The organism is Candidatus Alistipes pullistercoris (assembly GCF_027665465.1).
GTDB lineage: Bacteria > Bacteroidota > Bacteroidia > Bacteroidales > Rikenellaceae > Alistipes_A > Alistipes_A hominis.
This window is the reverse complement of the sequence record NZ_JAQDED010000009.1, coordinates 57,672-115,342: the sequence shown is the minus strand read 5'-3', so window position 1 is coordinate 115,342 and position 57,671 is coordinate 57,672. Positions and strand designations below refer to the sequence as shown.

The 57,671-nt window shown below is 53.9% G+C and carries 51 protein-coding genes, 1 tRNA gene, 1 rRNA gene and 1 riboswitch (2 of these 54 cut by a window edge); of the genes, 32 read left to right on the top strand and 21 right to left on the bottom strand.

Annotated elements, in window-relative coordinates:
• The 9 genes from PGR91_RS11640 to PGR91_RS11600 form a co-directional block, all read left to right on the top strand.
• On the top strand, nucleotides 1-425 hold the 3' end of the coding sequence (locus PGR91_RS11640; RefSeq protein WP_118657142.1) for a 6-bladed beta-propeller. The gene continues 751 nt to the left of window position 1, outside the view; the window shows 425 of its 1,176 coding nt (coding positions 752-1,176); the start codon falls outside the window, past its left edge; it ends in the stop codon at nucleotides 423-425.
• Nucleotides 426-524: 99 nt separating this feature from the next.
• Nucleotides 525-635 (top strand): 5S ribosomal RNA (rrf, locus tag PGR91_RS11635).
• Nucleotides 636-908: 273 nt separating this feature from the next.
• On the top strand, nucleotides 909-1,229 hold the full coding sequence (locus PGR91_RS11630) for a hypothetical protein (protein WP_118657143.1): 321 nt from the start codon (nucleotides 909-911) through the stop codon (nucleotides 1,227-1,229).
• 94 nt (nucleotides 1,230-1,323) lie between these two features.
• On the top strand, nucleotides 1,324-2,433 hold the full coding sequence (locus PGR91_RS11625) for a 6-bladed beta-propeller (RefSeq protein ID WP_180951578.1): 1,110 nt from the start codon (nucleotides 1,324-1,326) through the stop codon (nucleotides 2,431-2,433).
• Between the two features lies 1 nt (nucleotide 2,434).
• Nucleotides 2,435-2,953, top strand: coding sequence for a hypothetical protein (locus PGR91_RS11620; protein WP_118458585.1), 519 nt, complete (start codon nucleotides 2,435-2,437; stop codon nucleotides 2,951-2,953).
• 401 nt (nucleotides 2,954-3,354) lie between these two features.
• A complete protein-coding gene (locus PGR91_RS11615; protein ID WP_125147129.1) occupies nucleotides 3,355-3,633 on the top strand; it encodes a hypothetical protein in 279 nt (92 codons plus the stop codon).
• A 70-nt stretch (nucleotides 3,634-3,703) separates the two neighbouring features.
• Nucleotides 3,704-4,828, top strand: coding sequence for a 6-bladed beta-propeller (locus PGR91_RS11610; RefSeq protein ID WP_101573701.1), 1,125 nt, complete (start codon nucleotides 3,704-3,706; stop codon nucleotides 4,826-4,828).
• A 312-nt stretch (nucleotides 4,829-5,140) separates the two neighbouring features.
• Nucleotides 5,141-6,301, top strand: coding sequence for a 6-bladed beta-propeller (locus tag PGR91_RS11605; RefSeq protein ID WP_118657144.1), 1,161 nt, complete (start codon nucleotides 5,141-5,143; stop codon nucleotides 6,299-6,301).
• 745 nt (nucleotides 6,302-7,046) lie between these two features.
• Nucleotides 7,047-8,180 carry a 6-bladed beta-propeller gene (locus PGR91_RS11600; RefSeq protein WP_101573705.1) on the top strand — a complete coding sequence of 378 codons (1,134 nt, stop codon included), beginning with the start codon at nucleotides 7,047-7,049 and terminating at the stop codon, nucleotides 8,178-8,180.
• A 426-nt stretch (nucleotides 8,181-8,606) separates the two neighbouring features.
• On the opposite strand, the gene PGR91_RS11595 is transcribed toward PGR91_RS11600, so the two are convergent.
• The gene (locus PGR91_RS11595; protein WP_055203241.1) at nucleotides 8,607-11,234 is read right to left on the bottom strand and encodes a valine--tRNA ligase; all 2,628 of its coding nucleotides are present in this window, start codon (nucleotides 11,232-11,234) and stop codon (nucleotides 8,607-8,609) included.
• A 55-nt stretch (nucleotides 11,235-11,289) separates the two neighbouring features.
• Nucleotides 11,290-12,060, bottom strand: a complete 771-nt coding sequence (locus PGR91_RS11590; RefSeq protein ID WP_182424268.1) for a cellulase — start codon at nucleotides 12,058-12,060, stop codon at nucleotides 11,290-11,292.
• A 196-nt stretch (nucleotides 12,061-12,256) separates the two neighbouring features.
• Between PGR91_RS11590 and lon the strand changes: the two genes are divergently transcribed.
• From lon to PGR91_RS11555, 7 genes are all read left to right on the top strand, one after another.
• Nucleotides 12,257-14,680, top strand: coding sequence for an endopeptidase La (lon, locus tag PGR91_RS11585; protein WP_118657145.1), 2,424 nt, complete (start codon nucleotides 12,257-12,259; stop codon nucleotides 14,678-14,680).
• Nucleotides 14,680-15,852, top strand: coding sequence for a tRNA 2-thiouridine(34) synthase MnmA (mnmA, locus tag PGR91_RS11580; protein ID WP_153498204.1), 1,173 nt, complete (start codon nucleotides 14,680-14,682; stop codon nucleotides 15,850-15,852). Before lon ends, mnmA begins: the two co-directional genes overlap by 1 nt.
• Nucleotides 15,853-16,139: 287 nt before the next feature.
• Nucleotides 16,140-17,537, top strand: coding sequence for an asparagine--tRNA ligase (asnS, locus tag PGR91_RS11575; RefSeq protein ID WP_055203248.1), 1,398 nt, complete (start codon nucleotides 16,140-16,142; stop codon nucleotides 17,535-17,537).
• 171 nt (nucleotides 17,538-17,708) lie between these two features.
• Complete coding sequence (rpoN, locus tag PGR91_RS11570) at nucleotides 17,709-19,133, top strand: RNA polymerase factor sigma-54 (protein WP_055203250.1); 1,425 nt, start codon at nucleotides 17,709-17,711, stop codon at nucleotides 19,131-19,133.
• A 99-nt stretch (nucleotides 19,134-19,232) separates the two neighbouring features.
• Nucleotides 19,233-19,853, top strand: coding sequence for a hypothetical protein (locus PGR91_RS11565; protein WP_055203252.1), 621 nt, complete (start codon nucleotides 19,233-19,235; stop codon nucleotides 19,851-19,853).
• A 100-nt stretch (nucleotides 19,854-19,953) separates the two neighbouring features.
• The gene (locus tag PGR91_RS11560) at nucleotides 19,954-21,768 is read left to right on the top strand and encodes a glycoside hydrolase family 2 protein (RefSeq protein WP_101573718.1); all 1,815 of its coding nucleotides are present in this window, start codon (nucleotides 19,954-19,956) and stop codon (nucleotides 21,766-21,768) included.
• Between the two features lie 106 nt (nucleotides 21,769-21,874).
• Nucleotides 21,875-22,165: a hypothetical protein gene (locus tag PGR91_RS11555; RefSeq protein ID WP_145996575.1), complete on the top strand. Its 291-nt coding sequence runs from the start codon at nucleotides 21,875-21,877 to the stop codon at nucleotides 22,163-22,165.
• A gap of 264 nt (nucleotides 22,166-22,429) precedes the next feature.
• Here the strand turns inward: PGR91_RS11555 and PGR91_RS11550 are convergent, their stop codons facing one another.
• The 3 genes from PGR91_RS11550 to PGR91_RS11540 all read right to left on the bottom strand — a co-directional run bounded on the left by PGR91_RS11550 (nucleotide 22,430) and on the right by PGR91_RS11540 (nucleotide 27,237).
• The gene (locus PGR91_RS11550) at nucleotides 22,430-25,048 is read right to left on the bottom strand and encodes a fibronectin type III domain-containing protein (protein WP_118657146.1); all 2,619 of its coding nucleotides are present in this window, start codon (nucleotides 25,046-25,048) and stop codon (nucleotides 22,430-22,432) included.
• A 240-nt stretch (nucleotides 25,049-25,288) separates the two neighbouring features.
• Complete coding sequence (locus tag PGR91_RS11545; protein ID WP_118657147.1) at nucleotides 25,289-26,923, bottom strand: ABC1 kinase family protein; 1,635 nt, start codon at nucleotides 26,921-26,923, stop codon at nucleotides 25,289-25,291.
• On the bottom strand, nucleotides 26,920-27,237 hold the full coding sequence (locus PGR91_RS11540; RefSeq protein ID WP_055203261.1) for a hypothetical protein: 318 nt from the start codon (nucleotides 27,235-27,237) through the stop codon (nucleotides 26,920-26,922). Before PGR91_RS11540 ends, PGR91_RS11545 begins: the two co-directional genes overlap by 4 nt.
• Nucleotides 27,238-27,501: 264 nt before the next feature.
• Between PGR91_RS11540 and PGR91_RS11535 the strand changes: the two genes are divergently transcribed.
• Nucleotides 27,502-28,053: a DUF4251 domain-containing protein gene (locus tag PGR91_RS11535; protein WP_118657148.1), complete on the top strand. Its 552-nt coding sequence runs from the start codon at nucleotides 27,502-27,504 to the stop codon at nucleotides 28,051-28,053.
• 82 nt (nucleotides 28,054-28,135) lie between these two features.
• Here PGR91_RS11535 and PGR91_RS11530 read toward each other — a convergent pair whose 3' ends face one another.
• The 5 genes from PGR91_RS11530 to ruvX form a co-directional block, all read right to left on the bottom strand.
• Entirely contained in the window at nucleotides 28,136-28,768 is a 633-nt protein-coding gene (locus tag PGR91_RS11530; protein WP_118657149.1) for an anaerobic ribonucleoside-triphosphate reductase activating protein, read from the bottom strand.
• A gap of 1 nt (nucleotide 28,769) precedes the next feature.
• A complete protein-coding gene (locus tag PGR91_RS11525; RefSeq protein ID WP_118657150.1) occupies nucleotides 28,770-30,902 on the bottom strand; it encodes a ribonucleoside triphosphate reductase in 2,133 nt (710 codons plus the stop codon).
• A gap of 114 nt (nucleotides 30,903-31,016) precedes the next feature.
• Nucleotides 31,017-31,224: riboswitch (cobalamin riboswitch) on the bottom strand.
• A gap of 177 nt (nucleotides 31,225-31,401) precedes the next feature.
• Complete coding sequence (def, locus tag PGR91_RS11520) at nucleotides 31,402-31,959, bottom strand: peptide deformylase (protein WP_055203269.1); 558 nt, start codon at nucleotides 31,957-31,959, stop codon at nucleotides 31,402-31,404.
• Nucleotides 31,960-31,986: 27 nt separating this feature from the next.
• Nucleotides 31,987-32,883, bottom strand: a complete 897-nt coding sequence (locus tag PGR91_RS11515) for a diaminopimelate dehydrogenase (RefSeq protein ID WP_101573728.1) — start codon at nucleotides 32,881-32,883, stop codon at nucleotides 31,987-31,989.
• 11 nt (nucleotides 32,884-32,894) lie between these two features.
• A complete protein-coding gene (ruvX, locus tag PGR91_RS11510; protein WP_101573730.1) occupies nucleotides 32,895-33,329 on the bottom strand; it encodes a Holliday junction resolvase RuvX in 435 nt (144 codons plus the stop codon).
• Between the two features lie 335 nt (nucleotides 33,330-33,664).
• Between ruvX and PGR91_RS11505 the strand changes: the two genes are divergently transcribed.
• The 9 genes from PGR91_RS11505 to PGR91_RS13615 all read left to right on the top strand — a co-directional run bounded on the left by PGR91_RS11505 (nucleotide 33,665) and on the right by PGR91_RS13615 (nucleotide 40,609).
• Complete coding sequence (locus PGR91_RS11505; protein ID WP_055203275.1) at nucleotides 33,665-34,021, top strand: hypothetical protein; 357 nt, start codon at nucleotides 33,665-33,667, stop codon at nucleotides 34,019-34,021.
• 201 nt (nucleotides 34,022-34,222) lie between these two features.
• Nucleotides 34,223-35,176, top strand: coding sequence for a glycoside hydrolase family 43 protein (locus PGR91_RS11500; RefSeq protein WP_118657151.1), 954 nt, complete (start codon nucleotides 34,223-34,225; stop codon nucleotides 35,174-35,176).
• Nucleotides 35,177-35,205: 29 nt separating this feature from the next.
• Nucleotides 35,206-36,747: a glycine--tRNA ligase gene (locus PGR91_RS11495; protein WP_055203277.1), complete on the top strand. Its 1,542-nt coding sequence runs from the start codon at nucleotides 35,206-35,208 to the stop codon at nucleotides 36,745-36,747.
• 116 nt (nucleotides 36,748-36,863) lie between these two features.
• Nucleotides 36,864-37,334 carry a pantetheine-phosphate adenylyltransferase gene (gene coaD / locus PGR91_RS11490; RefSeq protein WP_055203279.1) on the top strand — a complete coding sequence of 157 codons (471 nt, stop codon included), beginning with the start codon at nucleotides 36,864-36,866 and terminating at the stop codon, nucleotides 37,332-37,334.
• Nucleotides 37,335-37,363: 29 nt separating this feature from the next.
• Nucleotides 37,364-38,410 (top strand): UDP-3-O-(3-hydroxymyristoyl)glucosamine N-acyltransferase, encoded by a 1,047-nt coding sequence (lpxD, locus tag PGR91_RS11485; protein ID WP_055203281.1) that lies wholly within the window; start codon nucleotides 37,364-37,366, stop codon nucleotides 38,408-38,410.
• Between the two features lie 35 nt (nucleotides 38,411-38,445).
• Nucleotides 38,446-39,015, top strand: a complete 570-nt coding sequence (gene ruvC, locus PGR91_RS11480) for a crossover junction endodeoxyribonuclease RuvC (protein WP_055203606.1) — start codon at nucleotides 38,446-38,448, stop codon at nucleotides 39,013-39,015.
• 28 nt (nucleotides 39,016-39,043) lie between these two features.
• Entirely contained in the window at nucleotides 39,044-40,165 is a 1,122-nt protein-coding gene (locus PGR91_RS11475) for a TlpA disulfide reductase family protein (protein WP_118657152.1), read from the top strand.
• Nucleotides 40,166-40,288: 123 nt separating this feature from the next.
• A tRNA-Arg gene (locus tag PGR91_RS11470) sits at nucleotides 40,289-40,362 on the top strand.
• A gap of 139 nt (nucleotides 40,363-40,501) precedes the next feature.
• Nucleotides 40,502-40,609 (top strand): Arm DNA-binding domain-containing protein, encoded by a 108-nt coding sequence (locus PGR91_RS13615; RefSeq protein ID WP_366465293.1) that lies wholly within the window; start codon nucleotides 40,502-40,504, stop codon nucleotides 40,607-40,609.
• Nucleotides 40,610-40,776: 167 nt separating this feature from the next.
• Here PGR91_RS13615 and PGR91_RS11465 read toward each other — a convergent pair whose 3' ends face one another.
• Both PGR91_RS11465 and PGR91_RS11460 read right to left on the bottom strand, forming a co-directional pair.
• A complete protein-coding gene (locus PGR91_RS11465) occupies nucleotides 40,777-42,027 on the bottom strand; it encodes a hypothetical protein (protein ID WP_147387416.1) in 1,251 nt (416 codons plus the stop codon).
• Nucleotides 42,028-42,358: 331 nt separating this feature from the next.
• On the bottom strand, nucleotides 42,359-43,480 hold the full coding sequence (locus tag PGR91_RS11460; protein WP_118458537.1) for a metallophosphoesterase: 1,122 nt from the start codon (nucleotides 43,478-43,480) through the stop codon (nucleotides 42,359-42,361).
• A gap of 276 nt (nucleotides 43,481-43,756) precedes the next feature.
• Between PGR91_RS11460 and PGR91_RS11455 the strand changes: the two genes are divergently transcribed.
• The 3 genes from PGR91_RS11455 to PGR91_RS11445 all read left to right on the top strand — a co-directional run bounded on the left by PGR91_RS11455 (nucleotide 43,757) and on the right by PGR91_RS11445 (nucleotide 45,561).
• Entirely contained in the window at nucleotides 43,757-44,326 is a 570-nt protein-coding gene (locus PGR91_RS11455; protein ID WP_055203288.1) for a zeta toxin family protein, read from the top strand.
• Nucleotides 44,319-44,480, top strand: a complete 162-nt coding sequence (locus PGR91_RS11450) for a hypothetical protein (protein WP_172970774.1) — start codon at nucleotides 44,319-44,321, stop codon at nucleotides 44,478-44,480. Before PGR91_RS11455 ends, PGR91_RS11450 begins: the two co-directional genes overlap by 8 nt.
• A gap of 130 nt (nucleotides 44,481-44,610) precedes the next feature.
• Complete coding sequence (locus tag PGR91_RS11445) at nucleotides 44,611-45,561, top strand: DMT family transporter (protein WP_101573744.1); 951 nt, start codon at nucleotides 44,611-44,613, stop codon at nucleotides 45,559-45,561.
• Nucleotides 45,562-45,650: 89 nt separating this feature from the next.
• Here PGR91_RS11445 and PGR91_RS11440 read toward each other — a convergent pair whose 3' ends face one another.
• The 5 genes from PGR91_RS11440 to PGR91_RS11420 all read right to left on the bottom strand — a co-directional run bounded on the left by PGR91_RS11440 (nucleotide 45,651) and on the right by PGR91_RS11420 (nucleotide 50,426).
• Nucleotides 45,651-46,922, bottom strand: coding sequence for a hypothetical protein (locus PGR91_RS11440; protein WP_055203293.1), 1,272 nt, complete (start codon nucleotides 46,920-46,922; stop codon nucleotides 45,651-45,653).
• A gap of 454 nt (nucleotides 46,923-47,376) precedes the next feature.
• A complete protein-coding gene (locus PGR91_RS11435; protein WP_118657154.1) occupies nucleotides 47,377-48,423 on the bottom strand; it encodes a linear amide C-N hydrolase in 1,047 nt (348 codons plus the stop codon).
• A gap of 96 nt (nucleotides 48,424-48,519) precedes the next feature.
• The gene (locus PGR91_RS11430) at nucleotides 48,520-49,086 is read right to left on the bottom strand and encodes an ORF6N domain-containing protein (protein WP_118458531.1); all 567 of its coding nucleotides are present in this window, start codon (nucleotides 49,084-49,086) and stop codon (nucleotides 48,520-48,522) included.
• A 364-nt stretch (nucleotides 49,087-49,450) separates the two neighbouring features.
• On the bottom strand, nucleotides 49,451-49,699 hold the full coding sequence (locus tag PGR91_RS11425; protein WP_118657155.1) for a helix-turn-helix transcriptional regulator: 249 nt from the start codon (nucleotides 49,697-49,699) through the stop codon (nucleotides 49,451-49,453).
• Nucleotides 49,700-50,177: 478 nt separating this feature from the next.
• Complete coding sequence (locus PGR91_RS11420) at nucleotides 50,178-50,426, bottom strand: helix-turn-helix domain-containing protein (protein WP_118657156.1); 249 nt, start codon at nucleotides 50,424-50,426, stop codon at nucleotides 50,178-50,180.
• A 639-nt stretch (nucleotides 50,427-51,065) separates the two neighbouring features.
• On the opposite strand from PGR91_RS11420, the gene PGR91_RS11415 reads away from it, so the two are divergent.
• The 3 genes from PGR91_RS11415 to PGR91_RS11405 all read left to right on the top strand — a co-directional run bounded on the left by PGR91_RS11415 (nucleotide 51,066) and on the right by PGR91_RS11405 (nucleotide 53,135).
• A complete protein-coding gene (locus PGR91_RS11415; protein ID WP_118657157.1) occupies nucleotides 51,066-51,689 on the top strand; it encodes a hypothetical protein in 624 nt (207 codons plus the stop codon).
• Complete coding sequence (locus PGR91_RS11410) at nucleotides 51,682-52,194, top strand: hypothetical protein (RefSeq protein ID WP_118657158.1); 513 nt, start codon at nucleotides 51,682-51,684, stop codon at nucleotides 52,192-52,194. The genes PGR91_RS11415 and PGR91_RS11410 overlap by 8 nt, the downstream gene beginning before the upstream one ends.
• A 596-nt stretch (nucleotides 52,195-52,790) precedes the next feature.
• Complete coding sequence (locus PGR91_RS11405; RefSeq protein WP_101573761.1) at nucleotides 52,791-53,135, top strand: hypothetical protein; 345 nt, start codon at nucleotides 52,791-52,793, stop codon at nucleotides 53,133-53,135.
• A 62-nt stretch (nucleotides 53,136-53,197) separates the two neighbouring features.
• On the opposite strand, the gene PGR91_RS11400 is transcribed toward PGR91_RS11405, so the two are convergent.
• The 4 genes from PGR91_RS11400 to PGR91_RS11385 form a co-directional block, all read right to left on the bottom strand.
• Nucleotides 53,198-54,067, bottom strand: a complete 870-nt coding sequence (locus PGR91_RS11400; protein WP_118657159.1) for an aldo/keto reductase — start codon at nucleotides 54,065-54,067, stop codon at nucleotides 53,198-53,200.
• A gap of 211 nt (nucleotides 54,068-54,278) precedes the next feature.
• The gene (locus tag PGR91_RS11395) at nucleotides 54,279-55,991 is read right to left on the bottom strand and encodes an ATP-binding protein (RefSeq protein ID WP_118458521.1); all 1,713 of its coding nucleotides are present in this window, start codon (nucleotides 55,989-55,991) and stop codon (nucleotides 54,279-54,281) included.
• A 1-nt stretch (nucleotide 55,992) separates the two neighbouring features.
• The gene (locus PGR91_RS11390) at nucleotides 55,993-57,114 is read right to left on the bottom strand and encodes a sensor protein KdpD (protein WP_118657160.1); all 1,122 of its coding nucleotides are present in this window, start codon (nucleotides 57,112-57,114) and stop codon (nucleotides 55,993-55,995) included.
• 3 nt (nucleotides 57,115-57,117) lie between these two features.
• Nucleotides 57,118-57,671, bottom strand: partial view of a hypothetical protein gene (locus PGR91_RS11385; protein WP_118657161.1) — the 3' portion only. The gene runs 181 nt beyond the window's last position; only the last 554 of its 735 coding nucleotides appear in the window; its start codon lies beyond the right edge, outside the window; it ends in the stop codon at nucleotides 57,118-57,120.

The window sequence follows — 57,671 nt, the reverse complement described above, 5'->3', positions numbered from 1 at the left end:
GTTGGCCGGAACAAGTGAACCGTTTTGAGAAGTTACAACATCTGGACCCGAATGAAGCGAACGGATTTGTTCAGAAGATTAACTGTTTCCAGCAGACCGAACGTTATTGGGTATTCTATTTCGTATTTGAAGGGCAACCTCGTTTGCTGGTATATGACAAACAAACGCGAGCGAGTCGGCTCTGCGAACCGGTCGTCAATGAGACAAAGTATTTTCTTCCTTTCGGTCGAATACGCGCAATTTCGCAGCAGGCTATCATTACAGAAATAAGTGCATTGAATATGAAACCGTTCGTGGATGGGAGAGATGAATATAACGATTTTGAAAAGGATTATCCCGAACAAACCGCACGATTGCGCCAAATCATCCCGTCTATCGAGGTCGACGATAATCCTTGTCTAATTATTTATCAATTAAATCCATAAAGTTCGGTTCTTTAGACAAGGGAACCGGATTGAACAGAAGGAATTTTTACTAAAGGTATCGCTGAGTCTGTATGATGTTGTAGGTATAACAATAAAGATTTTGGTGATTATAGCAGCGAAGTTCCCCCTTCCTATTTCGAACTGGGAAGTTAAGCCCGTTTACGCCGATGGTACTGCAGTAACATGTGGGAGAGTAGGTCGCCGCCTCTTAGAGTCGTCCTTCGAGTAATCGGGGGACTCTTTTTTGTGCGGGAGCGTAACGCAGGGGAGGATGAGGGGGGGGAAGAAACGGAGCGCTCCGCGCCTGTTCCGGACGGAACATGAAGAGAAAGCCCGCCTGACGATTCGAAGCCGGGATTGGTAGTTAATTGATTCCTTTTTGGTGAGGTTGCTTGTCCGTTACCGGGTTTGTTATTATTATTGCAATGATGTTATGTGTTATTTATTACCAATTATTTATTAAACTATCAAAACGTTATTGTTATGAAAAAAGCATTTATCTTTTGGGGAATCGCGGGCATTTTTACATTATTGGCTACGGGCGTCTATCTGAAAAACAGCGGACTTCGTGGTTACGGTGATTTTTTATTGGCCAATGTCGAAGCGCTGACGCAAGATGAAAAACCGGAGCCGCCCAAAATGGGTTATAGAATAGTTTCTTATATTCTGGAGCCTCCTTGTTATGTAGCATTCCCTGGACTTAGTCCGACCGATCCGCCCCAACTCGTTAAGGGAAAGACTCCGGTGTGTATGTATGTCGAGGGGGGAGAACTTGCCGGATGTCCGGATTGTATGATCGGTTGATCGATTTCATAGCTTGTAGTCGATGAAAATCGCGAAAGTTTTGTGTTTGGTTATTGCGGTTTTTGCAGGAGTCGTTTCCTGCAAAAATCGCAATATGTATCGCCGGGCTTCGTCCGATTCGCTTACTCGGTTGTGGATCGAACCGAAAAAAGACGGAGTTTCCGGAGCCGAATTATTCGATTCGCTCCGTTTCGTTCAATTGGAGACCACCCCGGAATCGATGTTCGATTATGTGCGCTGCCTGAAATTGCTGAACGGCAAATTCTATTTACTCGACCGGATGGGAACGAAGTTGCTCTGTTTCGATCGAGACGGGAAATTTCTGAAAAAGTTCGAAGCGCGGGGGAACGGGCCCGACGAGTATTTCATGTTGTGTTTTCTCGCGGCCGATCCGGTCAGCAAGAAAATATTGGTCGCAGACGACGTCGTTCGCAAGATTTTTATTTTCGACGAATTTCTGAATCTCGAACATGTGGTTAAAGTCGATTTTACGCCGAAACAGGTGATCGCTTTCCGCGACGATATGATCCTGAGGTATGAAAACGACAACAAGGAACAGTATCAGGATTCGCTGCTGCGGGATTACGATTTGCACTGGATCGACCTGAAAGGAGACGTCGTCCAGGGCATGATAAGGAACCGGACGCCAAAATACGGTTTGTCGTTCCTGTCGGCCAGCGGTTATTTGGACAACGGGGATATTCTATACTATCCTACCTTGGGGGATACGGTTTACCGTGTCGCCGTGTCGGAACGTACCGTATCCCCGGCTTATATTATAGAGAGTGGGGACGAGGACGTGAAATTGCTGAACGACGAGCAGCGCCGGGAAATGGATCCCAATGCGGAATTGCCCGAATATGAGAAGCGAAACTATTTTTTTCCGGTGGAGTTTTTCAATGTCGGATCGCATATCTTGTTACGTTCCGGGATGGACGATATGTACCTTTATTCGAAAAATTCCGGAAATGCGATCCGGTACGATAAAACGCTTGAAAATATGAGCGGGGATCGTACTTTCGACTATTTGACCAGCATTATCTATGCGTGCGACGGGGATTGGTGTTACGGTCCGCATCATGCGATAACGCTGCAATATATGGCGAAAGATTACGGATTTTCGGGCAAATACAAGGCGATGATAGACAGTATGGAGACGGACGCCAATCTTTTTTTGGCATGTTTTAAGGTAAAGGATTTCTAGGATGTTGGCAAGATACTTTTTGCTGATCGTAGGGATGGGGCTGAGTATGGGAACCGGCTGCGATTCACGGAAAGGAGCCGAGTACCGGAAACTGGAATCGTTTATGGAGCAACGCATCGACTTGAGCCGGCTGTATGCGCCCGAAGATCTGGCGAAAAGTACCGTACGGATGCCCGGCCCCAAGATTGTCCACTACCTCGATTCTTCGGGTTGCGTCGGTTGTAAGTTGCAGAGCCTGCGGATGTGGAATGTGGTGCGAGGGCGTATGCGCGTTCCGGTCGTTCTGGTCGTTCACGTCCCGGATATGCAGGCGATCCATGCCCAGATGAAAATGATTCACTTTACGCTGCCTGTGCTCTACGATACGTTGGGATCTTTCGCCGCGACTTATCATATCGACCGGGAGGCTTACCATACGTTTTTATTAAACGGTCGTAATCAGCCTCGGGCCGTCGGCAATCCGATAGGGAGCGACAAAATCTGGCGTTTGTACGAATCGGCTATCCGCTCCGACGAGTGACTTCTTTCGTATGTAAGTGAAAACAACCGGCTTGCTGTCGCAGGACAGCAGGCCGGTTGTTTTGTGTGTATGTCCCGACTGCGCGATACGTTCCCGCAATGCTTTGGTTTTGGTTTCCTCGTCGTGCCGTTCGGCGTGTTCGGTTTCGATCACTTTGGCCGGGGCGAAACGTCCGTGAGTTTATTGTCCCCCGCAGCCAGGCTTTTCGGAAGGCTTTTTTGTATAGGAATTGATGAACCGGAGCGTTTACGATAAGCAATCACTTGCAGCCCGTAACGATAATAGTTCCTAATAAGTTCTTTTTTAGTGATAACGGTTTGTTGATAATGGTAATTATCGTTAATATTGTAATAAAGATTGTGTTCAATCTTGCCATTTATTGATTATTAAAATCAATTATCATGAAAGAAGTAATTCTATGTTCGTTTGCGGTCGTATTGGCTGCCGGTGCTTATTTACTAACAGCGGACAAAACCAGTGAGGGGGCACTTCTTTTATCAAATGTCGAGGCGTTAACGCGTGATGAAGGCGGACAGTATGAGTATCCGGACGGATATATGTATAGTTCCATTTGTGGCGTGCAAATCTCCAAAGGTAAAAAATGTAAGGTGGAGATTATAACCTGTCAGGGAGGAGGAAGTGGATGTAATTCAAAACGTTGCCCGACACACAAAAGTTAATTGAATTATTTGATAATGAACAGAACCAGAATCGAGATTTGGTTCTGTTCTTATATTTTATTTTAACGAAATGAAAAAGGCAAATAGTATTCTCTGGTTCAGCGTATTTGTTTTTATTGCTTGTTGCTCTAAAGTAAAAAATGAGGAAAACGTTAGGATAGACCGGACTATTATGTTTGATCGGTTTCCGGATTCTCTTATTGCTACGTCTGTTCGTTCAGTCGATTATATTTTGTTAGAAGATGTGAAAGAGTCTGCTTTCTCGGAAATTAATAAGCTCGTGATGAAAAACGGGAATATTTATATCGGGGATTTTCGGAATCATAAGATCGTTGTTTTCGATTTAGCCGGGAATTTTAAGTTCGCAATTGATCGTAAGGGAAGAGGGCCGCAGGAATATCTTGAAATTAAAAACTTTGCGGTCGACGATCATTCTATTTATGTCATAGACAATTATCGACATATACTTTATGTTTATGATTCCCGATCGGGGAAATATTTAAATAAGAAGAAATTACCCGTGGTAGTCTGGGATGTCGAGTGTTTTGATAACGGTGATTTTCTTTTTGCATTCGCACCATTACCCGGAGGCAGCCTGTCGGGTAAGCAATCACCGCACAGGCTTTTTGTTATGGATTCCAATTGCCGCATAAAACGCAGGTTGTTTACTTATTCCGAGGAAGATCCAATCGGCAAGCAAACCTATTTTTCGACAACGGAAGATCGCATTGTTTTTCATTCGTGCGGTTCCGATGTTTTCACTGTCTTTTCAAAAAATAATGCAGACACCATGTTCAATATTGCAGTCGATTTCGGGCCGAATAAAATTCCCCGGGATAGTCGTGGTGATATACACGCAATTAATGAGAATGGTTATCATTATCTTTATGGCACTCCTGTGATGTGTAGGGATTATATTGCATTGGAAGTCAGTATTGGTGATTTTTTAGATTGTTTTCTTTATGATGGAAAAAACGGAGGGATTACTGTGAATTCGGCGGAGAGCAGTTTTAAATGCTTATGGTTTCCGTTATGTAGTTATAATGATAAATATGTTTGTTTTCTTGCAGGAGACGATAGTTACAAAAGTTTGGTAGCGGATGGTTTTGAACGTGCGGAACCGGTCGTGGAAGAGCATCTTGTTAACGGCGGCGGAGTATTGGTTTTATACACGATGGGGACGATTCATAATTAATTTGTCGGTAATGACAATTATCGTTAATATTGTAGTGAAATCCGATTAATTTTGATATTTGTTCATGGTTAGGGACGGTTGCCGGAGAAAGTCAGTTCCGTATTCGTTGCGGTCGTATGGGGGTGTCGCCGCTAATGGTTGATTTGGGACAAGGCGAAAGGCGTTTTTTCAGGGTCATACGGCGGCCGTGATCGTTTTGTGGGATGGCGTTCGTAAAATAAGCTTATGGACACGCCCTGTAACGGAGTGGAAACGATTTCTTGCGTGAATGCGTAGGGGGTGGTTGATATATGAACGAATCCGAACGACGGAATGAAGACAAGGTTATTTTTGATAGTTGCATGTTTGTCATGTGTTATAGGGTGTCATGCCAAGGGAGGGGAGGATGGCGCTTCGGTTTCCTTCGTGCATGCGGATGTCCGGAATTTGTTTTCCGGTGAGGATCATTGCGTGCCCGATTCGTTGATTTTTTCGAAGAGTCGCGTGATTTTTTTCGAGACGACCGAGGGAGCTCTTTTAGGGGATATCAGTAAGGTATTCGTTTTCGAAGACCGGATCGCCGTTTATGATGATCGGAGTTGGAAAATATGCGTATTCGATACGGTAGGCCGGTTTTTGTTTTCGATCGACCGGAAAGGACGCGGTCCGGGCGAATACATAAAGATCCGGGATTGTTGTTTCGATTACGACAGGCGGCAATTCGTCGTTTATTCGGATGTGCCTTCCAAATTTATGCGGTTCGATTATAACGGCAAATTTATCGGCGAGGTACTGACAGACGAATTGTTTTTTCAGTTTGCCATTGCGAAGGATCGCTTGATCTGCATGGATATGCGGGCGCAAAACGGAGATGATTTTCTCGTTGAGTTGCCCAATGACGATCGGTCGTTGCGTCAAAAGAAGGTGCTGGATCTGCCGTTGATCGATCTCGGGCCGTTTTATCCGCCGGGAGCGTTGATACAGACCAGTACGAAACCCTATTTCGCACGGCGTTTTGCCAATACGATTTATCAATATGACGAAGGCGCCGTCGTTCCCCGTTACCGGATCGATTTCGGCAAATACAATCTGCCTGAATCTTTGCAAAAAGGCGATCGGCTGTCCGATCAGGAGTACTTGCAGCGGGGGTGGGATCGTGATTATGTCACCGGGTTGGCGAATATCAAAGAGAGTTCCGGGAAGCTGTATTTTTCGGTCAATAACCGGGGCTTTTGCGTGCTCGATACGCGGACGAACGAGGTGAAGGCTTTCCCGATGATCCTGGATACTCAAACTCAAATTCCGTGCAACGGAATGCTGCCGACGCAGGATATCGGAAATAAATATATTGCGTTTCTTCCGTCGGTGAATCAGGTGTCGTTGAAAATTTATGTCGAGCATGTCGCTAAGGGAGCGGCTCCTTGGTTTAAGGAAAAAATAGAGAGGATGAAAGAGGACGATAATCCGATCCTGTTCTTGTATGAGGTTCGTTGAATGGTCGATTTTTAACGATAAAAACAGGAAGCCCGTTGTCTCCACACAACGGGCTTCTTGTTTTGTAAATGTTTTTATCCCAGTTGCGCGATGCGCTCCTGCAACGCCTTGATTTTGGCTTCCGCGTCGTGCCGTTCGGCATGTTCGGTTTCGATCATTCTGGCCGGGGCGAAACGTCCGTGGGTTTATCGTCCCCTGGCCGGCCGACTGCCGGCAATCCTGTTTTTCGAAGGACTTTTTTACATAGGAATCGATGATCCCGGAACGTTTACGATAAGCAAATCGCCTGTAGCCTGTAACGATGATAGTTTCTAATAAGTTCTTTTTTAGTGATGACGGTTTGTCGATAATGGTAATTATCGTTAATATTGTAATGAAGATCGCGTTAATTTTGTTATTTATTGATTGTTAATTGTTATGAAAGAGCGATTTGTTCGTTTGCGGTCGCATGGGCTGCCGGCGCTTATTTGTTGGTTTCTGACAATACCGATCGAATTTTATTTCTTTCGGCCAATGTAGAAGCGTTGGCGAGCGGGGAAAGTGAGGACACTCCTTGCGGAGGTACTAAATCTGAAGCTACGGGAAACTGTAAGTCGGAGAATACGGTAAATTGTAAAGACTTGTCTGGTTGCAATTAAAGGGTAACAGCGGGAAAATCTGTTGAATACTAAAAGTCTGCCTTTTTCGGTTTTCTGTAAATTTATGGAAAATCGGATGGGCAGATTTTTGAGAAAGAGAGAATGTTATGTCGAAACTCATCCGTCTGTTTATATGTTTTGATAAACAGCCAATCTTATTAATTGGCATATTGTTGTTCCTCGTGGGATGCGATTCTCGGAAGAAGGTAGACTATGATGTACCCGTGTCTATTATAGATTACGAATCGTTAACAAGCCGAAATTTTGAACAGATTCCGGAGGATATTGTGTCTAAAATGGAGTTTGTTGCATTCGATACCGTTTCCGATGCTCTTTTCGGGCGGGTTGATAAAGTGAAATTTGTCGATAGTTCATTATTCATATTGGATCAACGATTGAATGCGATTCTGGAATTCGATCGATCCGGGAAATTTATTAGAAAATTCCAAAGAAAAGGCAGGGCCCTTTACGAATATTTACAAATAACCGATTTTGATATAGACAGGGAGTCCGGAGTATTGTATGTATTGGATTCACATACCGATAAGGTTAATTTGTACGATTCTGATTTTAATTTCATAGCGAGTCATACGTTGGATTTTGAGGCGGATATTCTCAAATCGGTAGGGGGAAAAATAATATTCGGATTAGCGTCCTGGAATAGCGGACGTGCGAAAGGATATAAGATCGGGCAGACGGATTCACAATGTAAAATGGAGAATCAGGTATTGTATTATGATGAATATATCGATCCCGCCTATGTGTTTTCATCTTATCGTTTTACGGATTGCGAACAGAATGTTGTTTATAATCAGCCTATTGATAATAATGCGTATGTGTTGAGTCGAGATTTGAATCTCAGACAGATAATTCGTTTCGATTTTGGAGCGTGCAATGTTCCCGATGAAAATAAAAAGGACGTAGAGTCTAAATTGGATAAATTCGAAAATTATTGTTTTATCAAGGATTATGTTGCTGTAAAAGGAGATTTAATCATCGGAAAGTTGAGAGATCATGGAAAATCGCGGTGTTTCATCGTTGATAGAAAAAATGGAATTAAATATGAGAGTCAACCGGTCGAGTTATTTTCAAACAGTTTGTTTACCGAATACGATGATCCGTTTATCTTTTCCTATTTCATGACCACGAATGTGAATCCGAAAGACGTGTCTTTACCCGATCATATTATTGATCATATTCATGCGGGAGGATGTGCTATCGGTATCCAACAATTGAAATAAAATATGAAAATTACACGGTGAATTATACTTTTGTTGGTAGGTTGCTTTTTAAGTTGTACCGTACCGTGAGAGAAAATATCACAAAGATGCAATCCAGAGAAAAAGGCTTATAAATCCATACATGTCGTATATATCGATGAATCCGGTGTTTTTGGTAGATTGAATACGCATATCCCACAGGATTTTCATTACCATAGTTTTTTACTGGATTCGACAAATCGGGTGACATTGGTTGGGAATCCAACGGCTAATGAAGATGTGCGGAAATTATTATATGAGAAAGTTTTTAATTTACAGTCTGCACGTTGACGTAGTGTAGAAGTCTTTTCGGAGATATTTTCCTGTATGGATGTTTTTTTTAAGATAACTTCATGTTTTAAAACGAGAGCCCGGAATCTTTCCGGGCTCTTTTCGTCTTGTGAAATTTTATTGTAACTGATCGATACGTTCCTTTAGCGCCTTGATTTTGGCTTCCGCGTCGTGCCGTTTGGCATGTTCGGTTTCGATCACTTTGGCCGGGGCGTTCTGTACGAAACGTTCGTTCGACAGTTTTTTCAGAACGGAGGCGAGAAATCCTTCCTGGTAGGCGAGGTCGGCCTTCAGCTTCTTGAGTTCTTCTTCCACATCGATGCTGCCGCCCAGCGGGACGAAATATTCGGTCGTTTTGACGATGAACGCGGCTGCGTCGGAACGCTTTTCGGCGATCTCCTCCACGCGGTTCAGGTTCGCCATTTTTTGCAGCAGCGGGTTGTATTCGCGATGATAATTGTCGTCCCCGATGACGTACAGTTCCAGCGCTTCCTTGTTCGGAATGTTGTGCTCCTTGCGGATGTTCCGCACGGACGAGACGGCCTCTTTGAGCTGTTCGATGCGTTCGAGCAGCGCCTGGTCGAACGGCTGCGGCGCGGGCAGCGCGGCGACCGTGATGCTTTCGCCGTCTTTGCGCGGAGCCATGTGCTGCCAGATTTCCTCGGTGATGAACGGCATGAACGGATGCAGCGTCCGGAGCAACCTGTCGAAGAACGCTTTCGTAGCGTCCATCGTCGCCCGGTCGGTCGGTTGCCGGTAGCCCGGTTTCACCATTTCAAGGTACCATCCGGAGAACTCGTCCCAGAACAGGCGGTACAGCTTCATCAACGCTTCCGAAATGCGGTATTCGGTAAAATCCTCTTCGATTTGGCCGAGCGTACGGTTCAGCATCGCGTCGAACCAGGATACGGCGAGCCGGTTGCTGTCGCTCTGCGCCAGCGAGTCGTCCACTTGCCAGCCGTTTACCAGCCGGTAAGCGTTCCATATCTTGTTGCCGAAGTTGCGTCCCTGTTCGCACAGCGCGTCGTCGAACAACAGGTCGTTGCCGGCCGCCGAGCACAGCAGCATCGCCAGCCGTACGCCGTCGGCCCCGTACTGTTCGATCAGGTCGAGCGGATCGGGCGAATTGCCGAGCGATTTGCTCATCTTGCGACGCAGTTTGTCGCGGACGATGCCGGTCAGGTAGACGTTCCTGAACGGCATTTCGCCCCGGTATTCGTATCCGGCGATGATCATCCGGGCGACCCAGAAGAACAGGATGTCGGGCCCGGTGACCAGGTCGTTGGTCGGGTAGTAGTATTTGATCTCCTCGTTTTCGGGGCGGTTGATGCCGTCGAACACCGAGATCGGCCATAGCCATGACGAAAACCACGTGTCGAGCACGTCGGGGTCGCGGCGTAGGTCGGTTGCCGTCAGCGAAGCGTCGCCGGTCTTTTCGCGGGCCAGCTTCAGCGCTTCTTCGGGCGTTTCGGCGACCACGTACCCCCCTTTGGGGAGGAAGTAGGCCGGGATCTGCTGGCCCCACCACAATTGCCGCGAGATGCACCAGTCCTTGACGTTCTCCATCCAGTAGCGGTACGTATTCTTGAATTTGGCCGGAACCAGCCGGATTTCGTCTTCCATGACCGCTTTGAGAGCCGGCTGGGCCAGTTCGGTCATCTTCAGAAACCACTGCATCGACAGCTTCGGCTCGATCGGCACGTTGGTGCGTTCCGAATATCCCACCTTGTTGGTATAGGCTTCGACCTTTTCGAGCAGGCCGGCGTCGGCGAGGTCTTTCTCGATCTGCCGGCGGACTTCGAAACGGTCCATGCCGGCGTAGCGTTCGCCGTGCTCGTTCAGCGTACCGTCGTCGTTGAAAATGTCGATGACTTCGAGGTTGTATTTTTCGCCGAGCATGTAGTCGTTCACGTCGTGGGCCGGGGTCACTTTCAGTGCGCCGGTTCCGAATTCGATGTCGACGTACTCGTCGCGGATCACCGGAATCGAACGGTCGATGAGCGGCACCAGCACGCGCGCATCCTGCGGCAGATCCCGGTAGCGCGGGTCGTTCGGGTTGACGCACAGCGCCGTGTCGCCGAGGATCGTTTCCGGCCGCGTCGTGGCTACGACGACGTAACGCGACGTTCCTTCGATTTTGTAGCGCAGGTAGTACAGCTTCCCCTGCGATTCGCGGTAGATGACCTCTTCGTCGGAAAGGGCGGTCTGCGCGGCGGGGTCCCAGTTGACCATTCGTACGCCGCGGTAGATTTTACCTTTTTTATACAGGTCGACGAATACTTTGATGACGCTTTCGCTCAGCGCCGGGTCCATCGTGAATTTGGTACGCTCCCAGTCGCACGAAGCGCCGAGTTTGCGCAGTTGGTTCAGGATGATGCCGCCGTGTTTCTCTTTCCACTGCCAAGCGTGTTTTAAAAATTCTTCGCGGGTCAGCGAATTTTTATCGATTCCGTCGGCTTTGAGTTTCTGGACGACTTTGGCTTCGGTGGCGATCGACGCGTGGTCGGTTCCCGGAACCCAGCAGGCGTTTTTGCCCTGCATCCGGGCGCGGCGTACCAGCACGTCCTGTATGGTTTCGTTCAGCATGTGCCCCATGTGCAGCACTCCGGTCACGTTCGGCGGCGGGATGACGATCGTGTAGGGTTCCCTTCCGTCGGGCGTCGAGTGGAAAAAATTGTGGCGGATCCAGTAGTCGTACCACTTGGATTCGATCTGCTGCGGGGTGTATTTTGCACCGATTTCCATAAGTATTCCGAATTTTAGCATTAATCTCGCAAAAATAACAATTTTCCGGCAATTATTACAGGTTTGCCTTGGCCCAGGCGATCATCAGTTCGTTGCGGTCGGATTTCATCGCCCGCCGGTAGAGCCTGCGCACCGTATCGAGCCATGCCAGTCGGCGGTCGGAGTCGCTGTCGCCCACTTCGTCGCGGCCGCCGGCGGCTTTGTACTGTTCGCGCGTCGTGCTGCAAATGCGGGCGTAACGGCCCGTGCGGGGTTTCAGGTCGGCATCGGTCAGGGTCAGGTAAAACGCCAACTGTTCGGGGGTGCAGTGCCCGTCTGCCGGGAAGCGGGCGTTGTCGGCCACGTACACCGTCACGCCGTCCTTGAACACGTACGGTTCGTAGCGCCCGGGCCGCTCCATCGCTTCGTAAACGACGCCCCGCACCGGGAACTGCGCCCCCGACTGCCCGCGTATCCACCGCAGCAGCCGGTCGGTATATTCGAAACCGAGGCTTCCTTTGACTTCCAGGCAGGTCGTGGCAATCCACCGCGCCAGCCGCTCCGGCTCCGGATTCAGCAGATATACCCTGCCGGTTTTGGGGGCTCCGGTGCGAATGTCTCGGCCGGTACGGTATTCGTAAAGTCGAACGTTGAAACCCTCCCAGCCGGGCAGCGAGCGGGTTTCGCCGATCAATTTTTCGGCCATGTAGGCGCGGGACAGCAATTGCCTGCACCGTTCGGTCAGCGCGGGCAGACTGTCGCGCACCCACGCTTTCGGCAGCGGCCGGGCCGGACAGCAAGCGATGCCCGAAAATACGAGCAACAGGCTCAGAATGTAGCTTTTCACGATTCGTATCATTTTACGTCGTAAAGATAGCGATTTGCAATAATAGGGGCTGTTTTTTCGTTTCTATTTTGAAAAACTTTAAGATTGGCGGCTGTTTTGACCTGTGTCGAAAAGCGGGCGACGGCGCATTTCGCCGGGAACAGTTTGTTGATTTTAGTTAAAATGCACTATATTTGCAGATTAAACAGAGACGAAGATGAGTAAAAAATATAATAAGAAAGAGGACTTCGCAGGCATATCAGATATGCTCGAAGGCCGTCACCATGTAATCCCGATCATGGCGGGCGAAGATGGTGATATGGGAGAAAACGTAGTGATTCCGGAGGTGTTGCCGATTCTGACGTTGCGCAGTTCGGTGCTTTTCCCGGGGTCGATCACGCCGATTACGGTCGGCCGCGACAAGTCGATGAAACTGGTTCGCGAGGTGGAGAGCGGCGGAAGTATCCTCGGCGCCGTGCTGCAAAAGGAGTCGGAGGTCGAACAACCCGGCCCGGACGATTTGTACCGTGTCGGAACGGCGGCCCGCATCCTGAAAGTGCTCGAAATGCCGAACGGCAATCTGACCGTTATCCTGCACGGACTGGACAAGATCGAAATCCGCGATTTCATCATGACGGAGCCTTATTTCAGGGCTTCGGTCGCTCCGCTGAAGGATTCGATTCCCGAGCCGACGAACATCGAGTTCGAGGCGCTGGTCGATTCGATCAAGGACGTCGCGCTGAATATTATCAATATTTCGCCGCAGATGCCCAAAGAGGCGACTTTTGCGATCAAGAATATCGATAACAAACGCGGGACGATCAACTTCATCTGTTCGAACATGGATCTGCCCGACGCCGACCGCCAGCGTTTGCTGGAGGCTCCGGGCCTGCTGGCGCGTGCGCGCCGGCTGTTGGAGATACTGGTGCGCGAGCAGCAGATCGCCGAGCTGAAAAACGAAATCCAGGGTAAGGTGAAGCAGAACATCGATCAGCAGCAGCGCGAGTATTTCTTGCAGCAGCAGATCCGCACGATCCAGGACGAGCTGGGCGGCGATCCGGCCGACAAGGATCTGGACGACCTGCATGAACGCGCCGCGAAGAAGCGTTGGAAGCCGGATGTGAAGGAGCTGTTTTTCAAAGAGTTGTCCAAACTCGAACGGATGAACCCGGCGGTGGCCGAATATTCGGTGCAACTCAATTACCTGCAACTGATGCTCGACCTGCCGTGGGACACCTATACGAAGGATAACCTCGACCTCGCCCATGCGAAAAAACGGCTCGACAACGACCATTTCGGGCTCGACGAAGTGAAAGACCGGATTCTGGAGCACCTGGCCGTAATCAAGCTCAAAGGCGACCTGAAATCGCCGATCCTGTGTCTGTACGGTCCTCCGGGGGTCGGTAAGACTTCGCTCGGCAAGTCGGTGGCGGCTGCGCTGAAGCGCAAGTTCGGGCGTATCTCGCTCGGCGGCCTGCACGACGAGGCCGAGATCCGCGGGCACCGCAAAACGTATATCGGCGCAATGCCGGGGCGGATCATTCAGACGATCAAGCGCGCCGGCTCGTCGAACCCGGTGATTATCCTCGACGAGATCGACAAAGTGACCGTCAGCAACCACGGCGACCCGTCGTCGGCGCTGCTCGAAGTGCTCGATCCGGAACAGAACACGACGTTCCACGACAACTACCTCGATACGGAGTACGACCTGTCGAAAGTGCTGTTCATCGCAACGGCCAACAACGTAGCGAACATCCCGGCGCCGCTGCGCGACCGGATGGAGATGATCAATATTCCGGGCTATATCCTGGAGGATAAGATACAGATTGCCCGCAAGCACCTGATCCCGAAGCAGCTCGAGGCGCACGGCGTCCCGGCCAAGCAGTTCAGGATGGGGCCGAAGGTGATCGAGAAGGTGATCGGCGAGTATACCCGCGAATCGGGCGTGCGCGCGCTGGACAAGAACATCGCGAAGATCGTCCGCACGCGTGCGAAGAACATCGGTTTCGACGAACAGTTCAAGCCGGAGGTGACGGCTGCCGACGTGGAGAAAATCCTCGGCGTGCCGCGTTTCCAGAGGGAGGAGTATGAGGTCGGCGGCATTGTCGGCGTCGTGACGGGGCTGGCTTGGACGGAGGTCGGCGGCGATATCCTGTATATCGAGTCGATCCTGACGCCGGGCAAGGGCGCCCTGACGATGACGGGCAACCTCGGCGACGTGATGAAAGAGTCGGCCACGATCGCGCTGCAATGGGTCAAGGCCCACAGCCGGGAGCTGGGGATCGATCCGGAGATGTTCAGCAAATACGACGTGCACATCCACGTGCCGGAGGGAGCGATTCCGAAGGACGGGCCGAGCGCCGGTATCACGATGGTGACTTCGCTCGTATCGACCTTCACCGGCCACAAGGTCAAGGAACGCGTCGCGATGACGGGCGAGACGACCCTCCGGGGCCGCGTGATGCCCGTCGGCGGGATCAAGGAGAAAATCCTCGCCGCCAAGCGCGCCGGTATCCACGAGATCATCCTCAGCGAGGATAACCGCAAAGATATTTCGGAGATCAAACCCGAGTACCTCGGCGGCCTGAAGTTCAATTATGTGAAGACCAACAGCGACGTGCTGAAATTGGCGGTGATGTGATGCGGGTAGTGGTGGGCCTCTCCGGAGGCGTCGATTCGAGCGTGGCGGCCTACCTGCTCAAGGAGCAGGGATACGATGTGGTGGGGCTTTTCATGCGCAACTGGAAGGATACGACCGGGACGCTCGAAGGCGATTGCCCGTGGTACGACGACCACATGTTCGCCGAACTGGTGGCCAAGCGGCTCGACATCCCGTTTCATCTGATCGACCTGAGCGATGAATACCGCCGCCGCGTCGTGGACTATATGTTTGCCGAGTACGGCCGGGGACGGACGCCGAACCCGGACGTGCTTTGCAACCGCGAAATCAAGTTCGACGCCTTCCTGAAAGCGGCGCTTGACCTGGGGGCCGATTACGTGGCTACGGGTCACTACTGTCGCCGCGAGGACGTCGAGATCGACGGGCGCACGGTACACCGTCTGCTGGCGGGCAGCGACCCGAACAAAGACCAGAGTTATTTCTTGTGTCAGTTGACCCAGCGGCAGCTTTCGCGCGCGCTGTTTCCGATCGGACACCTGCTGAAGCCGGAGGTTCGGCGGATCGCCGCCGAACAGCACCTGGCTACGGCGGCCCGCAAGGATTCGCAGGGCATCTGTTTCGTCGGCAAGGTCGATCTGCCGGTGTTCCTGCAACAGTGGTTGGAGGCCCGCGAGGGCGATATCGTCGAGGTGCCGGCCTCGTGGGACGGCTACCGTCCGCTGGCCGACGGCGCGACGCTCGATGAGTTGGCTGCGCCGTACGCGTACCGCGAGACGGACGGAACGTGCGTCGGACGGCATCGCGGGGCGCATTTCTTCACGATCGGGCAGCGCAAGGGCCTGAACGTCGGAGGCAAGCCGGAGCCGTTGTTCGTGATTGCGACGGACGTGGAGCGCAACGTGCTGTACGTCGGCCAGGGACAGCGACATCCGGGACTTTACCGGCGCGGGTTGCGCATTCTGCCGGACGAGATGCACTGGGTACGTCCCGACCGGGCGTTGCAGCCGGGCGCGAGCGCGCGGTTCCGGATGCGGATACGCTACCGGCAGCCGTTGCAGGACGGCGTGCTGCATGTGACGCCCGAGGGCGGGTATATCGTGTTCGACGAGCCGCAGCGCGGCGTTACGGCCGGGCAGTTCGCCTCGTGGTACGACGGCGAGGAATTGATCGGATCGGGGGTGATTCATTGTTAAGGCAAGTGCGGCCTGCGGATGCGGGCCGGGTAAAACGGAGCGGGGAGCGTCCCAAAACGCTCCCCGCTCCGTTTTGTTATTCGGCTTTAAGCTCGTCTTTTTCGGCTCTCCGGGCGTCGTACAGGGCGTTCAGCAGGCCCAGCCTTTTTTGACGCCGGATTGCAGGACGCTGAGCAGGTCGGCGTCCGGACGAGCGTTTCCGACCCCTAAAAATTACCCGAAAACTTCATCTTTTGAATAAAAAATGCGATATTTGTCATTCGGTTTAATTCTATAAATAAGAGATTATGTTAAGCGGAGGTAGAACGAAAATTGCAGAGCTGTTGAAATCAACGGCGTTCGGTACGGAAGTAGTCGTCAAAGGCTGGGTCAGAACCAAACGCGGAAATAAAAACGTAGCTTTCATCGCCGTCAACGACGGCTCGATCATCCATAATATCCAGGTCGTAGCCGACGTAGCCAAATTCGACGAAAACCTCCTCAAGGAGATCACCACCGGCAGTTGCGTCAAAGTCGCCGGCACGCTGGTCGAATCGCTCGGCTCCGGCCAGCCCGTCGAAATACAGGCTTCGTCGATCGAGATCTACGGCACCGCCGATCCCGAAACGTACCCGTTGCAGAAGAAAGGCCATTCGCTCGAATTCTTGCGCGAAATAGCCTATTTGCGCCCGCGTACCAACACTTTCGGCGCCGTGCTCCGTATCCGCCATGCGATGGCTTACGCGATCCACAAATATTTCAACGACCACGGATTTTTCTACTTGCATACGCCGCTGATCACCGGCAGCGACGCCGAAGGCGCCGGAGCGATGTTCGGCGTCACTACGCTCGACCTGAACGATGTGCCCAAAACCCCGGAAGGCGCGGTCGATTACAGCCAGGATTTTTTCGGGAAACCCTGCAACCTGACCGTCTCCGGCCAGCTCGAAGGCGAACTCGGCGCGCTGGCCCTGTCGCAGATCTATACGTTCGGCCCGACGTTCCGAGCCGAAAACTCGAACACCCCGCGCCACCTGGCCGAGTTCTGGATGATCGAGCCGGAAGTCGCTTTCTTCGAGTTGGAAGACAACATGGAACTGGCCGAGGACTTTTTGAAGTACCTGATCCGCTATGCCCTCGATAACTGTCAGGACGACCTGCAGTTCCTCGCCAAAATGTACGACGCGGAGCTGATCGACCGCCTGAAGTTCGTCGTCGAAAACGATTTCGTCCGCCTCGACTATACCGAGGGGATCGATATCCTGGTCAGAAGCGGCGTGAAGTTCGAATTCCCGGTCAGTTGGGGACTCGACCTGCAGAGCGAGCACGAACGTTACCTGGTCGAACGGCATTTCAAGAAACCGGTCATCTTGATTAACTACCCGAAGGAGATCAAAGCGTTCTACATGAAGCAGAACGACGACGGCAAGACCGTTCGCGCGATGGACGTGCTGTTCCCGAAGATCGGCGAGATCATCGGCGGGTCGCAGCGCGAGGAGAACCTCGACAAACTGCGCCGGCGCATCGAAGAGGTCGGCGTACCCGAGAAAGATATCTGGTGGTACCTCGATACCCGCCGATGGGGAAGCGCTCCGCACAGCGGTTTCGGCCTCGGCTTCGAGCGGCTGCTGCTGTTCGTGACCGGAATGGGTAACATCCGCGATGTGATTCCGTTCCCCCGGACGCCGAAGAACGCGGAGTTTTAGTCCGGGTTAAATTCTTGCACACGGGACGGCGGTTTCAGGATATAAGATAAGTCTTATCCTGTTATAAAGTCCCCTTTCTGCGGGCTGCCTTTCAATAGATTTATAATTATCTTTGTAATTATACAGAAGATACGTAAATCTATTGAATCAGTTATTGAAAATTGAAAAGCTATGTCCAATCTTAATCAACGCCAAGTTCAAAAATTGCTCCAAAAGCTGTCGCCGCAGCAGATCCAGATGATCAAACTGCTGGAGCTTCCGGCCCTGCAACTCGAGCAGCGCATCAAGCAGGAAATCGAGGAGAATCCCGTACTCGAAGAAGAACCGTCCGAAGATCAGGAAGAGGAGCAGCCCAAGGAGGTATCCGTCGAAGAATATTTCGCCGAAGACGATACTCCACGCTACAAGTATCACGCCAACAACTACTCTCCCGACGACCAGAAACGTCCCGTTTACCTGACCGAAGGTATGTCGCTGCACGAGTACCTGATCGAACAGCTCGGATTCAAAAATCTGTCCGAACGCGAGATGACGTTGGCCAAATACATGGTCGGCAGTATCGACGACGACGGATATTTGCGTCGAAACCTGTCATCCATTTCGGACGACATCGCCTTTAGTCTCGGCATCGAAACTTCCGAGGAGGAGCTCGAACGCATCCTGCGGGTGATCCACCAGTTGGAGCCGGTGGGGATCGGTTCGCGCAACCTGCAGGAGTGCCTGTTGCTGCAAATGAACGCGCGCGAGGAGCTGTCGGAATCCGAAAAGCTGGCCCGGAAAATCCTGACCAACTACTTCGACGAATTTACGAAAAAACACTACGAAAAGCTGATGACGCGGCTGTCGGTCGGCGAAGACGAGTTCCGCGACGCGATCGAGGAGATCGTGCACCTGTCGCCGAAGCCGGGTAATCTGTACAGCGACGGCAAAAGTTCGGCCCAGCCCTATATTATGCCCGATTTTACGCTCGACTACCAGAACGGTATTTTCGAGCTGAGCCTGAATTCGTCGAACATTCCCGATCTGAAAGTGAATCGCCGTTACATGGAGATGATCCGCAGCATGAGCGCCGGCAGCGGCCAAAGCGCCGAGCAGAACAAGGAGGCGATCCAGTTCGTCAAGAATAAGATCGATTCGGCGAAGTGGTTCATCTCGGCGATCAAGCAGCGGCACGACACGCTGATGCGGACGATGCAGGCGATTCTCGACTACCAACGCGAATTTTTCGTCGACGGCGACCAGTCGAAGCTGCGGCCGATGATCCTCAAGGACATCGCCGACGCTACGGGGCTCGACGTTTCGACCATTTCGCGCGTGGTGAATAGCAAATACGTGCAGACGCAGTTCGGTATCCTGTCGCTCAAACAGTTGTTTTCCGAAGCGATGCAGACCGACAGCGGCGAGGAAGTGTCGTCGTACGAGATCAAGAACATCCTCTCTGAGTGCATCGACAAGGAGAACAAGCGCAAGCCGTTGACCGACGAGACACTGATGGATATCCTGAACGACAAGGGATACCGCATCGCGCGCCGCACGGTGGCCAAATACCGCGAGATGCTGGGGATTCCGGTCGCCCGGTTGCGCAGGCAGTTGTAGGCGGACGCCGTACCGCCGCGCCGGCTGCGGAATTCTGCCCTCCGGGAGCACCGTTCCCCGATATTTGTGCTATCTTTGTTTCCGAAAACCGGGAAAGTCATGGAATATTCCGTATGGAACCGTTTGAGCCGCGGTATTTCGGCGCTGATGCATCCTTTCGTCATTCCGACGTGGGCGGTACTACTGATGCTGTACGGGCCGACGGTGATGGTCAACATGCCGCCGCGGGTGAAGTTTTTCCTGCTGGGCATCGTGGCGCTCAATACGCTGCTGCTGCCGGCTTTTTCCATCGGGGTGCTGCGGTGGTTCCGCGTGATTCCCGACTGGTCGTTGCAGGATCAGAAAACGCGGATGCTGCCGATGGGAATCGTCGCCGTTTGTTACCTGATGTGCATCGTGGCGATGTCCAACATGCTGTTCGCATTCCTGATCACCCGTTTTCTGATCGCCGCGCTGTGTTGCGTCGCCTTCGCGTTTTTCGTGAACCTGTATTGGAAAATCAGCCTGCATATGACTGCCGCGGGCGGTCTGCTCGGTATGCTCGCCGTGGTGTGTTACGCCGGGTTGGCCAATCTCCAGCAGGCGCTCGTCGGATGCCTGCTGCTGGCCGGCTTGCTCGGGAGCGCCCGTCTGCGGCTGGGCAGCCACAATTTGGCCCAGGTCGCCGCCGGAGCCGGCGGCGGAGCGGTTATCTCGGTGGTCGTTATTCTTTTTTTCTGATTTCGAAAAAAATTGCGGATCGCTTGTCGGCGTTTTGTATGTTTGGTTTTCGAAAAAAACTTATCTTTGTTAACAATACGATTAACCTAACAAGATAAGTATGAGAAAATCAATTTTACTCGCTGCTGCACTGCTATTCGGAACCGCCGGTTTTGCCCAATGGCAGCCGGTCGGGGACAAGATCAAAACTCCGTGGGCCGACCAAGTCGATCCGCAGAATCCGCTGCCGGAATACCCGCGTCCGCTGATGGAGCGTGACCGGTGGCAGAACCTGAACGGGCTGTGGGATTACGCCATCGTTCCGGTCGGCGCGCAGCCGGAAAAGTACGACGGAAAAATTTTGGTGCCGTTCGCCGTCGAATCGAGTCTTTCGGGCGTTCAGAAGCGTCTCGGCGGAGAGAACGAACTATGGTATTCGCGCGAGTTCGCCGTGCCTGCTAAATGGGCCGGGGAGCGGGTGCTGTTGCATTTCGGGGCCGTGGACTGGAAAACGGACGTATGGGTCAACGACGTCCTGGTCGGTCGGCATACGGGCGGTTATACCCCGTTTACGTTCGATATTACCGCCGCGCTGAATAAGAAAGGAACCAATACGCTGAAGGTAAAAGTTTGGGATCCGACCGACGTCGGTTACCAACCGCGCGGTAAGCAGGTGAATAATCCCAGCGGGATCTGGTATACGCCCGTCAGCGGGATATGGCAGACCGTATGGCTCGAACCGGTGCCTGCGAAGTACATCGCCGGGATTCGCACCACGCCCGATATCGACCGGAAGACCCTGCGCGTGGAGGTCGACGCCGCTGCCGCGCAGGTTTCCGATATGGTAGAGGTGACCGTGCTGGACGGAGGAAAAGAGATTGCCCGGGCGAAGGCAGTGAACGGCGTTCCGGTGGAGGTCGCGATGCCGGCGGACATGAAACTGTGGAGCCCCGACTCCCCGTTCCTGTACGACCTGAAGGTCGCGCTCGTTTCAGACGGCAAGGAGGTCGATCGAGTGGACAGCTATACAGCGATGCGTAAGTATTCGACCGCCCGCGATGCCGACGGAATCATGCGGCTGCAACTCAATAACAAGGATATTTTCCATTTCGGCCCGCTCGACCAGGGCTGGTGGCCCGACGGCCTGTATACGGCCGCGACCGACGAAGCGCTCGAATACGATGTGATCAAGACGAAAGACTTCGGATTCAACATGATCCGCAAGCACGTCAAGGTGGAGCCGGCTCGTTGGTATACTTTTTGCGATCGTCACGGGATCATGGTATGGCAGGACATGCCCAGCGGCGACGGCGGTCCGCAGTGGCAGATGAAGCAGTATTTCGACGGGGCCGAATGGAAACGCGGCGCGGAATCGGAGGCCAACTACCGCAAGGAGTGGAAAGAGATCATGGACTACCTCTATTCGAATCCCTGTATTGCCGTGTGGGTTCCGTTCAACGAAGCGTGGGGACAGTTCAAAACGCACGAGATCGCCGAATGGACCAAAACCTACGATCCGACCCGGTCGGTGAATTCGGCCAGCGGCGGAAACCACTACACCTCCTGCGGCGATATCCTCGACCTGCATAATTATCCGCAGCCCGAGCTGTACCTGTACGACACGAAGCGCGTGACGGCGCTCGGCGAGTACGGCGGTATCGGGTATGCCGTCGACGGGCATCTGTGGGTGCCCGACCGCAATTGGGGATACGTGCAGTTCAAGAGCCCGGAAGAGGTGACCGACGCCTACCTCAAATATACCGGTATGCTGAAGGATATGATAAAACGCGGATTTTCGGCCGGCGTCTATACGCAGACCAGCGACGTCGAGATCGAGGTGAACGGGCTGATGACCTACGACCGGAAGCTGATCAAGGTGGACGAGGCGAAAATCAGCGCGCTGAACAAAGCGATCTGTAAATCGTTGGACAAGTAAACAAAAAAAGAAACGGAGTGCACAATAAACGGTGCGTCCTTTTCGTTCTACTACCGAGTTTTAGATAGTAAAAACAAGGTGGTCTTATTCAGAAAATGCGGCGGGTATGGGATCCTGCCGCATTTTTTATCCGGGAGGCCGGGAAAGAGATGCCGTTCCGCCGACCGGACGTTTTGTCCGGATATGCGTGCCGAAACGGCAGTTTGGCGAGAAACCGGAAAATGTGGCACGTATTTTGGTAATTCATAAATACGACAGAGGGATTCTAAAAAGGGTTTATAAACCCGAAACGATCCGGATGCAAAGATTGGCACAGAGTTTGAAGTATAATACATCGAAGGAAAGAAGTAAAGTGGACAAGCAACAAGGTTTCTTCATTTATTTAAGTTTGGGTTAGTAGTTTAGGGATAATTCCCCGGAAAAGAGGCAACCGCGACGGTTCCCTCTTTTTTGTTTTTGCGATTCCTTACAAACGCTACGGGGGAGCGAACGATCGTTTGCTCCCCCGTAGGTTCGACCGGTATGATTCGGGCTTTTGTCTATATTATATCATTTTATCGGTCGGTCGAAAAAATAGTCTGTTCCGTAGGTGGTTTTTTAACGGCAAGACGCCGTGTGTTTCACACGGCGTCTTGTTCGGTATCGGAAAATGTTTCCCGTCCTATTTCTTGTGGAGACGGATCGCGCGGATGTACAGCGGGGTTCCGTTGATGTTGTTGATATCGAAACGCAGCCGGTCTCCCTTTTTGCCCGCATTCGGGAAGTTCTGCAATACCTGGGCCTTGCCTGCGGTCAGGTCGAACGTGATGGACTTCCAGTCATTTGAGGCCGGAATCGACAGGTTGGGGATCGATCCGCCCGCTGCGATCTGGAGGAACAGTTCGAGGCTGGCGCTCTTCGCGCATTTGTATTCGAACGATAGGTAATTCTCGTCGGCTGCGATGTCGCGGGTCAGCGATACCGTGAAGATATACGGGTCGTCCGGTTTCCCTGCTTCGGGTTCGGACGGTTCGTACAGGTAGCTGTAACCGGTTTCGTAGCTGAAATAATCCGTAAGGTCTTCGAAACGCCCCAGTTGGTTGGCGGATTCGGTCTGCAGTCCCAGGAAGAGGGCTGCGGCCAGCGTGGATTCTTCGGCGTTGCGCGCCCGGATATGCAGGTTCCGGAGTTCGAGCTCGGTTCCGGCCCCGTCGCCGATCACGAGCCGGAAACGGGAGCCTATCCCGCCCCATGCGGCCTCGGCGATCTGCTGGCCGAGGTCGAACGAATAGGTCGTCCATTGCGATGCCGCGGAGAGCGGTTTGATCTTATAGACGGTCTGCGTTATATCGTCCAGGACGATTGCCAGCGAAATCGCCTTGCCGCTTTTGTATTCGAACGTGAGCACCTTGTCCGATATGCCGTCGGCGACCCGCTGGGTCGTGAACGATGCGTCGGCGCCCGTGGCGGTCAGTTTGTAGGTATAGCCGGTCGTAGGCGACGAGGCTTCCTCCTCTACGGTCAGGTTGTTGCTGTCCTTGATATAAAAATATCCTTTCGGGAAGTTCGGATCGTCGTCTACGTCTTCGCCGTTCATCCGGATCTGAGCGAAACGAGAACGGATTTCGTCGACCGTGCCGATCTTCAGGTAGACGTCGTATTCGAAGACGAGTCCTTTGGTGATGGCGAAAGTCCGCAGCGGCGCGAAATAGGAGCAACTGCCGCCGGTCGGACCGGACGAACCGCCGTTGAAACGGTAGTTAGTCGATAACGGCGATCCGGGCGAGTAAACTCCGATGCCCCATTGCGAGTCGTCCACGTAAGCGGCCCAGTGTTCGTCGCGGGTATGCTTTTCGTTCGGCCAGCCCGGAACGACCGTGGTCAGCGCGGCATTGGTCCACGGACTGTCGCCCTTGTAATATACCAGGTTCTTCAGGGCATAGTCTACGAAGACGGCCGGAACTTCCTGTTCGGTAGCCGGATGGTCGGTCGCGCCCGCTCCCGTGTTGCGGAACGTATAGTGAATGTGGGCCACGTCGCCGTCGAGTGTGATTTTTTCTTCCATCTGACATTCGGTCAGTAGCTTGCCGGAAGCCCAGTGCACCGGAACCGAAACGATTTCCAAGCTGGAGCTGGTGATATTCTGCGACAGGATTTCCGGTTTCTGACCGCGCCATCCGCCGCCCTGAATCGGGTTCCACACCCAATCCTTACCGTCCCATTTGCTGCCGTCCGCTTCTCCGTAATAGGATTGCTGGACGAAACGTCCTTCGTCGGCATGGTTCAGTAGGTTGCGCTTGGTATTTACTTCCGAGAAGTGGAAGATCGATCCGCCGTGGGTCAGGTCGATACCCAGTTGGACGATTCCGTTGTTGAGGTAGGTCGCGTTCTGCATGCCCGCTTCCGGCCACGCTTCCACCGGCGTGGCGGTGCCGGTTACGGCTTCCGATTGCTTGCCGTTGTCGTATACGGCCGCTACCGAGAACGTATATTCGGTTCCGTTGGTCAGTCCGGTCGCCTCGTATCCGGTCGTGTCGGCCTTGACGGTGGCGCTTCCGTTTCCGGGCGTCCAGCTTACGGCGTATTCTTTCAATCCTTCGACGTTCTTGGGTGCTTTCCACGAAAGGTTCGCTTTTTTATCGGGCGCCGTGATTACCAGTCCGGTCGGAGCAGCCGAGAACGGCGTGCCCTGTTCGACGAGGGCGTTCGACTTTTTGCCGTCGTCGTATGCGGCCGCTACCGAGAACGTATATTCGGTTCCGTTGGTCAGTCCGGTCGCCGTATAGGTGGTCGTGCCGGCCGCTACGGTAGCGCTTCCGTTTCCGGGCATCCAGCTTACGGCGTATTCTTTCAGTCCCTCGCCGTTTTCGGGAGCCTGCCAAGAAAGGGTGATTTCTTTATCCCACGGGGTTACGACCAGGTCGGTCGGTTCCGGTTTGACCGATGCGGCCGGCGTGCCCTGCTTGGTCACCACTTCCGATTTTTGCCCGTTGTTGTACACGGCGGCGATGGAGAAGGTATAGGCGGTTCCGTTGGTCAGTCCGGTGGCGGTGTACAGCGTCGTTCCTGCCTGGACGGTCGCCTGCCCGTTCCCCGGTGTCCAGGTAATGGAGTACTCCTTGAGATTCTCGCTTTCCGGCGCGGTCCAGCTCAGCGTGACGCTACCGTCGCCCGCCTGTACGACCGCATTGGTCGGCGCCGGCGTCGGATACGACGCGTCGGCATTGTCTTTCTTGCACGACATAAACATCAACGCCGGCAATAACAGTAGCAAAGTACTGACTTTGAAAAATTTTTTCATAGATGGAAAAATTTAGTTTAAAAATCAAATAAAATTGCGTTGTGGTTTGTCGGGGTCGGACCATTCCACAGGAACAGCTCCAACGGTTAAGTTGTAAACAAATGTAGAATAAATTTCCGAATTTCGCCTTATCCGGAGTCGAATTTCGTACGATTCGGGGCAGGATTCTTCCTGCGGGCTTGCCCGGTGCGGCGAAGACTGTGGCGGCGCGGAACGGATTGTCGTAAAGTAGGAGAGGGGTTACCGTATCGAAAACAGCCATTTAAGCATTTGCAGCAGGATCAGGATCGAGGTGGCGATCAGGATGAAGTGTCCGTAACCGTTGTCGCGGTCGAACACGATCAGGACGATCGATCCGATGAAGAGTCCGATCAGCATGATGACGTAGGCGATTCGGCGGCTGACCATTCGGATGGTTTTGATAAACAGTGTGTTGTCGTCGAGGATGACGTCGTGTTTGATTTTGCCTTCTTTCAGTTTGTAGAGGATTTCGCTGACGTCGTTCGGGAAATCCCGGATGAAACTGACGTAATTGTTCAGCGTGTCGTAGATTTCGGAGGCGATGCGGCGCGGCGAATATTTTCCCTTGACGACTTCTTTGGCGTAGGGGACGATGACCGGCGCCAGCGCCAGCGACGGATCGAGCGACGTGGCGAATTTTTCGAGCGTGGCCAACGCCTTGATCAGCATAAAGATGCCCGACGGAATTTGCAATTTGTACTTGACGATGATGTCGACGCAGTTCTGGATCGCTCCGGCGAAGTTGATCGTTTCTATCGGGATGCCGGTATATTGCATCATCATTTGGTGGATTTCGAATTTCAGTTCTTCGCGGTGTTCGAAGAATTTCTTACCGCACAGCGTGACCAGCGCATGCGAAATCGTGTCGCTGTTGCGCGAGACGAAGCCGATGGCGAAATCGGCCAAGAAGTCGAGGTCGCGGGGCGTGAGCGCCCCGACCATCCCGAAGTCGATGAAGCCGATGACGTTGCCTTCCATCACGAAGATATTGCCCGGATGCGGGTCGGCGTGGAAGAATCCGTGCTTCAGGATCATCGTGAGCAGGGCGTCGGCGCCGTTGCGGGCGATTTGCGACAGGTCGAGTCCCGCCGCCTGCAACGCCCCGAGGTCGTCGGGCGGAATGCCGTGGATCTTCTCCATCACGAGCAGCTTTTTCGTGCAGTGCTGCGTATGGACGACGGGAATGTGCACCGACGGGTTGTCCTTGAACATGATCCGGAAGCGGTTGATATTCGACGCTTCGATCGTGTAGTCCAATTCTTTGAGGATCGTGGCCGAAAATTCGTCGATCAGGCCGGTGATGTTCATCGCGGCCAGTTCCGGGTACTGCTTCGCGAAGCGTTTGGACAGGTATTTCAGCAGGTAAATGTCCAGTTTGATCTTGTTCTCGACGAAGGGACGTTGGATTTTGACGACCACCTCGTCGCCGGACAACAGGCGTCCCTGATAGACCTGCCCGATCGAGGCGGCGGCCAGCGGCAGCCGGTCGAATTCGCTGAAAACCTGTTCGAGCGGAGCGTTCAGCTCTTTTTCGATCAGCGCGATGGCGTATTCGCTGTCGAACGGGACGGCGCGGGACTGCAGTTTTTTGAGTTCGATCCGGAATTTCTCCGAAACCATATCCGGGCGGTCGGCCAGGATCTGCCCGAATTTGACGAACGTGGGGCCGAGATCTTCGATGGTCATCCGGATCCGTTCCGGAGTCGTGTGGACGATTTTGTGGACTTTGCGGCGCCGTTTTCCGAAACGGGTGTGCGCGAACAACTCCCCGAACGAATGCTTGATCAGGATTCCCATGATCTGGAAAGCCCGGTTCATCTGCAGGAACGATATGTAGATGCTGACGATTTTCATAACGTTTTATTGTTGAGCGTCCTGTTTAGTTCTTCGAGCGTGCGGTTCAGTCGATCCATCTTCTCGATCAGCTCGCGGTTGTCCGCCGCGGGCGGTTCCGCGTCGCGGGTCTGCGCGAACAACTGCCGCAGCAGCAGTTCGTCCTTCAGCGATTCGGCCATCCGCAGCAGGCTCTCCGCGATGTGCTCGCTGCGCTGCGGGTCGGCGTCCATCTTTTCCGAAATGATTTTCGAAACTTTGTCGACGAAAAGATCCCTTTCCGACAGTCCGATCGTGAGGATCAGTCGCATGATGTTGCTGTACAGTGCTTTCATCGTATCGTAATCACAGTGCAATATTACGTATAATTTGCCGGAAAATGCAAGATGTTTGCCAATTCCGCCGTAAATTTGTCATAACGAAGACCGCCGGCCGCACTTCGCGGGGCGAATCTCCTCCGCCGGGCGCAACGGGAACCGCCCCGGCATGACAATTGCTGGATAAGATGCAGATTGCGTAGATTTTATACGGTCCGTATACGGAGATCGGATCGCGCGGCGTTTTTTTAACAGAGGCATACCGAAATAATAATGCGTGTTATGAAAAAGATTGTTTTGATCGTTTTGTTGACGTTGCTGGGCGGCGGATTGTCCGCGCAGACGAATTCCCGCAAAGCGGCCCGACAGGTCGAGAAAGCGCGCCGGGCCGCGATGGACAGCGTGTTGCACCTTGGTGCGGTGCAGGCTTTGGAAAGCGGCGCTTTCGTAGTCGAAGCCGACCGGCTTATTTTCAAACGGGGGCGTACGGCCAGCGTCAGTTCGAATACGAATTTCGTTTCCCGCGACGGCGACGAGGCGTTCGTGCAGATAGCCTTCAATACGGTGCTGGCCGGGCCGAACGGCGTGGGCGGCATTACGGTGCGCGGAAACGTGTCGGACGTTACCGTCCGGACGGACAAAAAAGGATATCTCTACTACGGGATGAACGTTCAGGGGATCGGGATCTCCGCGCGGGTCGATATCATGCTGATTCCGGGCACCGACCGCGCCAGCGTGACCGTCGATCCGAATTACAGCAGCAACCGGATTACGATGGAAGGAAGGGTGCTTCCCGCTGTCGATTCGAGGGTCTTTAAGGGACGTTTTCACTAATAAAGGCGTTTCCGGAAAATCCGCCGCCCCGCGCCAGTCAGAAATCCTGATTGGCGCGGGGCGGCGTGCATGGTGCGGAATGTTACCGTTCCGGCGGGTAGTCCGACAGGATGCCGCTCGTATGGCGGAATTGCTGGAAAACGAGCGGGTCGCCGGCGAATCGGGCCGAAAGTTCTTCCCGGACGGCGTCGTCGTGGACGCCCGGAATCAGCGTCGTGCGGAACCGGTAGTCGATCCCGCTGTCGCGCAGCAGGTCGATCGACCGTTGCACGTTGTCCATCTGGCGGTCGGTGACGGCCGGATAGATTTTCGCGTAGTGTTCGCGGTCGGGGATCGTTTTGATATCCATGGCCACGCAGTCGACCAGTCCCATGTCGATCAGGGCGGACAATAGTTCCGTATTCGTCCCGTTGGTATCGAGCTTGATCCGGTATCCGAGTCCTTTGACTCTTTCCAGAAAGCCGGTCAGTCCGGGGTGCAGGGTCGGCTCGCCGCCGGTTACGACGACTCCTTCGATCCACTCCCTGCGCCGCCGCAGGTAGTCGAGAATGACCGTTTCGGACAGATCGGGTAGGTGATCGGTCAGCGAGGGGAGCACCAGCGACGGGTTGTGGCAGTAGTCGCACCGGAAATTGCATCCTTTGGTGAATACGACGGCCGAAAGTACTCCCTCCCAATCGATCAGACTCTGTTTGACAAAACCTCCGATTCGCATGTCAGATCGCTGTTTCGTGGACGATCCGGTGGTCGAACAGCTTGCGGTCGGCGAACTCCTCCCGTTTCCCGTCGTTCCACTGGCTTACCGGGCGCATGTATCCGACGATACGGCTGTATACTTCCGCCTTGCCGCCGCATTTGGGACAGATGAAATGTTCGCCGGACAGGTAGCCGTGCGAAGGACAGATGCTGAACGACGGCGACAGCGTGATGTAGGGCAGCCGGAACCGGCCGGTCACGCGGCGCACCATGTCTCGGGCGGCTGCGGGCGATACGGCGCTTTCGCCGGTGAAGACGTGGAACACCGTTCCCCCGGTGTACAACGCTTGTAGCGGATCCTGCATTTCGAGCGCTTCGTACAGGTCGTCGGTAAAGTTTACCGGCAGGTGGGTCGAATTGGTGTAGTAAGGCTTGGCGCCTTTCAGTAGTCGGTCGGCTTGGTTCGCCGTGATGATATCCGGATAACGCTTGGTATCGAGCATCGCGAACCGGTAGGCGGTGCTTTCGGCCGGAGTGGCTTCGAGGTTGTAGATATTGCCGGTTTCCTCCTGGAATACGGCCAGCGCGTCCCGCATGAAGCGCATCGTTTTTTGGGCGAATGCCGCGCCCTCTTCGGTGGCGATTCCGACGCCGAGGAAGTTCAGACAGCATTCGTTCATCCCGTTGATGCCGATCGTCGAGAAGTGGTTTTTCCAATAGCAGCCGAAACGGTCGTGGATGTGGCGCAGGTAGAATTTCGAATAGGGATAGAGTCCCTTTTCGGTGTAGCGCTCGATGACCTTGCGTTTGGTTTCGAGGCTTTCGCGGGCCAGCTCCATCAGGTGGCGCAGCCGTTCGAAAAACGACTTCTCGGACCCCGATTCGTAGCCGAGTCGCGGCAGGTTGATCGTCACGACGCCGACCGACCCGGTCAGCGGGTTCGACGCGAACAGTCCGCCGCCGCGCTTGATTAGTTCCCGTTTGTCGAGCCGCAGCCGGCAGCACATGCTGCGCACGTCGTCGGGTTTCATGTCCGAGTTGACGAAGTTCGAGAAGTAGGGGATGCCGTACTTGGCGGTCATCTGCCAGATGCCGTCGTAATCGGGATTTTCCCAATCGAAATCGGGCGTGATGTTGTAGGTCGGGATCGGGAACGAGAACAGGCTGCCCGCCGCGTCCCCTTCGTACATCACCTCGGCGAAGGCCTTGTTGAGCAGCGTCATTTCGGGCTGAAAATCGCCGTAGGTCTCCTCTTTTACTTCGCCGCCGCAAACCACCGGCTCGTTTTTCAGGAAGTCGGGGACGGTCAGATCCATCGTGATGTTCGTGAACGGAGTCTGGAAACCGACCCGCGTCGGAACGTTCAGGTTGAACAGGAATTCCTGCAAGCACTGTTTGACCTGCGCGTAGTCGAGCCCGTCGTAGCGGACGTAGGGCGCGAGGAAGGTGTCGAAATTCGAGAAGGCCTGCGCGCCGGCCGCTTCGCCCTGCATCGTGTAGAAGAAGTTGACGATCTGTCCGAGCGCTGTCCGCAGGTGCCGGGCCGGCGCGCTCTGCGCTTTGCCTTCGACTCCTTTGAACCCGGTCGTCAATAGGTCTTTCAGATCCCAGCCGACGCAGTAGACGCTCAGGAAGCCCAAGTCGTGGATGTGCATAGCTCCGCTTTTGTGCGCGTCGGCGACCTCTTCGGAATAGAGCCGGCCGAGCCAGTACTGCGAAGTAATCATCGTCGAAATGTGCTGGTTGAGGCCTTGCAGCGAGTAGGCCGAATTGGCGCTTTCCTTGACCCGCCAGTCGTCCTGCGACAGGTAGTCGTCCATCACGTCGAGGTTCGAAAACAGCTCTTTCGATTCGCGGAGCTGTTCGTGCTGCCGACGGTAGAGCATGTAGTTTTTCAGCAGCGCGAAATCGCCGCGACGGTACAGCGCCTGTTCGACGGCGTCCTGCACCTGTTCGACGTGCGGCGTCTGTTCGGCGCTGTTTTTTTCGAGCGAGGCCACCACTTCGCTGCACAGCCGGCGGGCTTCTTTGCGGTTCGGCACACCGGAGGCCCGCATGGCCTTGAAGATCGCCTGTTCGATTTTCTCCGGACTGAACGGGGCGATCTCGCCCGTCCGTTTTACGATTTGCCGTAAATGAGTCTGTCCATTCATCTTGTTTGAATTTTAAACAGTTAAACAATAAGATAAAATGGTAACTCCGGGAGGATAAAAGATATCGGGCCGCGTACGGAGGGCCCCGACATTCGATCGCTCTTCACCCGAAAGCTACAATGCAATTCATCCGGCAGGTCTTCTGACTTGTTCCGGGTCGCGCGCCTTCCCATCGGGTAAACCGACAGTGGCATTCGGGTTTGCGCGGCCTTTGGCAGGAACTTACAGCTACGGGGATAGTTCCCGACTTTCACGGGATTCCCTTTTGATCTCCTGCCGGGCGAGACGCCCGGCATCGAGAACCGAATGTTTTCACAAACATAGCGAATCGTTTCGACGGAAAACATTTTCGGCGGAATACTTATCAACAACTTATAAACCTATTCGATTAAACGGTTGGCTGTCATCGCCGAAAGCGACGAGGAAAGACGGTATGCAAAAAGGCCGCTCGCCCGAAACGGCGAACGGCCCTGAAAGAGATCCCGGAAACGGGCGGAAACTATTTTTTCACCAGTTTGCAGGGATAGTGCGCTTTGTATTTCCCTTTGGTCATCGCGGCCAGTTTGCTTTTCAGCAGAGTTCGGCGCAGCGGCGACACGTGGTCGATGAACAGTTTGCCGTCCAGGTGGTCGTACTCGTGCTGGATGACCCGCGCCGCGAAACCTTCGAACTCCTCGTCGTGCTCGACGAAATTTTCGTCCGCGTAGCGGATCCTGATCCGCGACGGCCTTTCGACCCGTTCGTTGATTCCCGGCAGGCTCAAACATCCTTCGTCGAACGGAACGGCGTCGCCGGAGCGTTCGTAGATGTGCGCGTTGATAAAGGCTTTTTTAAAACCGGCCAGGCTCGGATCCTTGTCGGCGTTCACCGAAGCGTCGACCACGAAGATCCGGATGTTGCGGCCCACCTGCGGGGCGGCCAGTCCGACTCCGTCGGCTTCGTACATGGTTTCCCACAGGTTTTCGAGAAATTTGTCCAGTTCCGGATAATCTTTGGCGATGTCTTCGGATTCTTTGCGCAAAACCGCCGAACCGTAAATATAAATCGGAAGTAACATATCGTTCGTTTGCTGTTTTTAATCCTGTTATACCAGATGCCGGATCAGTTCCGTCCGGTCTCCGGGAAGCAGGTCGATCATCGGGATTTCGATCAGCGTGTAGCATCCCGGTTTCTGCAACATAGAAGCCCGCGCCGAGGAGACCAGTATCTGGGCCGTAAGCGCCGGATTGTTGATCTTCATATTGAATTCGAACAGTTGGTTCTGCGTTTTGCCCGAAACGCCCTTGCGCGTCAGGTTGACGCCATGTCCCATGTCCAGCAGCGCGTCCACGCTCTGCACCCGCATCACGTGCGTCTCGTCGTGTACGAAATAGGCGTCTTTTTTGATCGCGTCGGCCACCTTGTCGAAATCGTAGCCCTCTTTCAGCTCGATGTAAACCATCCTCCGGTGAATGCCCGTCCCGGTCGGAATCGTCATCGACAACGCGGCTTTAACCCCGTCGATCGCCTTGACGGCTACGGTGTGACCCATGCTCATGCCGGGGCCGAAGTTCGTGTAAGTAATCCCTTTCGGGGCGCAGGCTTCGAGCAGAGCGCGCACCACCGAGTCGCTGCCCGGGTCCCAGCCGGCCGACATGATCGAAACGGCGCCGTGCTGCGCGGCCGCCTTGCCGAGCGTCGCGTGCTGTTCGGCGACCTGCGTATGGATGTCGAAACTGTCCACCGTGTTGATCCCTTTCTCGAGCAATTTCAGCGCGAAGCTCTGTACGCTGCGGCTCGGTGTGCAGAGGATCGCCACGTCGACTTTGCCGAGCGATTCGATTTCGGTGGCTACCGTATAGTTTTTCAGTTCTTCGGGCACGTTCGCGGCGTCGCGGCGAATGATACCGGCGATTTCGAAGTCTTCGGCCGCCTGCAACGCCTCGAGGACGTATTTTCCAATGTTGCCATATCCGACGATGGCTGCTCTGATCTTTTTCATCTTCTATTGTGTTATTTATTTGTTAAATGATTGTCCCGCGAATCGAGGTATCCTTGCAGGATGATCGTTGCGCTGATGCGGTCGACCAGCCCTTTGTCCTCGCGGCGGCGTTTTTTCGGAACGCCGCCGTCGATCATCGCCCGTAGCGCCAGCCTCGAGGTGAACCGCTCGTCGAACAGTTCGATCCGCATCGCAGGCATCTCTTTGCGCAGCTTCTCGACGAACGGGCGGATGTAGGTATAGGACTCCGACGGCAACCCGTCCATCTGCAGCGGCATGCCGATTACGATCGCGTCCACCGCGTTGGCCGCGGCGTAGCTCTTGACGTAGTCCATCAGCGTATGGGTCGGAACGGTGTCGAGGGCGTTGGCGATGATCTGCAACGGGTCGGTCACGGCAAGGCCCGTCCGTTTGCGTCCGTAATCGATAGCCAGTATTCTCCCCATATGCGACGATAATCCGTTGAATGATCCGATTGCTGCGTCCGGCCGCCTTGCCCGCAACGTTTCCATGGGACTCTCCCGGGGGCGTTTGGTGATTCCCTGGTAGATATCCGGCTGGTTTATAGCTTGATCCGCAGACGGACTAGCGGGCGACAGACGGCATGAAACGCGCGTTATTCTGTGCAAAGTTAAGAAAAAAACTTATCTTTGTTTTGCATTCTGGAGATTATGTGTTTTCCGGACGATCCCGCTGCGATCGCAATACGGAAACCGCGAGGCGGACGAAAGACGCGTGAAAATGCAATTAAGGGTATCGGTTTAAAAAAGAAGATGAGCGTATGATGACGTTACAGGAAGTTATAGTGGAGTCGCATGACGATTTTCCGATATGGTCGTCCGTCGTCGTCGGTTTCGATGACGACAAAAGTTTGGTCGTGTTGCTCGAACACGACGATTACGACGAGCCGGACTATGCTTACAAGGTTTATGCGACCGTCGATAAGCGCGACGCGATGGGAATGGCCCGGCGTCTGAACGTTTCGTTGACCGATTTGCCGGCAGTAATTTTTAAACGGTACGGCGAAGCTTCGAACGTATTTGTACCTTCCGAGGTGGAAGCTACTTTTAAAGACATCCTGGATTTTATCCTCGATTGCGGCGTTCGCTATCGTTTGAAGAGAGAAGATAAATCGTGAAAGGCCGTTTGCAGCCCGGCGTTGCCGCACGGACGTTTCCGCTTTTCGCCGGCAGTTTCTTTTTTATTCGTATTTGTCCGTTAAATATCTTATATATAGTCGGATGCAATATTTCTTGCGGAGAACTTCTTTTGGAAATCTCCGAATAAAAACATATACTTGCACTCCGTATGTTTAAATTTAACCGACTCTTTTTTTGATATGAAGAAACCAGGTTTTCCGGTATGGCTGTTCGCATTGCTGTCGTTCGGCAGTTTGTATGCGCAGGACGGGAACGTTTTGCCGGCGGGCGTTCCGACCGACGGGGTGCATATCCGCGACCCGTTCGTGCTGGCCGATTCGTCGGACGGGACTTACTATATGTACGGGACGACCCGCGGAGACGGGTTCGACGTTTTTTCGAGCCGCGATCTGGAGACTTGGCAGGGGCCCCGCGCAATTTTTCAGCGGACTCCTGATTTTTGGGGCGATCAATGTTTCTGGGCGGCCGAGTGCCATGCTTATAAGGGCAAATATTATTTGTTCGCGACGGTGCGCGGTGCGGCAGACAGTCTGCTCGGAACGGCTGTTTTCGTTGCGGACAGTCCGAAAGGCCCTTTTCGCGAGCACAGCAAGGGACGCTTGACGCCGCGAACGTGGCAGGCGCTCGACGGGACGCTGTACGTCGATGGGAAGGGGAATCCGTGGATGGTTTTCTGCCACGAATGGACGCAATTGGGCGACGGAACGGTGGAAGCCGTCCGGTTGAGCCGCAACCTGAAAAAAGCCGTCGGAAAACCGGCGACGCTGTTCCGCGCGTCGTCCGCGCCGTGGGTCAGGCCGCATACGCCGGGCAATTACGTGACCGACGGACCGTTCCTGTACCGGAACCGGAAAGGCGAACTGCTGATGCTGTGGTCGTCGTTCGGCGACCGTGGGTACGCGATCGGGGTGGCCCGTTCGCAGAGCGGCGAGGTTGCCGGGCCGTGGTTGCAGATGCCCGAGGCGCTCTTCGCGCGCGACGGAGGGCACGGAATGTTGTTCCGTACGTTCGACGGAGAACTGTTGCTGAGCATCCACCGGCCGAACGTGCCGCCCGACGAGCGTCCGCGCTTTTTCCGGGTGGAAGAGAAGGCCGACGGATCGCTCTGCCTGGTCGAAAAGCAGGCGGAATAAACCGATGAAAAAATAATCCATTTACGATAATGACACAGGAAGAACTTTTTAAAAAGCTGGTTGCTCACAGCAAGGAGTACGGGTTTATTTTCCCGTCGAGCGAAATATACGACGGTCTGAGCGCCGTATACGATTACGGGCAGCAAGGCGTGGAGTTGAAAAACAACATCAAGCGTTACTGGTGGGAGTCGATGGTGCGGCTGCACGACAATATCGTCGGGATCGACTCGGCGATCTTCATGCACCCGAAGATATGGGAAGCGTCGGGACATGTCGGGGCGTTCAACGATCCGCTGATCGACAATCGCGATTCGAAGAAGCGTTACCGCGCCGACGTGCTGATCGAGGATTTCATCGCCAAACAGGACGAGAAGATCGCCAAAGAGGTCGAAAAGGCCCGTAAGCGTTTCGGCGAAGCGTTCGACGAGGCGAAATTTCTCGAGACGAACCCGCGCGTAATCGAACACAAGGCCAAACGCGACGCCGTGCACAGCCGGATGGTCGCCGCGCTGAACGACAACAACCTGGAAGAACTGCGCCAGATCATCGTCGATAGCGAGATCGTTTGTCCGATCTCCGGTACGCGCAATTGGACGGAAGTGCGCCAGTTCAACCTGATGTTCGAAACGAAGATGGGGTCGGTCAGCGAGGGCGCCAACACGATCTACCTGCGGCCCGAAACGGCACAGGGTATTTTCGTCAATTTCCTGAACGTGCAGAAGACCGGCCGGATGAAAATTCCGTTCGGGATCGCACAGATCGGTAAGGCGTTCCGCAACGAGATCGTCGCTCGGCAGTTCATTTTTCGTATGCGCGAGTTCGAACAGATGGAGATGCAGTTTTTCGTGCGTCCCGGCGAGGAACTCGAGTGGTTCAAAAAGTGGAAGGCGACGCGCATGAGTTGGCACCGCGCGCTCGGTTTCGGCGACGAGCACTACCGTTTCCACGACCACGACAAGCTGGCCCACTATGCCAATGCCGCGACCGACGTCGAATACGAATTTCCGTTCGGATTCAAAGAGGTGGAGGGAATCCATTCGCGCACCGATTTCGACCTTGGCAACCATCAGAAGTTCTCCGGCAAGAAGATTCAGTATTTCGATACCGAGACCGGCGAAAGTTATGTGCCTTACGTGGTCGAAACGTCGATCGGCGTCGACCGGATGGTGTTGCAGGTGCTGTCCGCTTCGTACGAGGAGCAGCAGCTCGAAGGCGGCGAGAGCCGTATCGTGATGCATATTCCGGCGGCGCTGGCTCCGGTCAAGGCCGCCGTGCTGCCGCTGGTCAAAAAGGACGGTTTGCCCGAAGTGGCCCGCGATATACAACATGCGCTCAAATGCGATTTCAACGTACAGTACGACGAGAAAGACAGTATCGGCAAGCGTTACCGTCGTCAGGATGCGATCGGAACCCCGTTCTGCATTACGGTCGACCACCGGACGCTCGAAGACAAGACGGTGACCGTGCGGCACCGCGATTCGATGGAACAGCAACGCGTCGCGATTGCCGATCTGTCCGGCATGATCGCCGAGGAGACCGGTTTCCGGAAACTTTTCGCCAAGCTGTGTTAATCGGGTAAATACCCGCAGGAACGAGAGGCTGCCCCGCGAGAGGCAGCCTTCGCTGTTTGCGGGTTTCGAAAAGATACGTATCTTGCATCGGAAAAGGATGCGCAAAAAAACGGTTTATGAAAGGAACTGCACTTTTCCCGGGGTCGTTCGATCCCTTTACGTTGGGACATAAATTCGTCGTAGATCAGGGGCTCGAACTTTTCGACCGCATCGTGATCGCCATCGGCGTCAACAGCGAGAAGGCGGGGTTGCTGACCCCCGACAACAGGGCGCGACTGATCCGCGACCTGTACCGCGGCGAACCGCGGATCGAGGTGCGGATCTACACCGAGCTGACCGGGCAGTTGTGCCGACAGTTGGGTGTCAAGACGATTCTCCGAGGGTTGCGCAATACGGTCGATTTCGAGTACGAGCGGAACATCATGCAGGTCAACCGGGCGCTGTTTCCGGAGATCAACACCGTGCTGCTGTTCACCCCGGCCGATTACGTGGCCATCTCGTCGAGCGTGATTCGCGAGCTGCTCGCTTTCGGCGGCGACCCGACCCCGCTGATGCCGGAAAACATCGATATTAAGAATTATATGTAATTGTTTGAACCGATAAAATACTGGAAAATATGGAATTTACTGCGGAACTCATCGCCGGTTTCCTCGGCGGGGAAATCGTTGGCGATCCGAAAGCCGTCGTCACCTCGCTGGCCAAGATCGAGGAGGGCAAACCCGGAACTCTCGCTTTTTTGTCGAACCCGAAGTACGAACACTATATCTACGATACCCAGGCGAGCATCGTGATTGTCAACAGATCGTTCGAGCCGACGGCTCCGGTAGCGGCGACGATGGTGAAGGTAGAGGATGCCTATTCGTGCTTTGCGAAGTTGCTCGAACTTTATGTCGCCAACAAACCTCAGAAGACGGGCGTCAGTCCGCTGGCGTCGGTCGATCCGTCCGCCGCGGTCGGAGAGGGGGCTTACATCGGCGCCTATGCGGTGATCGAACAGGGCGTAAAGACCGGTAAGAATTGCAAAATATATCCGCAGGTATATCTCGGCGACGGGGTGCGGCTCGGCGACAACGTGACGCTGTATCCGGGCGTCAGGATTTACGAAGCCTGCGTTATCGGCAACAATGTGACGATCCACGCCGGATCGGTGATCGGCGCCGACGGTTTCGGTTTCGCCCCGGACGAAAAGGGCGAATTCCACAAAATTCCGCAAATCGGCAACGTGCGGATCGAGGACGATGTCGAGATCGGAGCCAATACTTGTATCGATCGCGCTACGATGGGTTCGACCGTGATTCATAAGGGCGTCAAACTCGACAACCTGATCCAGATCGGCCACAATGTGACGGTCGGGGCCAATACGGTGGCCGCGTCGCAGGTCGGCGTAGCGGGTTCGTCGAAAGTGGGCGCCGGGTGTATGCTGGGCGGACAGGTCGGCATCGCCGGACATCTGACCGTCGGCGACGGCGTGAAATTGGCTTCCAAGTCGGGGATTTCGAACAGCATTCCCGACGGGGAGACTTACATGGGGAACCCGGCGATGCCCGGTATCAAATACCACCGTTCGCACGCCGTGTTCCGCAACCTGCCCGATCTGAGTTATAAGGTGAGACAGCTCGAAAAAGAACTTGAAAAACTGAAAGCGCAGCTTTCGGCAGAATAATTGCGGAGGATCGTTCGGTGGACGGCAGGGTGATTATGGGCATCGACCCCGGAACCAACACGACCGGTTACGGCGTGATCCGTACCGAGGGCAATGCGCTCTCGTGCATCGTGCTGGGCGATATCGACCTGCACCGGATCGGCGATCCGTACCAAAAGCTGAAGTATATTTTCGAGCGGGTCGGGGCGCTGATCGACCAGTACCGTCCGGACGAAGTGGCGCTCGAATCGCCGTTTTTCGGCGAAAACGTACAGAGTATGCTGAAGCTGGGACGGGCGCAGGGAGTGGCGATGGCCGCCGCGCTGAGCCGTGGCGTGACGGTGTCGGAATACGCCCCGCGCCGGATCAAGCAGGCGATTACCGGTCAGGGCGCCGCGTCGAAGGAACAGGTCGCGATAATTCTCAAAAAACTGCTGCGATTGGAGGAGCTGCCGCGGCGTCTCGACGCGACCGACGGACTCGCCGTCGCCGTTTGCCACTTTTTCCAGTCCGCTCCGGTGCCGACGCTCGAAAGTCGCTGTCGGAAAAAGGCGCTCGGCGGCGGTCCCGCTTCCGTAAGTTGGGAGCGTTTTATTTCCGATCATCCGGAACGGGTCAAAAAGTGATTGTAGAACGGAATAATTCCGAAAGCATATGAAAAAATATTTGATTTCATCGATCGTAGCTGCGGCCGTGTTGTGTTCGTGCGCGCAGCCGAAACAGCAGACCGGTTACCGGATCGACGGCGAGATCGCCGGCGTTGCCGGAAAAGTATACCTGACCGTATTCGAAGGCAAGCTGCCGCGGGTGATCGATTCGGCCGAAGTAAAAAACGGGGCGTTCGAATTTTCGGGCGACTGCGCGGTGCCGATTTTTGCCGCCGTCGAAACTCCGGGCGTTCCGTTGGTGCGGTTTTTCCTCGAAAACAGCCCGATGATCCGGATCGTCGGCGCGGCCGACCGGCCGCAGGATATCCGGGTGACGGGTTCGGCGACGGAAGACCTTTACCGGCAGTTCCTCGGGCAGGCCGATTCCGTCGCGAAATTGCTGGACAGCGATTCGGTGAAGCTGTCCAGTACGCGGATCGCCTTCGATCTGGAGAAACAAAGGGATAGTCTCGGCCGGGTATTCGTCCGGAAGCATTCCGGCAGCGTGGCGGCGGCTTATGTGCTGTTTCGCGGCCTTTCGTACGAGATGTCTGCGAAGGAGATCCGTCAGGCGCTGGACGGGCTGACCCCGCCGGCCAGCGCTTCGGTTTATGCGGAGCTGCTCGAAAAGATGGCCGCTGCGCTGGCGAGAACCGAACCGGGGCAAAAATATGTCGATATTTCGGTTCCGGATACGGCCGGGATGGAGTTGCCGTTGTCGCGGTTTGTCGGCGAGGGAAAATACGTGTTGCTCGATTTCTGGGCTTCGTGGTGTCCGCCTTGCCGTGCGGAGATTCCCAACCTCGTGACGGCTTATAAAGAATTTCATTCGAAAGGTTTCGAGATTTACGCGGTATCGCTCGACAAAAACAGAAAGGCGTGGCTGGACGGCATCAAAATGTTTAAAATGGATTGGCCGCAGGTTGGCACCCTGAAATTCTGGGAGAGCGCCGCAGCCGAAACCTACGGGGTTCGTTCGATTCCGTCGAACGTGTTGATTGGCCCGGATGGGACGATCCTGGCCCGTAACCTGATGGGAAGCGTGCTTTTGCAGAAGTTGGGGGAATTGCTGGTGCCGCAGCCTTCAAAAAGCGCTGCCGCTTCCGAAAACTCCGCCCCTGCGAATTAATGCGGGAGTCCGTTCCCCCGTATTGAAATGAATGTTCCCGATTTCCGGGGTTTTCATAAGTTCTTGAGGAAAAAATTTGTAAGGAATAATTTTTTGCTTATCTTTGCACTCGCAAAAGGGAAAGGCTCCGTAGCTTAACTGAATAGAGCACTTGACTACGGATCAAGAGGTTACAGGTTTGAATCCTGTCGGAGTCACTGATTGCAAACGGCTTGTCGGAAACGACAGGTCGTTTTTTATTGTTGTTTCGGGTGGATTTCGGGGTATTTTGAAAGGGTTTTGTAAACGAAAGTGTAAACCGAAAATCGACATGAATACAACGGTCGGGGTCGTGTTATACACCTCACACTCGCTAACGGGAAGCATCCTCTGATGCTGAGATTAACCAAAGCAGGGAAACGGAAGTATATCAGCCTGCATTTATCGTTCGCTCCGCAATTTTGAACCGCGGCCAAGAGTCGTCCGCGCCGTCACTATCCCGGTCGGGAAAAGATTGTCGCATTGATCGAGCGGAAGATCAGGGAATACGAGAAACAAATCGTCGACTTCAAAACCAACGAGCGGAGCGATACGCTGCACATGTGTCGCATGTCGACAATCCGTGCCTCTTTTTATTCTCCTTTCAAATCGTCTTCGTCGAGGCGTACCGTGATTTTCATCGGCTTCCCGTCTCTGACGATATCCAGTTTTCTCGTAAGACTTTCCTTGATTTTAACTGCATTATCGAACGATAAGTCTTTTAGGGTAAATCCGTTTATCGCAACAATTTCATCTCCCTTTTGCAAGCCGGCCTCCTTGTAATGATTGTTCTTGACATAATCGGGCATCATCGTGACGATTCGTCTCCCGTCCAAGGTCGTGTCTACTGAAAAATAGAATCTTCCGGAAAAATTATTGAAAATTCGGCTGAAGTTCCTGATCGGCTGCAATCCGACCTGCCGTGAATCGAAGTCAAAAAATACATTAAACCTTTTCAGAAAATTCAAACCGATGATCCCTCGTGCATAAGCGCTTAATTGCGTAGCGAATTCATCCGTATAGATGCGCATTGAATCGATCTTAAAACCATCGAAAGCGATTGCATTGACGTCATAACGACTCCGATAGCCACCTCCATGACCGCGATTTATCAGAACGGCATCCTCTCTTTTCCTGAAAAACTCGATCTCTTTCGCAGACGGGAGCAATACGAAGTCCTGCGCCATGCCGGTATCGATCAAATAAGGATAGTCGATTGTCACCGTATCTCCGGTCGCGCTTTTAACGGTCAACGGAAACTGTATATGGACCGTGTTCATGCTTCCTCGCTCGTTGACAAAAGGGAGCCAGTAACAGTCGGCGGGTCTCCGGAACTTTTCGGCTTCATGTATCTCCAGATAATTATGCTCGAAATTAAGCTCCCAGACATGGGTCGAATCGTTATCGGGAAAGCCGACCGTTCCCTGTAGATCTTCGGCTGAACCGTATTTTTGATTCCGGATATGAAGATAATTATAAACCAGATCGACATTCGAAATAGCCGCTCTCGTCGGCTTCTTATGAATCGCCTGCCGGAATGAGGGGCTTTCCGAAGTTGCCCATCCCGTATGAGGTGAAAAATACACGTGATCGGGTTTGTCGCTCCATGCCGGCAAAGGATGAGTCGCGCAAAATGAGGAATCCAGGATCAGATAGCCGTTGATAGCGCCGGTATCGAACAAGAAACGTCCCGTAATCGTGTCGTTGAACGCAACGGGAATGATGATTGCTCTTTTTTCTTTTTCAAAGAAATAGGTTCTTCGGGATCGGGGCCCGACTTCACAGCCCGACAGCAACAGTACCGCGGCAGAAACCAGTAGTTCCAAGCAAAGGGAATTTCTCATATTAGAAAATATTGAACGAACAATTGCCTCTTCTGTTTTTCAGAAGGAGCTGTTCTGCCGTTTGCCCCGACTTATCGAGCCGGACATTTGCTTTAAATGTTAGCGATTTTATTTTAGGAAAAACGTTGAGAAAAACTTTTTCCGCTTTTGCGCGCGTTTATTTGTTTGCCTTATTATTTGACTATCGGTGTGTAATACGCATTGTCAGTCAGATAGATGTAGGATGCGCTCGTCGGCAAGGCATCCGGCTCGGAGCCGTACGGGAAACCGCTTTGCCGAAACCGGTTTTTCTTCTCCGTTTACCTTAAGTTAACAAAAGGCAAGTCGAATTTCAATCGATTTTTATTTCGAATTGATCGTAATCCGCGACGCGCCAAGCGTATTTGGCCGTACGTTTCGATAATGCGAATAAAGGAGAGAATGTCCGCACGTAAATGGTTTTACCGTCCGGCATGAACTCGAGGATGCGCAACCAACAGTCCCCGCCATTCCCATTCCAGTCGCCGTCCCCGTTCTGCGAATTGAACATCATTTGAGGGATATTGCGACCGTCCGCGGCCTTGTCTACGCGATAAGCGGCCGTACTTCGGTAATCGATGCTGTCGGAGGAATCGATCTTAGGCGGCGTTCCCGTATGTCCGCACAGTACCAGCGAGATGTTTTTCGAGGGGTAGATCAGTTTGTCCCACACTTCCTGCGCCCAGTTTCGCGGCGTCAATTTATAACTTTCCTGCTTGATACGTTCTCCCGAGGTGCCCAGGAACGAATGCGTGAGAACGATGACTTTGTGATTGCGGAATTTTTCGGATTCGATCAGTTGACGGGCCCAATCCAACGCTTCGTCGCGGGGAGCGAATTCAAAAGCTATTACCAGGATATCGCCCCATGTTTTGTTATGAAATTCAAATGCCGCGTTTTCCATGGTGTTTATCCCCTGATAATTGCAGCCCGTGGCGACGAGCGAATTGGCGAAACACGAATTGCGTTCGGGATAGACGTACTCGGGCATGGATGAATAGCGGTTTTCCGCCGCGACGTACCCTACGTCGTGATTGCCCTGGGCGATGATATAAGGTATTTTGCCATCCAGACGGGCCAGTCCTCTCGATACGGATTCCCATTGTTGACGGGAGGTCTGATCCCCATTGTAGGGATTGGGAACTCCTCCGCTCGTGAGCAGGTTGTTCTGCTCCACCATATCCCCCGTAAACAGGGCGGCTGCGATGCGTAAGCGTTCTGCATTTTGGGCGATCCATGCGGTCTGCAATTCGAACAAGGGCTGATTGGCGGCGAATTTGGTGTAACTCTGAGGATCCGGAACCATAATCATGGTAAAAGAACCGCTGTCTTTCAGAGTAGGGTACACAGGGATTTGCGGTTCACCCAACGGCCCTTGTGCGGACAGTCGTGCGGCAAAAAGCAATGCGAGAATGATATAAACCGATCGTTTCATGGGATAAACATTTTATACAAATATACGGTTAAATTATTTGCCGCACGTTAATAATAAATGAAAAAACGGAAAAATCGAGCGCCGTAAAAGCCGGAGCCCGGTGTTGAGTCTGCCGATCCGATGAAATCGTTCCGCTGTTCGGGCGAAGGAGGTGGAGAATATTCATTTGCCCGGGAGGTTTTGGAAGGCATTGGGGGCGTCTCGAAAATAAAATTGCATTCCGATGTGGCGGCATTATCGCCAAATCGTTTATATTTGTGATGTCAATCAGAGAATATGCCGAACCTTTACGTCATAGCGGGGTGCAACGGGGCGGGGAAAACGACTGCTTCTTACGCCGTTCTGCCCGAAATGCTGGAGTGTAAGGAATTCGTCAACGCGGACGAAATTGCGAAAGGGCTGTCCCCTTTCAATCCGGGTAGCGTTGCGATCGAGGCGGGACGGCTGATGCTCCGGAGAATCCATGAGCTGATCGACCACGGCGTCGATTTTGCGTTCGAAACGACTTTGGCTACGCGTTCGTATGCGAGTCTGATCCGAACCGCTCAAAGCAAGGGATATTATGTGTCGCTGGTCTATTTTTGGCTGAATTCGCCGGAACTGGCCGTCGGCAGGGTACAGATGCGGGTGGAAGCGGGAGGGCATAACATTGATCAGAAAGTCGTTCGGAGGCGGTATCGCAGCGGAATTAAGAATCTGTTCGATATTTATATTCCCGTTTGCGACTACTGGATCTTGCTGGACAATTCCCGCCCGCCTTCTAAAGTGATCGCCAAAGGCAATCGGGATAAAACAAAATCGATCGTTGAAACGTTAATATATAAAACGCTGAAGAATTATGAGTGACATAGAAGTCCAGCAAATGGAAGAAAACATACTGAGGGGCGTAGCCCTTGCGTATGAACGGCTCGTAGAGCAGAAGAAAAAAGAGGACGGAGAACTCGTTTTCGCGCGTGAAGACGGCAAGATCGTGAAAGTCAAAGCGAAGGATTTACAATAGAGGCTAATCTCCAATGTGCCCCGGCCGGAACAGGCCGGGGTTTCTTTTTTGCGGCGTGACGGCGGTACGGATCGCTTTACGGTTAACCGTACGTCGGAATAAATGCTATTTTTGCAGCAAAATCTGAGGTATGAATGCAAAAGCCAAAGGTTATCTGCTGGGAACCGTCGCCGCGGCGACGTACGGTATGAACCCGCTGTTCGCCCTCCCGCTTTATAAAGCCGGTATGGATCCCGATTCGGTGCTGTTTTTCAGGTATCTTTTCGCGATCCCGATTCTGGGCGTTATGCTTAAGGCCCGCGGGCGCGATTTCGGGCTGCGCCGCCGGGAGGTGTTGCCGCTGATCGTCCTGGGCCTGCTGGTGGCCCTCTCTTCGCTGACCCTGTTCCTGAGCTATAACTACATGGACGCAGGCATAGCCTCTACGCTGCTGTTCGTCTATCCGATTTTCGTGGCGCTGATTATGGCCTTCTGGTTTCGGGAGAAGCTTTCCATGCGGACGGCGTTGTGTATCCTGCTGGCACTGGGCGGCATCGCGCTGCTTTACGAAAGCGGCGACGGCGCGACGCTCGATCTTACGGGGACGATCCTGGTGATGGTTTCGGCGCTCTCTTATGCGATCTATATCGTCGGGGTGAACCGCCCGGCGCTGAAATCTGTCGCGACGCTCAAAGTGACCTTTTACGTCTTGCTGTTCGGGCTGTCGCTGTTCTTCGTCCGGCTGGACTTCGGCAGCGCCGTCAGCGTTCCGGATCGCTGGTATTTATGGGGGAATCTTGTCGCCCTGGCCGTTTTCCCGACAGCGATATCGTTTCTTTGTACGACCCGCGCCATCCAATACATCGGTTCGACTCCCACGGCTATTCTGGGAGCTCTCGAACCCGTGACGGCCGTATTTTTCGGCGTGGCGGTTTTCGGGGAGTCCCTGACTCTGCGGATCGGGTGCGGAATTTTACTGATTATCGTGGCCGTGAGTCTTATCGTCGCGGGGAACAGGATCGCGTCTTACCTCGTGCGTTTCCGCAAGTTGTTCCCGCGGCTGCCTCTGAATCGGAAAGGTTGCCGTAATGCCGGGAAATAACCGTTTGTCCGGATGGCGCGCGACGGGATGCAGATTCGCAGACGACGAATCCGGCCGGCTGTCCGGGCATCTCGTTCGCAAAAGGAATCCTAAATACCTCCGATTACGGAGACGGCTCCGTATTTGATGATTTCGAACAGGGCGGAACTGGCGCAACCCTCTAATATCGAACGGTATCTTTTCGAAAATTGTTTGAACTTCAGTTTGCTGCGGCTGTGTACGACCTCTTCGAGCGGAGCCCTGATCGCCTCGGGGATTTCGTCTTCGTCTTCGTTGATCTGGCAATAGTAAGCCTCGCACAGGGCGTCGAAGTCGATTTGGGCGAATATGCAATCGAAGTCTTCGATGATATACCGGTTATTCAGATCCAGCACCGCCTGGCGCAGTCTGCGGTAATCGTCCTGTGAAAAGCTGTCGTCCGCTTCGAAGGCGATGTTTACGATATCGCTCTGTTTCAGGTCGAAACGCCGGTCTTTTTGCAGTTTGACCAGGGTGTTTTTAATGAAGTGGGTCGCTTTTCTGATATCGACCGCTTCGTTGTCCTTGTTGATGGAAAGGAATTCGAGGGCCTTGATGACGCTTTGTTTTTCGGCATGGATCCGGAGCAAAAGGGTTTTCAGGTTCCGGCACATCTTTTTGGCTTCGGGAGCGTTGGAAAGAATCTCGATGATCCAGCAGGGGATTCCGTCGTACGTGTAGCGATACAGCCTGAGGTACTGCGCGCTCCATTGGTCTTTCAGCAGGACTTCCGTCGCGCCGGCCGGCAGGCGCCGGAAGTCGGACGCGCGTTTGGCATGTTCTTCGACGATTACGATGGATTGACCGGACTGCACCCAGTATTTTCGAATCTCATGCAGGGAACCGCAGGCCGTAGAGCCGTATAGATAGAGTTTGGCTAGGGCGGGACCCGCGTCGGAAAACGAAGCGCGTACGTTTCCCCCTTTGGCGTCGTTTATCCGCACCTCGTGCCCGAAATGGAAATCGAGCAACTGCCGGTACGCGCTTCCGTTCTCCGGGTTCAGCCGATCGGGTTGAATCCGGTAAGCGCTTTTCACCTCGAATTTTCCCAGAATGCCGCCGTCCGAATAAAAACGGTTCGCGCACCGTTTCAGGCAGGCGATCTGGTCTTTGTAAAAAGACGGGGGCCGGCTGAACCGCAGGGCATGTCTGGCGTTGCAGAACGTATTTTCGCCTACGCAGTAATAATACTCCTGGAAATGCCTGCCCTGCATGGCTCCGAAATGCCGGATGTACTCCCTGCCTTCCGTATCGGGGGATACGAAGTACGGCTTGCGCAATTTGCCGGACTTATGCAGAAAAAGCCTGCAATCGGTAATCGGATACTGGACGGTAATATTCATAGCCTTTCATCGGTTCATAGAAAAAAAGAGGATAAAATCCTCTTTTTGCAGGGCAAAACAAAATAGTTTTGATCTTTTTTAATTTTAATTGCACTCATTCTTTGAAGAATGAAAACGGACATCCTTTCGTATCATGTAAACTCCACGCGCCGTATTTAAATTTCCGACCGCCCCGACAACTTATGCTTTCATAAGCTGGAATTTTCATTCATTTAAATCAAAAACGCCGTACGGTCCGCTTCGACATTTACACTTCGGTCGATACAAAACAACGCCTTGACAAATATAGTTTTTTTATTTGAAAAAAATAATATCGGGAATAAAATATTTCGGGCGCTGCGATCCGGGAGTTCGGCGGTCGTCGCGTTTACGGGCAATGTCTTCTGCCGAGTGGCGTACTGTCGGCGGGAACGCTTGTCCGCAGCGGCGGGGATTGCCGCCGTTGCGGGCGTTTTCAACCGATTCCCTGAAATTCGAACGGGGCCGCGTCGCGGAACCGTTCCGCGGCGTTTCCCGCATAGGTTTTCCCGGAGACCAGATCCAGCATTTTGACCGGCGCTCCCGGCGCGAAATCGACGTCCCTGAAATCGACCCAGAACACGTTCGGATAGAGGGTCGATTCGAAGAAGTACGTCAGGTTCTTTTGATCCGAGACGGTTCTCCAGCGGGTAGACGAGATGTTCGGCTCGTTCGGCGTGCTGATCCCCAGCGGGACGGACGTATTGCGGATCACGCTGAATACGGAGGCCAGGGCCGTGCGCGTGTCTTCGGTTTTCGGGATGGCGCCGATGTAGAACGAGGCGCGCACGAAACGGTCGGCCGCCCGGTTGGTTCCGGGCAGGAAGACGGTGCCGCCGATGGTTTTCCAGTAGTCGTCGAGGGCCAACTGCTGTTCGAAGACCGGCGAGTTCGTCATCACCTGGTACGACTTGCTGTGGTGGACGACCAGTTTCCCGCCGATGTATTCGAAGATCGCGTTGTCCCCGCCGGCGTCCGAGACGGAGAGGTGCAGCGTAGCCATCCGGGAGCCGTCCGGCATCAGGTCGGACGCCACGTCGAAGTCGTCCTTCGCCAGCGCTTCGACCGCTTCGTCCACGGTGGCGAAGTTGTCCAGCACGTACTGCGTCCAGGCGGCGACCGAGAGCCCCGGTTTCCGGCCGTCGCGGGCCGGGTATTCCGACTCGGCGAGCCACAGCAGGTTGGCTACGAGTCCTTTTTCATTCATGCCGTCGGTGGTACAGATGTCGTAGGCCGACGTGATCACGCTGCCGTATTTGGAGACCCATTTCAGCGAATTGCTTCCGGCCTGGCCGTTTCGCTCCATGCCGCGCGGGAAGATCCACAGGTTGCTGCGGGGGTCTTCCTTCCAGTCCATCGTGCGTCCGGTCACTACCGTCCGGTTCGTTCCTTCGTAAACGACGCGGGTGCATGCGTCCGCGTATTCGGGCCCGCCGGCTGCCAGGAGCAGCCCCGTGCCGAGTAAGATTGTGTATGCTTTCATAAATTTTCGGTTCGATTCGGGGCGTACGTGCGGTACGCCCGTCGTAACCGAAGCAAGAAACGAGCCAGCGCCGGCGCCGCGCGGCGCCGGGAGAAATTATTTTTTGTCCGTTTTGCGGAATCCGGCGATGCGTCGGGTTTGCAGTTCGCAATTCTTGCGGGCGAGTTGCGACAGGGCGAAATAGATTTCGTCTGTTTCGCGGCGGCAGTCTTCGCTCAGGTCGTTGATCGCTTCGAGCGTTTCGTCCGACGTTCTCTCCAGTTTTTTTACCCGGCAGTGCAACTGGTTGAGTTCGGCGGCGATGTTTCCGTTCAGCAGGAAGGCCCGCATCGAGACGAACGCCCGCATGACCCTGATGTTCATGTCGATGGCTGTGTCGCTGTTCAGCACTCCCGAGAGCATGGCCAGTCCCTGTTCGGTGAATGCGTTCGGTAATTTGCGCGTGCCTCCCCAACTTGATGTCACAATTTGTGATTTCAAGCTGTCGAACTCTTCTTGGGTTATCTGGAACATGAAATCGGGCGGGAACCGTTTGGCGTTCCGTTTTACCGATTGGTTCAGTGCGCTGGTGCTGACCTGGTACAGTTCGGCCAGATCGAAATCGAGCATGACTTGTTGTCCTCGGATTTCGTAGATTTTGTTTTTGATAGTTTCTAATTCCATAAGCTTGGGTATTATGCTTCTACAAAGTTAGCGGTCGTGGTTGGTTTTCAATGGGGAAAAGAATCGTTTTTGCAGAAATAGTAGCGTAAATCGGCGTTATTATAACAAATAAGGAATAAAAAAGATGCCGGACCGTTTCGAATCGCGGTTTTTTTCGTAAATTTATGAAACTGCCTAAGCCGGACGTGGACCGAAATGCGAAGATTTTTCGTACTTATCCAATTCTCGTACTCTGCCGGGTTTGCCAGAATTCGCGGGCAGAGTGGGCAACCGATCATTCCGGCGGATTGTTGCCTTGGCGCGGATCGTCCTGATCCGCGCCTTTTTGCTGTATTGTATTATAAATAATAAGGTGTGGCTGCGTTTATTCTTTCGGCGGATAGTTCATCGGGGCGAAAAACTCGTCTAATGTAATATTATAGAACTCGCAGATTTTCAATAAAGACATTAATGTTGGAATTTTGCTTCCCGTTTCGTAACAATTTATAGTAAGATGAATTTTGTCGATAAGATATTCTTGCGTATGCCCATGCTCGTTACGTAACTCCTTAATTCGTCGAGCAAGCTTTTCTACAAATTCTTGGTCTTTATAATATCGGCTATTTTTAGTCATATTTACAAAAGAACAAGCAATGCAAAATTTATATACGTATTCGTGAATACTTATTGGAATGTTTTATTATATTTGTAGTTAAAATCTAATGATTGCGGAAATTATGCTAAATTTGCGATATCAAGATACGGCTTAGCCGTACATATAGATTGTAAAGGTTAAGACAACCTTTACGCCTAACGGTAAACTTCGGACTGTTATAGTGATGTAGCAGGTTTTCTCTGGCGTGAATCTTGTCTGAAACCTAAGTCATGCCCCGGTACGAGTTGCCGGGGCCGGACTTGGGCGTAAGGACAACTGCCAGAGTAGGCTCCGAAGGCCGACCGTTAGGGAGTTGTTCGAGCGCCCTTTTTTTGTGCCCTGTCCGAACGGGCATTCCCTCTCTCAAATCATATTTACAAAGCTGCCGCTTTGTCCGCCGCGCGGACTTTCGACCGCAGGGAGAAAGTCCTTATTGAGCGGTGTGGTGGAAGGCCTTCTATTTTTTGGGAGGATAGTCGATTCCTGCAAAAAAATCCTCTAATGTGAGATTGTAAAGTTTGCAGAGAATTGAAAGCGAAACCAATGAAGGCGCAGTTCGTCCTGTCTCCAAACTGGAAATATCCAAGCCTGTTTTTTCTATTACGTATTCTTGTGTGAAATTATGGTTATAACGTAACTTTTTTATACGCTCAACAATAATCTGATTAAGAATGTCGTCTCTACGCCTTGCTTTTTTAGGTTTCATTTTACAAATAAATGAACCATCAGAATATTATTGCACACAATAATTCTTGTGAATATGATTATTTGATTTATCTTTGTATATGTATTTTAATAACCATTTTATAAAACAATATTTATGCTAACTTTGCGAATACATAATACGACTTAAGTCGTAACAATCAATAAAGGTTAAGACACCTTTATGCCTCTTGAAAACTTGCAGACTGTTATAGAAATGTAACAGGTTTTTACTTTCGGCGTAAATCTTGTCTGAAACCTGAGTCATGCCCCGGTACGAGTTACCGGGGCCGGGCTTGGGCGTAGGGATGATTTCCGAAAGTAAGGTACTGCAAGACCTATCAAGAGGAAGCGCCCTGCGTCCTTGCCTTTTTTTTTGCCCTGATCGAACGGGCATTCTCTCTCTCAAAATACATTTACAAAGCTGCCGCTTTGTCCGCCGCGCGGACTTTCTCCCTGCGGTCGAAAGTCCTTATTGAGCGGTGCGGCGGAAGGCCTTCGGCGCTCGGACTGCCGTTTTTGTAAAAACGGCGCAAAAACTTTTCGGAGAAACTGCGTTTCTCATGGAGCGCGCCGGGCGGCGGTCTTTCTTCCGGTCGAATATCCTGTTACCCTCTTTCAAAATCTTATAAACCGAAAAACGATGAATCCCCGAAATCTGGAAACTTGCTGCGAATTTATCGGGCGGCACTTCAACGTCCGTTCCGAAGACGTTCCGCGTCGGATACTCCGCATACTCCGCGTCCGGCACGGCGACCGCCCCGACCTGAGCCGGCCCCGTTTCGCCCCGGTGCGCGAACTGATGGACCGCTTGCTCGCGCCTTACGGCCGTCGCTTCGGCGTGACCGTCGAGGTGCTCGGCCCCGACGACTACTGCCGTTTGCTGCGGTCGGAGGAGTGCGCGTCATGCGCGTACCGCTTCACCGAGTACCTGTTCGACGGCCGCCGCCGGATCGTCTACCTGCAGGAGTGCGACTACCTCGGCATGATCGTCACCTTCCTCGACTATGTCGATGCCGTTCTGCGCTCGCGCCGGCTTTTCCGCCGCCCTGTCCGCAACATCCGGCTGTTCGCCTTCCACGCCTATCCGCCGCGCTTCACGGTGCTCGAAAACCGTTACCGGGACGGCAGTCCGTTTGTCCGGATCGGCGACAGCTACGCGATGCACTATCCCGGCGAACTGGTGCTGTTCCGCACGATCCTCGGCAGTCATCTCCCCGACCTGCCGTCCCAAAACGCCCGGAGTCGGGGCCTGCGCCATGCGTAGCCGGGAGACGGCCCTCGGGGCTACGATCCGGTTCTTCGAGCGGTACGCCGGGATCGACCGGGCCGGTAAGACCCATAGACCAAGCGGGCCGGGCCTGCCGGACGGCGGGGTGGGGGTCTTGCCGGACGCGGTTCCCGACCGCCTGTTCGGGGCGTGGATCGCGGATGACGTGTGCGCCTGCGAAGCCTTTTTCATCGAAGGCAAGACGAAGTCGGAACCGTGCGGGCTGCCGAAGCGGGGCGCGCTGCCCGTGTTCGCTTTCGCATGCGCCTGCGGGCTCTATTTCGCCCGGGGCGGGAGGCTGGCGGACGTTCCCGAACCGGGCAGGCCGGAGGTGTGGCTGCTGTTCCTGCAATTCCAGACGGTGCTGCGCCTGGTGCGCGCCGCCCGGATTCGCGGGGTGTCTCCGCCGCCGGTGGACGTGTTCGGTTTCGAGCGGTATCCCGAGACGGTGCGGCGGCTGAAAGCCTGTGTCGAGGGGGCTGCGACGGACGCGCGCGGCTGAAGGGCCGGCGCAGCTCGGCGCGTCGTCCGGGGCGGTCTTCGCCCCGGAGCCGGACGCGCGTTTTCGCCGGAGAGAGTCTCGCGTCGCCCAGCGCGGCCGCCGGGCCGGAATCGATCTCCGGACCGAGTCAGAGCGTCCTGTGAGCCGGATTCTGAAAAACGCGATTTCTGTCCGGGGATGCAGGACGGTACTGTTTTTGATGTCGTTCGGGATAAGTCGCTGAAATTGTCTGAAACGGACAAAAAACAACGATTATAACAAAAATTTGTCTATTTTTGGACACGGTAAGAACTCAAAACCAACCAGGAGAAGATGAAATAGACATACATTGAGGTGACTCGATTGCTGTATCTGGTACTGAAAATCGCCAAATTCATTCTACGCACAGATAACAGGAGAGACTCGTGCATACGTGAGTATAGCACGGATTCTGCTTGTTTTTGTGTAGGGCGTTTGGCGATGCCTCAGTACGGAGCTTGCGGGTTCCGTGCTTTTTTGTTTTTTGGTCCAAAGGGTGTGTCCGGGGGCGGTTTCGGGTTATAAGTGGACGATATAGAATTAGTTATAATAGTTGTTTAACGAATAATCAGTGAGTTATGGTTGTGCTGAAACATGGTGAGTTGTATCTATTCTCTTCCACGGAGGAACCCTATGAGGACGCTTTCGGCGTTTTCGAATGTATCGACGGCGGATATATCCTGCTCCGGGTGATGTTCAACGGCCGGGGAATGTCGCGGAACTGCTGGCTGCCGGACGCATACCGGATCGTCCGGCAGGCGACTCCGAAAGAAACGGGTTTGTTTCAGGAGATTGTCGTTCGTATCTCTCGCGGCCTGGATTTCTTGAAGGTCATGAGTCCCGAGACCTACCAGTTGCAATTGATCGTCAGCGAATTGTTTTCCCGGCAGGATGCCGAGGGAGGAGGACGGGCCGTACAGTAAAAAAACGTATGCGGACGCCGGCGATCCGGTATCCGCATACGGGCGCGCCCGGTGTGACGGGGTTACATCCGGAACGTGTCCGGGTCGAGTCCCGAACTTTCGCATTTTATGTGCGTGATGAAATTCATCTCCTGCGGGCTGAGTTCGAAGTCGAACAGTTGCGCGTTCTCGACGATTCGCGACGGCGTGATGGACTTCGGCAGCGGCAGGATGCCCCGTTGTAGGTGCCATCTGAGGACGATCTGCGACACGCTCTTGCGGTGCTTGGCCGCGAGCACGTCCAGTTCGACGCTTTCGAACAGTCGTCCCTGGGCCAACGGGCCCCACGCCTCGACGAGAATGTCCCGCGCCCGACAGTACTCGACCGTTTCGTCCTGGGGCATACCCGGGTGCAGTTCGATCTGATCGACCATCGGCGCGATGTCGGCCTTCTCGAGCAGCGCGTCCAGGTGGCGCGGCTTGAAGTTGCTGACGCCGATGGCGCGCACGCGCCCTTCCCTGTATAGTTTTTCCATCGCCCGCCACGTTTCGCGGTTCAGTTGCTGCCAGTCGTCGTCGTGCTTTCTCGGGATCGGCCAGTGGATCAGGTACAGGTCGAGGTAGTCCAGTTCCAGGTCGGACAGGGTTTTGTCGAATGCGTGCAGCGTCGTTTCGTAGCCCTGCGCGCTGTTCCACACCTTGCTGGTTATGAACAGCTCTTTGCGGTCGGTGCCGCACTTGCAGATGGCTTTGCCGACGCTCTTTTCGTTGCCGTAGACGGCAGCCGTGTCGATATGCCGGTAACCCGCATGGACGGCCTCGATGACCGAACTGACGGCCGTTTCGCCGTCCGGCGTCAGGTAGGTGCCGAAACCGACGCAGGGTATTTGCACGCCGTTGCTCAGCGTAAACGTGTCTTTCAGCGATTTGAACGATTCTTTCGGTGATTTCATAATGCGTTGTATTTAGTCTGTTCCCCGTTTTTTCTGCATAACCCGTGCCGTTCCGGACGGTCGCGCCCGATTTCCGCCGGACGGCTTTTCCCTTCGTGTTTCCGGCCGGGCTTTCGCCTGCGTTTCTTCTTCGCGCCGGCGTCCGGCGGTTCTGCGCTTTACCGGGCGGTTTCAGTCGTTTGCGCGTCCGACGGTCGCTTTTCCGCGGCGGTCAGACGGGCAGCGTGATCGTGAACCGGCTACCGTGCCCGATCTGGCTCTCGACGCCGATCGTGCCGCCGTGCGCCTCGACGAACTCTTTCGAGATAGCCAGTCCGAGGCCGCTGCCCTGCACTTTCGTGCCCGGCACGCGGAAGTAACGGTCGAAGATGCTCTTGTGGTAGCGCGGGTCGATGCCGCGTCCGAAGTCCTGCACGAAAATATCGACCTTGTTGTCGCGCTGCGCCGCGCCGACGATGATCCGCGCCCCTTCGGGCGAGTGGTGGATCGCGTTCGACAGCAGGTTCGTGACCACCCAGGCGATTTTTTCGCTGTCGATGAACAGCTTCGCGATCTTTTCGGGGTATTCGACTTCGACGAAACAGCCGAAACGTTCGGCCAGCACTCGCGTCGCCGCCACCGCGTAGTCGATCAGTTCGATCGGTTTGGTGACCTTCGGCATCAGTTGCAGCTTGCCCGTCTCGATCTGGGTCAGATTCAGCAGCTCGCCGGTGATGCCGAGCAGCCGGTCGCTGTTTTCGCGGATGCTCTGCGCGAGGGCTTTCTGCTCGTCGTTCAGCGGCCCGAGCCGGCTGTCCTCGAGCAGGTGCAGGCTCATCATGATCGACGCGATCGGGGTTTTCATCTCGTGCGAGACGGTCGAGATGAAATTCGTTTTGGCGGAATCGATCTCCTTGTATTTGGTGATGTTGTTCAGGATAATCATATTGCCGATGAAACTTTTCTTCTTCTCGCCGACCGGCGTGACGTACAGCGGGATGTTTTCCATCTGGAAATAGCTCTCCTTGTTGTCGGCGTAGATTTTCAGCGGCTCCTTATTCGGGTCGTCCGAGTAGAGTTCGCGGATCAGCCGCCGCAGCAGGTCGTTGTTGAGCGCCACTTCCGTCGCGTTGCGGCCGACGGCCTCTTCGGGCTTCAGATTCAGGATCGTGAACGCTTCGTCGTTCATGAACAGGATCTTTTTATCCGGGTCGAGACCGATGATCGGTTCGTGCAGGCTGTTGACGACCGCTTCGATTCGCTTTTTGGCCATCATCAGGTCGTCCAGCGTACTGCGCTGGTATTCCGACAGTTTTTCGGCCATGTTGTTGAACGATTCGGCTACGGCGCGGAACTCCTTGTTGCGGCTGAAGTCGAGACGTTTGTCGTAGTGGAAATTCGCGATTTCCATAATCCCTTTTTTGAGTTCGCGGATCGGCCGGACGACGGCTTGCGGGAAGCGGATCAGCAGCACGAAGGCGATCAGCGCGCACAGGATCGCGCTGATGGCGATCCGCAACATAGCGTCTTCGGCGGTCGTCCCGGCCAGGCGGCTCTTTTCGCGGATGGCCGTCATGTTCAGATCCATGATCTTGTACAGGTCGCTGCGGATCTCCAGGATCTTGTCCAGCGTGACCGAATCCGACAGTTTGTCGATCTTCGAGCTCAGGTTGTCCGTCACGCGGAATTCGTCCGATTCGGTGATATTCCTGCGTTGCAACGCGAGGTTATCCAGCAGTTCGGTCATCGACGTCGAGTCGAAGGTCAGGCTGTCGAGCGCCGTCATCATGCTGCGGGCGTAGTGCAGCGAGTTGTAATTGTCGGTCAGGATGTTCCCGGAGGCCCGCGACAGGTCGAGAATATAGCCTACGGACTGGATGCCCAGCAGCAGGATCATGGCGAACAGCGCGCCGATGCCCAGCGTCAGTCTTCGTTGAATCAGCATATCAGGATAATATTACGAGGTCGATACTCAGTCGATACAGTTTGTTGAGCAGACGCCGGAAAAAGAAAGCCGTCCTTACCAGCGAAAGTAGCGTAAATTTCGGTTGGGCGATGCACACCGTACTGATTTTTTGTTTGGAGCACACGTCCATGATGCTTTCGATCACGCGGTCGGAATGCACCTGCAACACTTCGCCGCCCAGTTCCGACGCCAGTTTGAAGTTGTTGATCAGGTAACGCTGGTTGGCCAGCGGGATGCGGTCGGCGCTTTCGCGCGGAGTTTGCACGTAGAGTACGGCGAATCTGGCGTTGTAACGCGTGGCCAGCCGGGCGGTCTTGCGGATCACGCGGCGCGGCCCTTTGTCGCTGCTGTCGATCACCGCGAGGAATTTTTCGTGGCGCACGCCGATGTTTTCGGATACCTCGTTCTCGACTTTCTTTTCGACGCGCAGCGCGACTTCTTTCAGCGCCAGTTCGCGCAGTTGCAGGATGTTCTCCTCTTTGAAAAAGTTGTCCAGCGCGACCTGCACTTTCTCCGGCTTGTAGATTTTGCCGTCTTTCAGCCGTTTGATCAGCTCTTCGGCCGTCAGGTCGATGTTCACTACTTCGTCGGCCATCGCCAGCACGCTGTCCGGGATGCGTTCGCGGATTTCGATGCCCGAGACGCGCTGCACCTCTTCGTTGAGGCTTTCGATGTGCTGGATGTTCACGGCGCTGATGACGCTGATCCCGGCTTCGAGGATTTGCAGCACGTCCTGCCACCGTTTGGCGTGCTCGCTGCCCTCGATGTTCGTGTGGGCCAGTTCGTCGACGATGACGATCTCCGGATGGGTGTTCAGGATGCCCTGCAGATCCATCTCTTCGAGTTCTTTGCCTTTGTAGAACAGTTTGCGACGCGCAATGACGGGAAGCCCCGACACCAGGGCTTCGGTGTCGGGACGTCCGTGCGTTTCGATATAGCCGATCTTCACATCCACGCCCACTTCGAGCAGTTGGTGTGCCTCTTGCAGCATCCGGTAAGACTTGCCTACGCCGGCGATCATACCGATGTAGATTTTGAATTTGCCCCGGTGCGAACGCTTGATCAGATCGAGGAAGTGCTGTACGCTCTGTTTTTGATCCATAAATTAATCCAGCATAATTGAGAATCCGCCTACAAAGTTAACATCATCTTTGGCCGGATTCCATATCAGCCGCGTAAAAATCGGCAGAGAGAACGAGTCCGAGAAACGGATCGCCTTGGTCGCTCCGACCGTGACGTTGCAAACTGCGAATCCGGAAGTGCCGTACATATTCTCGGTGGCCCACGGCGTAAATCCTACCGCTGCGATCATGTCCACGCTTTTGACTGCGAACGGATACGAAATTTCCGCATAGGTCGAGTAGTTCTGCCGTCCTTCGTCGTCGCGGTCGGCGCCGAACAGCATCGTGTTCCAGGCCAGCGTCAGCGGGAAACGTTCGCCGAAACGGTAAGCTCCTCCCACTTCGATCATGTGCGGCGAGTCGGCGCCGAAACGGAAGTATTTTTCGGTGTAACGTTCCGATGAGGGCGTCCAGTAATAGTCGGTCAGCGAGAGGGTCAGTCCGCCCAATGTGTAGGCGGCCGTCAGGTCGGCTTCCTTGTAGTCCCCGGTAAAGTCGGCCGATCCCCATGCGGTCAGCGAGAAATCGCCCGCCGTCA

Coding starts and splice junctions, on each gene's coding strand:
- PGR91_RS11630 (WP_118657143.1), top strand. CDS start 909: ATGAAAAAAGCATTTATCTTTTGGGGAATCGCGGGCATTTTTACATTA.
- PGR91_RS11625 (WP_180951578.1), top strand. CDS start 1,324: ATGTATCGCCGGGCTTCGTCCGATTCGCTTACTCGGTTGTGGATCGAA.
- PGR91_RS11620 (WP_118458585.1), top strand. CDS start 2,435: ATGTTGGCAAGATACTTTTTGCTGATCGTAGGGATGGGGCTGAGTATG.
- PGR91_RS11615 (WP_125147129.1), top strand. CDS start 3,355: ATGAAAGAAGTAATTCTATGTTCGTTTGCGGTCGTATTGGCTGCCGGT.
- PGR91_RS11610 (WP_101573701.1), top strand. CDS start 3,704: ATGAAAAAGGCAAATAGTATTCTCTGGTTCAGCGTATTTGTTTTTATT.
- PGR91_RS11605 (WP_118657144.1), top strand. CDS start 5,141: ATGAAGACAAGGTTATTTTTGATAGTTGCATGTTTGTCATGTGTTATA.
- PGR91_RS11600 (WP_101573705.1), top strand. CDS start 7,047: ATGTCGAAACTCATCCGTCTGTTTATATGTTTTGATAAACAGCCAATC.
- PGR91_RS11595 (WP_055203241.1), bottom strand. CDS start 11,234: ATGGAAATCGGTGCAAAATACACCCCGCAGCAGATCGAATCCAAGTGG.
- lon (WP_118657145.1), top strand. CDS start 12,257: ATGAGTAAAAAATATAATAAGAAAGAGGACTTCGCAGGCATATCAGAT.
- mnmA (WP_153498204.1), top strand. CDS start 14,680: ATGCGGGTAGTGGTGGGCCTCTCCGGAGGCGTCGATTCGAGCGTGGCG.
- asnS (WP_055203248.1), top strand. CDS start 16,140: ATGTTAAGCGGAGGTAGAACGAAAATTGCAGAGCTGTTGAAATCAACG.
- rpoN (WP_055203250.1), top strand. CDS start 17,709: ATGTCCAATCTTAATCAACGCCAAGTTCAAAAATTGCTCCAAAAGCTG.
- PGR91_RS11565 (WP_055203252.1), top strand. CDS start 19,233: ATGGAATATTCCGTATGGAACCGTTTGAGCCGCGGTATTTCGGCGCTG.
- PGR91_RS11560 (WP_101573718.1), top strand. CDS start 19,954: ATGAGAAAATCAATTTTACTCGCTGCTGCACTGCTATTCGGAACCGCC.
- PGR91_RS11555 (WP_145996575.1), top strand. CDS start 21,875: ATGGGATCCTGCCGCATTTTTTATCCGGGAGGCCGGGAAAGAGATGCC.
- PGR91_RS11550 (WP_118657146.1), bottom strand. CDS start 25,048: ATGAAAAAATTTTTCAAAGTCAGTACTTTGCTACTGTTATTGCCGGCG.
- PGR91_RS11545 (WP_118657147.1), bottom strand. CDS start 26,923: ATGAAAATCGTCAGCATCTACATATCGTTCCTGCAGATGAACCGGGCT.
- PGR91_RS11540 (WP_055203261.1), bottom strand. CDS start 27,237: ATGAAAGCACTGTACAGCAACATCATGCGACTGATCCTCACGATCGGA.
- PGR91_RS11535 (WP_118657148.1), top strand. CDS start 27,502: ATGAAAAAGATTGTTTTGATCGTTTTGTTGACGTTGCTGGGCGGCGGA.
- PGR91_RS11530 (WP_118657149.1), bottom strand. CDS start 28,768: ATGCGAATCGGAGGTTTTGTCAAACAGAGTCTGATCGATTGGGAGGGA.
- PGR91_RS11525 (WP_118657150.1), bottom strand. CDS start 30,902: ATGAATGGACAGACTCATTTACGGCAAATCGTAAAACGGACGGGCGAG.
- def (WP_055203269.1), bottom strand. CDS start 31,959: ATGTTACTTCCGATTTATATTTACGGTTCGGCGGTTTTGCGCAAAGAA.
- PGR91_RS11515 (WP_101573728.1), bottom strand. CDS start 32,883: ATGAAAAAGATCAGAGCAGCCATCGTCGGATATGGCAACATTGGAAAA.
- ruvX (WP_101573730.1), bottom strand. CDS start 33,329: ATGGGGAGAATACTGGCTATCGATTACGGACGCAAACGGACGGGCCTT.
- PGR91_RS11505 (WP_055203275.1), top strand. CDS start 33,665: ATGATGACGTTACAGGAAGTTATAGTGGAGTCGCATGACGATTTTCCG.
- PGR91_RS11500 (WP_118657151.1), top strand. CDS start 34,223: ATGAAGAAACCAGGTTTTCCGGTATGGCTGTTCGCATTGCTGTCGTTC.
- PGR91_RS11495 (WP_055203277.1), top strand. CDS start 35,206: ATGACACAGGAAGAACTTTTTAAAAAGCTGGTTGCTCACAGCAAGGAG.
- coaD (WP_055203279.1), top strand. CDS start 36,864: ATGAAAGGAACTGCACTTTTCCCGGGGTCGTTCGATCCCTTTACGTTG.
- lpxD (WP_055203281.1), top strand. CDS start 37,364: ATGGAATTTACTGCGGAACTCATCGCCGGTTTCCTCGGCGGGGAAATC.
- ruvC (WP_055203606.1), top strand. CDS start 38,446: ATGGGCATCGACCCCGGAACCAACACGACCGGTTACGGCGTGATCCGT.
- PGR91_RS11475 (WP_118657152.1), top strand. CDS start 39,044: ATGAAAAAATATTTGATTTCATCGATCGTAGCTGCGGCCGTGTTGTGT.
- PGR91_RS11465 (WP_147387416.1), bottom strand. CDS start 42,027: ATGAGAAATTCCCTTTGCTTGGAACTACTGGTTTCTGCCGCGGTACTG.
- PGR91_RS11460 (WP_118458537.1), bottom strand. CDS start 43,480: ATGAAACGATCGGTTTATATCATTCTCGCATTGCTTTTTGCCGCACGA.
- PGR91_RS11455 (WP_055203288.1), top strand. CDS start 43,757: ATGCCGAACCTTTACGTCATAGCGGGGTGCAACGGGGCGGGGAAAACG.
- PGR91_RS11450 (WP_172970774.1), top strand. CDS start 44,319: ATGAGTGACATAGAAGTCCAGCAAATGGAAGAAAACATACTGAGGGGC.
- PGR91_RS11445 (WP_101573744.1), top strand. CDS start 44,611: ATGAATGCAAAAGCCAAAGGTTATCTGCTGGGAACCGTCGCCGCGGCG.
- PGR91_RS11440 (WP_055203293.1), bottom strand. CDS start 46,922: ATGAATATTACCGTCCAGTATCCGATTACCGATTGCAGGCTTTTTCTG.
- PGR91_RS11435 (WP_118657154.1), bottom strand. CDS start 48,423: ATGAAAGCATACACAATCTTACTCGGCACGGGGCTGCTCCTGGCAGCC.
- PGR91_RS11430 (WP_118458531.1), bottom strand. CDS start 49,086: ATGGAATTAGAAACTATCAAAAACAAAATCTACGAAATCCGAGGACAA.
- PGR91_RS11425 (WP_118657155.1), bottom strand. CDS start 49,699: ATGACTAAAAATAGCCGATATTATAAAGACCAAGAATTTGTAGAAAAG.
- PGR91_RS11420 (WP_118657156.1), bottom strand. CDS start 50,426: ATGAAACCTAAAAAAGCAAGGCGTAGAGACGACATTCTTAATCAGATT.
- PGR91_RS11415 (WP_118657157.1), top strand. CDS start 51,066: ATGAATCCCCGAAATCTGGAAACTTGCTGCGAATTTATCGGGCGGCAC.
- PGR91_RS11410 (WP_118657158.1), top strand. CDS start 51,682: ATGCGTAGCCGGGAGACGGCCCTCGGGGCTACGATCCGGTTCTTCGAG.
- PGR91_RS11405 (WP_101573761.1), top strand. CDS start 52,791: ATGGTTGTGCTGAAACATGGTGAGTTGTATCTATTCTCTTCCACGGAG.
- PGR91_RS11400 (WP_118657159.1), bottom strand. CDS start 54,067: ATGAAATCACCGAAAGAATCGTTCAAATCGCTGAAAGACACGTTTACG.
- PGR91_RS11395 (WP_118458521.1), bottom strand. CDS start 55,991: ATGCTGATTCAACGAAGACTGACGCTGGGCATCGGCGCGCTGTTCGCC.
- PGR91_RS11390 (WP_118657160.1), bottom strand. CDS start 57,114: ATGGATCAAAAACAGAGCGTACAGCACTTCCTCGATCTGATCAAGCGT.